This is a genomic window from Lederbergia sp. B243.17, assembly GCF_057657925.1.
Window position 1 is genome coordinate 1 of record NZ_JBWBKF010000014.1, and the last position, 57456, is coordinate 57456.

Here is a 57456-nt window from a genome sequence, read left to right on the forward strand (position 1 = left end):
GATTAACCATTATATGGTCTATTATAATAATTATCGTTATCAGTGGAATTTAAAAAAGATGACCCCTATTCAATATAGGAATCATCTTCAAACTGCTTAATCTCTTTTTTTATTGTGTCCTTGACATAGGTACCACTTTAGACAGTCTGCTTTTCCGATTCTCTTTTTTTATCTTTTCGACCAATCCGCACCCTCATCCATATGAACAAAAGGAATGTCGGTTGCAATGTCACCCTTGATCTGCAAGTCAGGCACATCTTGTCCGTCCAGCCAATCACGGAAATTGAATTCGACTGGTTCTCTATTTCCGCCGATTGCCATCCACGCCTTCAATTCACGCGGAAAATAGGCGGACGTATGAATGGTCCCTGCCCAGCTTCCGTATAAATCGGAGAATAGCCCTTTATCCGTATCGTTCAGGAGACGAAATGCTTGGCGGGCCTCCGTTATGCTGTCCTGCCGATCGCGCAGGATTTCGAGGCGGCGTTCTGAATCAACGATATGATGTCGGTTTTCGTCCTTCATTTTTTCAAAATGATTCGTGCAGGCGCGGTCTTGCCGGACGTGTACGCCTCTCGGAGTTGTCTCCACAACATATGTCTCCCCATGGGGATCGAGCACAATATAGCTGAAGGAATGACGGTGGGGGATGGTTCGGAGCATCTCGACCGCTTCCTTGGCAGTTGCGCATGCTTCAAGGATGAGCCTGCCGATCATGCAGCAAATGAAACCGTCCCCGGGTCTTTTCCGGTTCATGAAGTTATAGCCCATCACGAGCCCTTTTTCATTCATGCCATCCATTCTTCCGGTCACTCGCTGGCTTGGCCCGATGGATGCATATCCGCCATCGTCCGGCTTGTAGAAGACATACCGGCCTTCATAGGTTTTTGGGTGATAATCATAATTGCGGATGAGATAGTTATCGCCTGTCAAAATCGAACATCCGCATACAACACCATCCAGCCTATAGCCGCCAAATTCTGCGAGCACCTTTTCCAACGGCCATCCGAGCGCTTCTTGCAAGCCGAGCAACTCATCCCAGATGGCAGGGGCAAAGGGGGCGAGCGCATTTTTTACTTCCTCAGCTTTAACATGGAAGCGCGGCTTTCTCACCTTCCATTGCTGCTCACGATTTTTGATTATAACCGAATCTTTCAGCTTTTCGCCTTGCCAAAAGCCGAAATCGTAATGAGAGCCCCTGAATTGGAGGATGTCACTATGCACGGTTCTCATGTTGGATCGTCCTTTCGGTGCAAAAATTTCTGGATTTCTTTTCAAGTCTATCATAAATATAAAGGAAAACGAGCGGCTGACAAAATTCGTCAGGCGCTCGTTTGAATACTATTTGTAATGCGGACAATCTCAGTCAGAATTGCTGCGCCAGCAGGGAGCGCACTTTTGTCGAATGTCATTTTAGGATGATGCAGCCCCGGTGACAGGTTGCAGCCAAGACCGACCATCGCTGCCTTCAATTCGGGCTTTTTTACCGTATAGTAATGGAAATCATCCCCGCCGGGTGTCTCGAGGGCCGGGGCTGTCTTTTCCGGACCGAGAACGTGCTCAATGGCAAGTCGGGAGATGGCTTCCGCCTCGGGATGGACAGAGGCGGCAACAATACCGTAATCAGCCGTAATAATGATCTCGGATTGAAATAGTTGTTCAGTCGCTTCAAGCGTTTCGTGAACTTTATCCCTGAGCAGCACCATATGTTCATTCGTCTGGGAACGCAGGTCAAATGCAAGCGTTGCCTGTCCAGGGATGATATTGATATTTTTCCCGCCGGCAAGGAATTTCGTCACCTTGACCGAGTGGGGGATAGACGGATCAAGGTGGATCGTATTGATGGCGGTAACGATATGAGTGCCGATATTGATCGCATTATTCGTCAAATGAGGACGGCCCCCGTGTGCATCATCGCCCTTGATTTCGCATTGGATTGATGCTGTTGCACCGTGGATGATGGCAGGCGCAGCCAGTCCGCCCGTAAGCTCATCACCAGGACGGAGGTGGATTCCGAATAAATAGTCAATCCCGTCAAGTGCCCCAAGCTCCGTCATCTTCAGAGCACCGGCCCCTACTTCTTCGGCAGGCTGAAAAATGAACCGGACGGACAGCTCCATTTTTTTGTCTGCTAAATCCATCAGCGTCCACAGAACGCCCAGCACCATTGCCATATGGGCATCGTGGCCGCAAGAATGGTTGGCCTGCATCGTTCCCCCGACATTCTGCCAAAGTGCGTCCATATCGGCACGAAGGGCAACTCTAGGCTTTTCCGGACCCCAGTCGGCAATTACGCCTGTACAATCGGTAAAAGTGTGTACACGGCAGCCAGCCTCTTCCAGGAGCCGGGCGATATACCTGGTCGTGTCCCACTCTTCCCAGCTGATCTCCGGATGGGCGTGAAGGTATTCGTATGTTTTTATGATCTTCTCGCTTATACTGTCATGTTGCACAGTCGATAACTTCCTCTCTTTGTTTCAACGTTCCTATTCTATCCTATTCAAAATCGGGAATGGCAGTATAGGTCTTCTTCCCGGAAAGATGGGTCAATCTTTGCATGAAAACGGACAGATTCAACGAGAATCTGTCCGGAATGCAATCGGTTCAAATGAGAAGGTGGAAGAGAGTGCTGTCTTTATTCACTTCCGTATAGCTAAACCCTTTTTTGTTCATCCGTTCGATAAGGCCGTGGTAGTCGTCTTTGTTTTTCAGCTCGATGCCGACGAGTCCCGGGCCGCTTTCCTTGTTGTTTTTCTTCGTATATTCGAACGTTGTGATATCATCATCCGGTCCAAGCACACCGTCGAGAAATTCTCTAAGCGCCCCTGCACGCTGAGGGAAATTGACAATAAAATAATAAAGCAGCCCTTCATGGATCAAAGCCTTTTCTTTTATTTCCTGCATCCGCCCGATATCATTGTTGCCGCCCGAGATGACACAGACAACGGCTTTTCCTTTGATCTCGTCCTTATACTCGTCAAGTGCCGCAACCGGCAAGGCTCCTGCGGGCTCGGCGATGATCGCGTGCTGGTTGTACATTTCCAGGATAGTTGAGCATACTTTTCCTTCAGGCACAAGGACGATGTCATCCAAGTATTTCCGGCAGAGCTCAAAAGTATGCTGCCCGACACATTTGACAGCCGCCCCATCAACAAATTTGTCGATTTCATCAAGAGGCGTGACGGCTTGATTTTGGAGGGAAGCTTTCATGCTGCCCGCCCCTGACGGCTCAACGCCGATCATCTTCGTAAGCGGGGATACGTTTTTAATATAGGCACTAAGCCCTGACATCAGACCTCCGCCGCCGATGCTGCCAAAAACAAAGTCAATCGGCTCTTGAATGTCATTCATGATTTCAACTGCAACGGTCCCTTGTCCAGCTATAATATCCTGGTCGTCGAACGGGTGGATAAAAATCCGCTTTTCCCGTTCAGAATAGGCAAGTGCGCTCGCTGACGTGTCATCGAATGTATCGCCGGTCAGGACAATCTCCACATAATCCCGGCCGAACATCCGCACTTGGTCAATCTTCTGCTTTGGAGTCGTTTGCGGCATGAAGATCTTGCCGTCGATCCCCATATGCGCGCATGCAAAAGCAACGCCTTGCGCATGGTTTCCGGCACTCGCACAGACAACACCGTATTCCCGTGCTTCCGATTCAATCGTCTTCATCTTGTAAAAGGCTCCGCGCAGCTTGAACGAGCGTACATGCTGCAGGTCCTCTCTTTTTACGTAAATATGGCATCCGTATTTCTCGGAAAGTCGTTCGTTTTTCTGCAGCGGTGTATGAGCCACTACATCTTTCAGTCGCTGGTAAGCGATCAGAATGTCCTCAACATGTACGGTTTTCGGTTTTACTTTCGTCTGGCTCATAATTTTTCACTTCCTCAGAACATAATAAATATTTACACATTATAACATGGATTATATGCTTTGAACACCGAAATATTCAAAATATTTTGTGAAAGCGTTCTCATTTGCAACAAAGGTTTGACTGGACAGGAAGCGGGGAAAATAAAACTATCGCGAAGATGAAAGGGGTTGTGCTGATGGATCGGAATAAAATGCCGCATGAAACATTCACCGACAAGAACAACGGCCTGAAAGCCGCCCAGCAAGTGCATTACAGCCGCGATTTCAAAAAAGCGGACCGAGCTTCAATGAAAACCAAATAGTTGCTGTCGCATCAGCCAATGGCCAAAAAGGGCTGTCCCGTTTTTCTTTCCGACTTGGGGACAGCCCTTTTTACTATGAATGGATCACTTGAAAAAGTGTCCGATGGCTTTCGGTATCGCTAACATCAATTCTCCGACTGTAAAAGTGTCTTCAAGCTTATCAAACATATCTCTCTTCTGCTTGTTTGGCGTTGAAGGCCTCGCAGCCTCTCCTTGGATCGGTTCCAATCCATCGTGGAAACGAATGCGAAGCGAATTAGCCTTTGTCCAATCCGCTTGGTCCATCACTTGAAAGTGGATATGGGCTTCGGAAGAGTTTCCCGAATTTCCGCAAAGTCCGAGTATTTGTCCTGCCTCGACGCGTTCTCCTTCTTTTACTTTAAATGAGTTTTTCTTCATGTGTGCAATCATACTGAATTCTTTATTTGCATGAGCAAGAATACAGTAGTTTCCTGCAGGCTGTGCTTCCTTCATTTCCCCGGGGATGTTATCCTCGATGCCGTCTACTAGTTGTATTACGATTCCATCAGCTGGAGCGGCGATCGGAGAATCGTAGGCAAAGTAGCTTTCATTTTTCAGTGCTATATCCTTATATGTACAGTTGTTGTTTTGTTTGACTAAGTCATATGCATATCGTTGCTGTTCATAAGGATAATGATAATTTACAAATTCATTATTCCCTCCCCAAAACACGTACCATTCATCTTGAATAGGGAAGCTGTATGTATTTTTTGTCCATTGCTTGTTGCTTTTTGGATAGGTAACATATGGTTTTAAATATAGTCCTTGTATCGTATTTTCTGAATCAAAAGCGACTTGAATTGCCTTCGTCTCTTCCTGATCTAGCCAGATGTATTGGTATAAGCCGAGGAATGTATTTTCGGAGATGCATGTATACTTGGTTACCCCTTGATTGAAGGAAAGTCCTAGCTCGGTAAATTGCTCATAGGTGACGATTTCTTGAAAAGCATCACTCGTTGAGGCATATATTGTTTTAAAATCTTGTTTAAGAAACTGTTCACCAAAGTTTTCTTTCAGCGAAAGACTCATCATATGCTCCCCTTTCTTTCTCACCTTTACGTTCCGCATGCAGAAAAAGTTTCATAGCCGAAGGAAGCAGTAATTTGAAAAATGCCGAAAAGACCCTGAGCATCCGTATGCCCAGGGTCAACCTGTTTGTGTATATTAAGCAGCTTGTCTTTTTTCTTTGCGCAAAATGAACAAATAGATGGTGCAGGATACGAAGACGGATACAGCAGCAACTTTGTAAATCATGCTGTAGTCGAAAAGGAAGGCGATTTGCCCAAATACCATCGCTCCGATCCCGACTCCAAGATCGAAGAAGGAGAAGAAGGTGGCATTCGCCATTCCGCGCCGGTTCGGCTGGACATCTTTCACCGACCATGCCTGCAATGCGGGCTGGACGGAACCGAAACCGAAGCCGTATAAAATGGCGGCAATATACATAACCGTGCTGCTCGGCAGCCAGGAAAGCAGAATCATCGATGTGATGATCAGCAATGTGCCTGGAAGGAAGATCGCTTTATGTCCTTTTCGGTCATAAAGTTTGCCGGCAAATGTACGTGAGAGCAATAGCGCGGCCGCGTACAGAAGAAAATACCACTCAATGCCCTCCACGCCTTTTTGTGCGGAATAAACCGGCAAGAAGGAAGCGATCCCTCCAAATGTTACCGTAATAAAAAACAATAGAATGGATGGCGGCAGTGCATTTTTTTCATACAAGTCCAGTTTTTTCAGTGGCACACTGACAGGCTCCACTTTTTTATAGCGGATCCTTGATGAAAGGAGCAGCGCCATCAAGCCAAGCACTGCACTGAATAGGAACAGATAATGGAATGAGAGTTTTCCGGCAAGTGCAAGCCCGAGTGTCGGCCCAAAGGCTAATGCCAAGTTTCCGGACAGCCCGTAATAGCCCATTCCTTCGCCCCGCCTGTTGGCCGGAATCAAATCAGTCGCAATCGTGCCGGATGCTGTTGTGGAAAAGCCCCAGCCAAGCCCCTGAATGATCCTCATGAGAAATAGGAAAAATAAACTTTTGACAAAGCCGAATGAACCAACGGAAAAAACGAAGATGCCAAGCCCTGTCAAATAAACAAAGCGCCTGCCTTTTGTTTCAAGCGCATGGCCGGCATACGGCCTGAGCAGCAGGGCAGAGAAAGTAAAAATCCCAACAACGACTCCGATCAGCTGATCATTCCCGCCAAGCTCTTTGACAAATAGAGGAATGGTCGGCAACGTCATCTGAAAGCCGAGAAAAACAAAAAAATTGGACATGACGATTAAAATAAAGTCTCGTGTCCAAATTCGATCCTGGCTCTCCAGTTTTTGTGGAGAGTCCTTTGCGAGTGTTTTACCCATAAAATCCCTCCAACTATTTCGATATCCTTTTATTTAGGTACACTAAACATAACACCTATTTTACATGAATGGAGGACGAATTTCTAATGGTAAGGATTGGCGGGGAAGGAAACGGCGGCATAGAAAAACCCCCGGCAGCGGTGAATCCGCATTCCGGGGGTCGGCAATCTCACTCGTTGATCAGAGCGATGATTCCTTCTTCATCATCCAGTTTCAGTTCAATGCCTGCATAAGGATCTCTGCCTAAAAACTCATCGAGCCACATTCTAAGCGCTTCGTAAATATTGCCGGCAATCAGCACTTGCTGCCGGCCGTCCACATAGGACTCCGCCGAGAAGCCGTAATCGTCATCAAACATCAGCTCAATTTCGACCTCTTCCGGCTTGACCTGTTTCTTGCGGGCCGTATAAACGCAAAGCGCATTGATAATGTCCTGTTCAGGAATAATCAGCTTCTCCATGGGTTCGAATCTTCCTTCTTACGTTGTTTCGTAAAGAATGTGAAAATCCTGCGGATGACCGCAATCAGAACGATGATCGCTGCTACGTTGATCATCAGGCCAAGAATCGATCCGAGCATGCCCATATTGCCGAATAATCCGCCGAACAGCATGCCGGCAAGTCCGCCGATCATCAGTCCGCGCATGAAGCCGCCAGATGTAAAGCCCTTTTGTTTCGTGTTGGCTGTCGTTCTATTCTGGTTAATATTATTTTGCTTTTGCTGTTGTTTCTGCTGGAACTGGGATGGCTGGTTCCGGTTCGTATTGTTCATATTAAAGCTTCGTTTTCCCGACTTGTATCCTCTCGCTTCGACCTTTGTGCCGTGGTCGTTGAAAACGAAATTACCGACAGGGGATAGCAGGAGCATAGCTGTAATGACGGCTGAGACTATTTTCTTCATGTATCTTCCTCCGATGTTGGTGAATGTATTCCTTCGATTATAGCATAGCCGAAGTACACTTATCTTTACGGTTCAGTGAACAAAAAAGATTCATTTTTTTGGGGAATATGTTGTATTTTTTTCGGCTGTGCGGTTTGTTGCCTGGAGAGGGGGAGGGAGATTCGGAATGAAGGTTTGTTTTTAATCCAGGGAAGTAGGGCTAAGCTTTTTCTAGTAAGCTTATGTTTCATTGAGACGTGAAGGAGCGGCTGCTAGGAATGTACCGGTGTCAAAGCGCCCGATAGGCACGTGAAGGAACCGCCTGCGCGAATGTTCCGGTGTCAAAGCCCTCGGTAGACACTTGAAGAAACCGCCTGCGCGAAACTTCCGTTGTCAAAGCCCTCGATAGGCACGTGAAAAAACCACTGCATAAATTTTTCCGTTGTCAAAGCCTCCAATAGACACGTAAAGAAACCGCCGTCCGAGATCTCCCGGCATCAACCCCAACCAATGAAACAGAAAAGAGGCAGGGGCCGGTTTCCCGGCTGCCTCTGCCTCCCGATTGCGACTTGGAATCAAGGGATCATATTTCCGGCTGCTTTGTACAGGTCGTACCATTCTTTGCGTGTCAGCTCGATGTCGGCACCGGCGCAGGCGTCTTTCAGGCGCTGGGCGTTCGTCGTGCCGAGGACGACTTGGATGTTGGCCGGGTGCCGGAGAATCCAAGCTGCCGCGATGGCCGTGTTCGTTACACCGTATTTTTCAGCGATGTTGTCGACGGCCGCGTTCAGTTCTGGGAAACGCTCCAAGTTGCCGAGGAACGGCCCCTCGAAGAAACCAGCTTGGTACGGGGACCATGCCTGAATGGTCACATCATGCAGGCGGCAGTATTCAAGCACGCTTGCATCGCGGTTGACAGACTGGTCGGCGTTCATGTTAAAAGCGATTCCCGAATCAAGAATCGGTGTATGGGCGAGACTGAACTGGAGCTGGTTGATGATCAGCGGCTGGGAAAGGCTCTTCTGCAGCAACTCCATCTGGCCGGGATTGAAATTCGAGACGCCGAAGTGGCGGACTTTTCCGGAGCTCTCAAGCTGATCAAAAGCCTCTGCCACTTCATCCGGCTCCATCAGCGGATCTGGGCGGTGGAGAAGAAGGATGTCCAGGTAATCCGTCCGGAGACGCTGCAAAATGCCGTCCACGGCACGGAGAATGTAGTCTTTTGAAAAGTCATATAGGCCGTCTTTCGTGTTGATGCCGCATTTGCTCTGTATAATCATTTCCTCGCGAAGTGCTGGATTCATCCCGATCGCTTCAGCAAAAAGCTCTTCAGAACGTCCTCCACCGTAGATGTCGGCATGGTCGAAGAAATGGATGCCTTCCTGCATTGCTGTCCGGATCAGTTTCTCTATTTCAGGAAGCTGCAGTTCCGGCAGGCGCATGCAGCCCATGATGATTTTTGGCACAATCAATTCTGTCTGTTTCAACGGAATAAGATTCATATAGTCAACCCTTTCAACTTTGATTAGCACCATCATACCCCAGAAAGCGGATTTTGAGATAATAAAAGGCACCCTCTACGAAAAGAGGGTGCCGCAACATCATGCTTGGTTTCTCCGGGCAAAGTCGACAAAGCGGAATTTGTCGGGCCTGTGCCTTGATTCTGTATATTGGAAGAGGCTTGCATCTTCCAGGTAGACAAGGCTTTTAATGACAACGACATTATGAAATCCATCTAGGTCGAGCAGCTCCCGGTCCTCATCTGTCGGTTCCTCGACGATGATTTCCTTTTTGGCAAAGCTGATGACGAGTCCCAAATCTTTTTCCAAATATTCATAGATCGAGTCGGCGCAGATGTCCTCGGTCAGTTTGGGCACATACTTCTTCAAGATGAAGTCTTTGTCGAGGATGACGGACTCGCCGCCGATTTTCCTCGTTCGCACTACTTTCCAGACGGAGTCCTTGCTCGTTGCCGGGAGCAGCTGCCTGAGGGCAGAGTCGGCCTTGATCAGTGAAAGTTCCTCGACAGACGTTTTCGGGGGCTTGTCCATCTTTTTGGCCAGTTCCTTAAAGGAAATCAGCCCCGAGACAGGAAAGTCGAACTTGGATAAATCGATCACAAGGGATCCCTTGCCGCGGATTTTTTGGATATAGCCGTTTTGCGAGAGCATGTTCAGCGCTTTGCGGATCGTCTCGCGTGATGTTTCGAACCGTTCCGCCAGTTCGTGCTCGGACGGAAGGAGGGTCTTCGGTTTCATTGTGCCATTCTTAATCTCTTCCGCGAGCGTTTGATAAATTAATACATACTTATTCGTCATTCCGTACAGCTCCGTTTATTTCGTTATCCCGTCTTGCTTGCACAAATGATAGACGACCGATTCATATGGACGCAGCCGGAGTTCCTTATTGAGCTTGGCTGAATCCGGGTAATTGGACAGGAGGATGCGGCTCTCGTACCCTTCAAACTGAGGGAGGGAGACGGTTTTTTCTCTGCCATAAAACTGGTTAACGACGAGCAGCTTCTCGTTCTTCCATGTGCGTACATAGACGAAAACATCTTTATCCTTTTCGAGCAGGAGCTCATAGTCGCCGTGAACAATGATGTCGTGCTCTTTGCGGAGGCGGATCAGCTTCTGGTAATGGGCAAAGATGGAGTTCTCTCGCCGCATCGCCTTCTCTGCATTGATTTTATCGTAATTGGCGGCTGTGCCGATCCATGGCGTCCCTGTTGTAAAGCCGGCATGGTCACTCGCATTCCATTGAACGGGAGTCCGTGAATTGTCTCTTGATTTCTGCTGGAGGATCGCGATGATTTCCTCTTCAGCATACCCTTTTTGCTTGAAGTTGTGAAACATATTCAATGATTCGACGTCGCGGAATTGATCGATCGAGCCGAAGCCGGGGTTCGTCATCCCGAATTCCTCACCCTGGTACACATAAGGAGTGCCCTGCATCAGATGGATAACAGTTGCCAGCATTTTCGCCGATTCTTCCAAGTAGACGGTGTCATCGCCGAAGCGGGAGACGGCCCGCGGCTGATCGTGGTTGTTCCAGAAAAGGGCGTTCCAGCCGCCGCCACGGTTCATTTCCGTTTGCCAGTCTGACAGGATCCTTTTCAGGCTGATAAAATCAAAGGCTGCTTTCGTCCATTTCTTTCCGTTCGGGTAATCAACCTTTAGATGGTGAAAGCTGAACACCATATCAAGTTCTTCCCGTTCAGGATTCGTGTAAAGAATGCAATTCTCAATGGAAGTAGAGGACATCTCGCCGACGGTCATGATCGGATAGCGGGAGAAGACCTGCTCATTCATTTCATGCAGATATTCATGGATCCGCGGTCCATCCGTGTAAAACTTTCGGCCATCACTCTCATCTTCCGGGAATTGCCTGTTTTTTGAAATCAGATTGATGACATCCAGGCGGAACCCATCCACCCCTTTTTGCAGCCAAAAATCCATCATTTCATAGAGTGCCTTGCGGACTGCGGGATTTTCCCAATTCAAATCTGCCTGGGTGACATCGAAAAGATGCAAATAGTACTGGCCGGTCGCTTCGTCGTATTCCCAGGCGGATCCGCCGAATTTTGATTGCCAGTTGGTCGGCGGACCGCCATTCTTGCCATCCTGCCAAATATAAAAATCGCGGTATGGATTATCTTTTGAGGAGCGTGATTGCTTGAACCATTCGTGTTCGGTTGATGTGTGGTTGATGACAATGTCCATGATGATTTTCATATCCCGCTTATGAGCTTCGGCCAGCAGTTCCTCAAAATCTGCCATCGTACCGTACGCCTCATCAATTTGGTAATAATCGCTGATATCATAGCCATTGTCCCGCTGCGGGGACTGATAAATGGGAGTGAGCCAGAGGACGTCGGCCCCGAGTGTTTTCAGATAATCGAGTTTCTCGATGATCCCGCGAATGTCACCGGTTCCGCTTCCGGTCGTGTCATTAAAGCTTTTCGGATAAATTTGATAGACGACTGCATTTTTCCACCATGTTGCTGACAATGAAAGCACCTGCCTAATCTATGATAAGTATTCTTTGTGGAATAGGGGAAGATCCCTTTGTCTGAAATGGTAAAGAGGGAGATGATTCTCTCCCTCTCGCATTTATTATCGTTTGAAAGCGAAATTCTTTATACGTGTTTTTGCAAAAACCATCGTTAGGATGAATGGGATGACAATGGCTACAACCATCGCAACTGTGAACATGAGCATATGCTGCGGCTGGATGGACAAGATACCCGGCAGACCGCCGACACCGATCGAGTTCGCCATGACATCACTGCCGACAGAGATGATGGCTGCGACCATGGAACCGATCATGGCAGCAAGGAACGGGAAGCCGTATTTCAGGTTGATCCCAAACATTGCTGGCTCGGTGACTCCGAGATAGCAGGAAATGGCCGCTGGAATTGATACTTGCTTTTCTTCTTCGTCTTTGCGGTTGATATAGATCATCGCCAAAACGGCAGATCCCTGTGCAATATTTGACAGAGCGATCATCGGCCACAAATTCGTACCGTTGAATACATTCATCAGCTCCAGATCAATCGCATTCGTCATATGATGCAGCCCTGTAATGACGAGCGGGGCATAGGCGAAGCCGAAGATGGCGGCAAACAGCCAGCCGAGTGAAGACGTCAAGCCCGTATAGACGACGCTTGAGATGGCGGACCCGATTTTCCAGCCGATAGGGCCGAGTACGGTATGCGCAATCAAGACAGTCGGAATAAGCGCAAGGAACGGAACGACAATCATTGAAATGGAGTTCGGAATAATTTTGCGCAGTCTCGTCTCAAGGAACGCAAGCAGCAGTCCCGCCAAAATGGCCGGGATGACTTGAGCTTGGTAGCCGATCATTTCAACTTTTGCAAAGCCAAAATCCCATGTAGGAATTTCTTCCGCACCGGCCACGCCATAGGCATTCAGCAGCTGAGGCGAAACGAGCGTGATTCCAAGAACAATTCCGAGTATTGGCGAAGCGCCCATTTTCCTGGCGATCGACCAAGTGATTCCGACAGGCAGGAAGTGGAACACTGCTTCCCCAATCAGCCAGAGGAAGGAGTGGACACCTGCCCAAAATTGGGAAACTTCTACGATTGTTTTCGTTCCGCCGTCAAGCAGCTGAATATCGCCGATGACGTTCCGGAAACCGAGAATCAGACCACCGACAACAAGTGCCGGGATGAGCGGGGTAAAAATATCCGCAAGATGGGAGACCATCCGCTGCAGCCAATTCATGTTTTGCTTAGCGGCGATTTTTGCGTCTTCTTTGGATGTTTCGCCCACTCCCGCTAAAGCAGTGAATTCCTGATAGAAGCTGGCAACTTCATTGCCGATGATCACCTGAAATTGCCCTGCCTGGGTAAAGGTCCCTTTCACGAGTTTGATAGATTCAATCTTTTTAACATCGGCTTTTCCCGGATCGACCAGGACAAACCTCATTCTTGTTGCGCAGTGGGTAACAACGGATATGTTTTCTTTTCCGCCGATGTACTCCAACAGCTGCTGAGCAGGCTCGATATACTTGCCCATCATTTTTCCCCCTTAAGAAAATAGAATGAATTGCCGTGCGCTCCTCTTTGATAGGGAGCATTTAAAAAATAATCTTGTATATACAAGTTTTGATTACGGTTTCATTTTAACTTGTATATACAAGAGTGTCAACTATAATTTTATACCCGGTTTCGGCAAGGATAAGCAGCTATCTGCCTTAGTGGTCAAAAAATCGTTTGCGAAAGGGGATTGGTGCTGGAAAATGCCTTTGGGCAATTTCTTATAGGCACAGGGAAACATGGTTTGCATACTATAGGCGAAAGGAGGTTATCGTGTGGATTACTACAATGACCGGCAAAATCAAGCATTCATACAAAATGTAGCAAAGGCGATCAACGGAGAATATAGCGCCATTCATTGCTATGCAACGATCGCAGCGATGGCTCCGCGTGAAAAGGAACGGAATAGGATTCTTGAAATAAGACAGGATGAGATTCGTCATTATGAGTTGTTTTCCCGTCTCTATACGCAGCTGACGGGACAACAGCCGACTCCTGTCATTACTGAAGCGTGCCCTCGTCATTATGGCCCGGCTTTACGATTCGCCGTGGAAGATGAGCAAAACACAGTGGATTTTTATTTGGAGATGTCAGACCAGGCACCGGACCCGCATACAAAGGAATTATTACGAAGGATTGCACAGGATGAACAGAACCATGCAGTTTGGTTCCTCTACTTCTTGGTTCAGCGCCAACCTACAAACTAGCTGTCTTTGGAGGCCACTGGAAAAGTTTATATTGGAACTGAAAACCGAGAATGGCGCGATTCCTCATTCTCGGTTTTCGCTTTGAACCGCGGAAAGCGTGCCCCCGAACGGAAAACAACCGGAACCGCACACCGGGTTTTTCATACACAGAAGAAGGGCTGTCACAGAAAAGCTCAGTAGTATTCACTGACTTTCTGGACAACCCCCTCTTTTTCTCTAATAGAAAGCATAATCCATGTAAAACTAAGGTTTTTCAATGGAACCTGTCTTTGTGATCGGTACTCTTATCTTTCAATCAGGTCTGAAATCTGCACAACAAATTCATCCTGCGGATTGTTCAGCGGGTAGACCCTTGCCGTTTCGCTGCCCGCATCGACGGCCTGGATGTAGACGGCGTCTCCGTTATAGGTGACGTGGTGCATCTCAGGGGATTCGGAAATTTCCTCCGCCCGCTGTACGCTGATTTTGACACCAGATTTAAGGCCAGGAGGACCGGTCTCAATCAAACCTTGGAAGTCGACGGCCTGTTCATTATCCATATTGTCGAGGGTAAAGACGATCGCCCGCTCTTGTTCTGGCCTAATTTCCTTCAGATAGACCGGGATGCCCCGGTACTCGACATTGATCATTACCGGAGAATTGATGATTTCCTTCGCTCGCTCCATATCCATTTTGAATCGCCTCCTTTTCCCGTCTTATTCTTGCTCGGGGACCGCTGCTTATTCATCGGAAAAGCTGCGTCCTTTTCTTTACATAATGTACCCGTCTGCTTCTTTCCTAATCTTGTAAAAAAACGTTTGAAGGGGGAAAGCGGGGGAAAATGTTACTATCGGTGCAATTGCCGTAAATGCTTTCAGAGAGGAGTAGTGCCGAGTGAAATGTTACAGTGTTGCCCCGGACAAAGACGCTTCACGCTGGATCGTCAAATTGGAAAATGTCGCTCCGGAAGAAACGTATACTTCAAAAGAAGGTGCACTTGAGGCCGCTGAGAGGATGGCAATGGTCAATAAGCCGAGCAAGGTTGAAATACTCGACGAAGACCACCAAGTTGTCGGAGAGATCATTTATTGAGGGAAGGCTGCTTGCTGTTGCAGGCGGCTTTTTTTATTGAACTGAAAATCACTTCCGCATCATGTGATGAGCAGATTAATTTTCTTCTATAAACGATAGGATTCACTTGGATAGTATGATAAATTGAAGCTAAATATAGGCGGAAAAAGACGGCAAGCCGATTTCGCCGAGAGAGTGGAGGATTGTTTTTCTTGGATACAAATGAAATCCTGCAGAGGAATCATGTACGCATCATCGGGGAAGGATCAACACCAATTGTTTTTGCCCATGGATTCGGCTGCGACCAGCAAGTGTGGAACCAAGTAATTCCGGCGTTCGTTGACGATTATCAAATCATTCTTTTCGATTATGTCGGTTCCGGAAAATCGGATAAATCAGCGTATACAAAGGAGCGGTATGGCGATTTTAACGGATATGTGCAGGATGTGCTCGAAATAGTAGACGCGTTCCGCCTGAAAGACATCATTTTCGTCGGGCATTCCGTCAGCAGCATGATCGGTATGCTTGCGTCAATCAAAAGACCGGATCTGTTCAAGAAGCTGTTTATGATCGGCCCATCGCCAAGGTATATCAATGAGCCGGGATACGAAGGCGGTTTTGATAAGGAAGATATCGATGAGCTGCTGTTCTTGATGGAGAAAAATTACAAGGAATGGGCGAAGTATCTGGCACCAGTTGTGATGAAAAATGAGGACAGGCCCCAGCTGGCGGAGGAATTCACCGTGCAGCTCTGCTCCAACGATCCGATTATCGCCAAGCAATTTGCTGAAGTCACCTTTCTTTCCGATGTCCGTAACGAGCTCGAAAACGTGACGGTGCCTACTGTCATTCTTCAACCGAGTGAAGATGCAATTTCCCCGCCAGAAGTGGGCGCATATGTCCATGAACATATTCAAGGCAGCAAGCTTGTTATGATGAAGGCGGCAGGGCATAATCCTCACATGAGCGATCCTGAAGAAACGGTTGTCTGCATCAAGGACAATATATAGGGGAAACAGGAGAAGGAATCATGGATAAGCAATTATACGTAGCTCCGTGCGGCTATTTTGTGATGAACAAGGATGGCTATATTTCCGAGACAAATGCAATGATGCAGAACATGCTGGGAATGGATGAAGAAGAATTGCAGGGGGCCCGCATCCATTCCTTGCTGACCATCTCGTCAAAAATATATCTCCAAACATACTTCACACCGCTGATCGAGACGTACAAGCGGGTGGACGAGATGTATCTTTTCCTGAAAAGCAAGGAAGGACGGCTTGCCGTCCTGATGAATGCAATCGAGCGTGACGGGCGCTATGAATGTGTGATTATGAAAATGCATACGCGGGATGAATATGAGAACGATCTGCTTGCAGCGAAGGAACAGACGGAGAAAATATTAAAAGAGGTAGACGAAGCAAATGCGAAACTGAAAGATGTATTGAAAGAGTACGAGGCGAAGAGGCGGGAAGTGGAAAAGCTCAATGAACAGCTGACCGAGATGGCATCCACGGATCCGCTCACTGAACTTGGAAACCGCCGGTACGTCCGGGAGAAGCTCGCTCTCCTCATACAAGAAGCGAAGGAGGGACTTCCGCTTTCGGTTCTGCTGATTGATATTGATCATTTTAAGCAGGTCAATGATAAGTATGGCCACCCTGCAGGAGACCGGGTGCTGAAACAGCTTGCCGATTTGCTGAAAAAGTACGCAGACGGAAAAGATGTTGCTTCACGGTTGGGCGGGGAGGAATTTATGGTGGCGCTTACAGGACTTTACCCGAAAGACGTTTACTCCAAAGCGGAGAAACTTCGGAACGAGGTTGCTGAAAATCCAGATTTTCATCCGCCGATCACCATCAGTATCGGTGTGACCGCCTTTCGTGCGGGAGATGACATTAAAATCATTTTTTCACGGGCAGACGAAGCCCTTTACCATGCCAAAAAAAACGGCCGCAATCGTGTGTCGGTCCGATAGGGAGTGCCAGGATGTTAAAAGAGAGACTTTACTACATAGATCCGTATAGGCGGGCATTTTCCGCAAAAGTCCTGAAAGAAGCGGAAGATGAGCAAGGCCGTTATGCTGTACTTTCGAATACCGCTTTTTATCCGACAGGCGGAGGACAGCCGCACGATACAGGGGCCTTGAACGGCGTTCGGGTGACTGCAGCTGAATCTGTAGGGAGCGAGGTCCGGCATTATATCGAGGAAACCCTCGGCGGCGCCGATACAGTCGAGGGGATCATTGACTGGGATCGACGCTTTGACCATATGCAGCAGCATCTCGGCCAGCACTTGCTGACGGCCGCCTTCGTTGAGCGTTTCGGCATACAGACGGTCAGCTTCCATCTTGGCAAAGAGGTTTCGACAATCGACCTTGATGCAGATGAGCTTTCCGGGGAAATGCTTGAGGAAGCACAAGGTCTCGCTAATCGGGTCATTTTGGAGGACCGGCCTGTGGAAACCAAATGGGTGACAGAGTCTGAACTAAGCACTTATAGCCTAAGGAAGCCTGTAAGTGCCAAAGAGGAGATCCGGCTCGTCATCGTCCCGGATTTTGACGACAATGGCTGCGGCGGAACACATCCCGCTTCAACAGGAGAGGTGTCGGCAATCAAAATCATCGGGACAGAAAAGCAGAAGAAGAAAGTCAGGGTTCACTTTGTTTGCGGTGGCCGGGTACTCCGGCAGCTTGGCAAGAAAAACGCCATTCTGTCAGAGATGACCAAAATGTTGAGTGCGCCAGAGGAAGAGATCCCGCAGGCGGCCGCAAAGCTGCTGGAAGCGAACCGGCTGCTTGAGAAAAGAACCGAGGAGCTTGAAGAAGCATTGATCAGCTATGAGGCGAAGGAATTGGCAGCCGGCGCAGAGGCCGGTGTTGCTAGCGGCCATTATCGCTTAAGAAGCATCCAAAGCCTGCAGAAGCTGGCCAAAATGGCAGCGGCAGAGGACGGTAAGCTGACCGTACTTCTCGCTGTTGAAAATGAGGACAAACTGCAATTTGTCGCTGCAGCCGGAGAGGCGGCCCCGTTCAATTTGAAGAACATGTCGGCAGGCATCCTATCCCTGATCAACGGAAAAGGCGGCGGGAGCAAGACGTTCGTCCAGGGCGGCGGAGAGAAGACGATGTCCGCATCTGAGCTGCTCGGCAAGATGCAAGAGTCTTTGCGTGCGGACAGCTAAACTATCCGTTTCAAAATGAAAAGCGGCTGCGGCAGACGGACTTTTTCCGTTTTGCCGCGACCGCTTTATTGATTCTTCTTCCGCTTTTTATTATGCTGCTTCTGCATTTCTGTCAGCGGTTCTTGGGAGGATGCTTCTATCCTCGCACCGAAGTTTGGCCCCTTGTCAGGTTGCAGTCCTGAAATATCACTTTCTGTCCTTTTGCTGTTTGCCACGTTCTTCACCTCCGCAACTTAGTTTGCCCCAAGAAAATGTTGAATATATATTTGATCAGAGAGAAAGGAAGATCAAGATGAAAAAGAAAAAGCCGACAGCCTTATCAATTGCCGGATCTGCAGCGAGAGGGGGAGCTGGCATCCAGGCAGATCTGAAAACGTTTCAGGAGCTTGGCGTTTTTGGAATGAGTGCCATTACGGCAATTGTCGCCACCCATCCCCGTCTCGATCAAGGGATTTTCCCTCAGCCGCTTGAGGCGATTGAAGCGCAAGTTCATACAGCGCTCGGGGATATCGGGGCCGATGCGGTTAAGACCGGAATGCTTTTTACGAGTGAGGTTATTGAAAACACGGCTGGATGGCTAAAGCAAGCGGGTGCCCGTAATCTTGTCGTAGACCCGGTCATGGTTGGAAAAATGGGATCTGCTCTTTTAAAAGATGAAGCAATTGAAGCAATGAAGGTGAAACTGATTCCGCGTGCGCTGATCATTACGCCGAATATGCCGGAAGCGGCGATGTTGCTCGGATCGGGCCCCCTCAGTTCGATTGAGGATTTGAAAGAGGCTGCCGCGAAGCTTTACGAACTGGGGCCAAAATATGTATTGGTGAAAGGCGGCCGGCTTGAAGGACCCGCCACAGACGTCCTCTTCGACGGAAGCAGCTTCACGATCCTCGAAGCTCCCTGGATTGAAACGATTCATACGAACGGTGCCGGTTGTACATACTCCGCTGCCATTACCGCCGAGTTGGCAAAAGGAGAATCCGTCCCCGCTGCGGTTGAAAAGGCAAAGTGTTTCATTACAGCGGCTATCCGGCATTCCTTCAACTTTAAGCGGGGAGTGGGACCGACGGATCACTCCGCCTACAGAATTTATGGCGAGAACGAGGTGGCCATATCGTCGCATAAGCTCGAGTCTTGATCGGATTCCTCTTCCCGCAAACAAATTGCCTTGAAGCACATAGGATAGGAATAGGCGGGAGGTGAAAGGCAGGATGGTATTATTCATGAACGAAGGGGACCATCCCGATATTTTCAAAAACGAGGGAAGAATTGAGGTTGATAATCAGGAAAAAGTGGAAGTCGACTATTTTTCCGAGCTGCTGGAGGCACAAAATCGATCCAATGAGGAGCTGCATGCATCCTTCGAAGAGCTGAAAAGGCTGATGGGGAGGATGGAGCGTTCTCAAGTAAAGGAAGCCGGATCCCTCCAAAAACAGCTTATCCAGCTTCAAAAAGGCCAAGAAAAAATAGAAGCCATCGAGGCGGACATGATCAGCAGGTTGAAAAGCCTCGAAACTGATGAAAAGGAAATCCATGACAAAATGCATGCCCATGCCGCAGCCAGTCTGCGTGCAGATAAAGAAATTATCGGCAAGCTAAAGCGCTTCGAAAAACTGTATTCCCAGTTTGCCGGCCAAGAACAGGAAATCAGAAAAGCACAGGAAGCGGCAGAGGAAAAACTGGCACTGATCGAAGCGGCAGGCAAGGAGGCTCTCACAGAAATCAGGAGAGTCGGAGAAAGTCAGGAAGAACTATCGGGGAAATTTGAAATAGGGGAAAAAGAGCGAGAAAGTATTGCTGGCCGGCTCGAGAAGCAAGAGGCGCTGACAGAGAAAGTCCTTCGCCAGCTCCAGCATCTCCGTTCTATTATTTTCGAGCGGAGCAGCGATCTGGCGGAAAAAATCGAGAACGGTGCGGCGCTGACTGCGTCCTCCGTGCAGCGCCTCTTTTCCTTGAACCAGCAGCAGCTGCTCCTTACCCGGCCTCCGGATGAGGGAGCGAAGGAGCGTGCGGAAAATTCTGCTCATGATTGATAGAATGGAATAAACTTGGTCTGGCCCGATGCGGGGCAGGCTTTTTTTCATAATAGGAGTGGTTAGAAATAGTAAGAAGTGAGATTTATGAAATGATAGGCTAGGGGGCCTTATCACCCGGACATTCACAAAGCTGGCGCCATACTTGATGAATTCGCTATACTTGGTCATACCTGCGACTTTTCTGTCGGCAATCCTCAGGACTCTGAATGGTGACATTCTATCAAAAATGGAGATTCGCAGGGTCTGTCAAAGGATTAAAAATGGAGGGGAGAAAAGCATGAAACTGAAATTTGGTATTTTAGGAGCGGCAAATATCGCAAAAAAGGCGATCATTCCTGCGATTTTGCGTTCGGAAAATGTGGAAGTTGCCGCGATTGCAAGCGGAAGTGGGAAAGGCGAGGAATTTGCCAAGGAGTTTAACATTCCAAAGGTCTATTCCTCTTATGAGGAACTTTTGGCTGATCCGGACATTGATGCAGTCTATATTCCGCTGCCTAACCATCTTCATAAGGAATGGGTCATCCGCTCGGCGGAGGCGAAAAAACATGTTCTATGCGAAAAGCCGGCGGCCCTTACATCCGGAGATGCAGAGGAAATGGCTGCAGCATGCGAAGAGCATGGGGTGAAATTCATGGAGGCGTTCATGTACCAGTTCCATCCCCAGCATGCGAGAGTAAAAGAAATCATCAAGAGCGGAGAGATCGGCGACGTCCGGCTGATCCGGTCCTCATTCTCGTTTTATCTGGAGCCGGAGGCTGATAATATTCGCCTCAAACGTGAGGCAGGGGGCGGGGCTCTCTATGACGTCGGCTGCTACTGTGTCCACGCCAGCCGCATGATCATGGGCGAAGAGCCGGCGAGCGTCCAGGCGGCCGCCTATTTCCATCCGGAGCTCGGGGTCGACCTGAACACTGCCGGCATCCTTGAATTCAGCGGCGGGAAGCTCGCTTCATTCGATTGCAGCTTTGAGCGTTCGTCTGAGGATACATATGAAGTGCTCGGCACAAGGGGGACGATTTCAGTGCCATTCGCATTCCGGCCCGACAAGGAGGAAGACGGCGGTCTTGTCATTGTCAGGACAGACGGGAATGAAAGAAAGGAAACAATTCCCGGTGATCAGTACAGACTTCAGATTGAACACTTCGCAGACAGCATTCTGAGCAATGGACCGCTATCCTATGATGGACGCGAAACCGTTAAAAACATGAAAGTGATCGAAGCGCTGTATGACACAATGAAATAAGATCTAAAAAAGGCTGCAACAGAAACCCGCTTCTCTAAGGGGATTCTGCTGCAGCCTCTATTTATTGCATTAGCTTACTGTAAGTGGGGAGCAAAAGCGAGTAAACGTCCGATTTGTTCCACCAATAATGAATGGGGGATGAAGGAGCCCCCGCTCATTGAAGTTTCGCCTTATTGATAGCCGATTAATACGGCTACAATGACAAATATACTGGAGATAGCTACGAGCCATAGCATGAATTTGAAGATGAATTTTGCCCAGACGCCCCAATCGAGACGGGCTGCTCCAAGTGTTCCCATCAGCGCAGCCGATGTAGGCACAATGATATTCGTCAAACCGTCGCCAAGCTGGAAGGCGAGTACAGCTACCTGGCGGGTAACGCCCGCAATATCGGCGAGCGGTGCCATAAGCGGCATCGTCAATGCAGCCTGTGCAGAACCGGAAACAACGAAGAAGTTGAAGACGGACTGGAACAGGTACATGAACCAGGCGGACAATACGGTTGGAAAATCGCCGATAAACTGGCCGGCTCCATACAGCGCCGTATTAAGCACAGAAGGCTCGGACGCACTGTCTCCGCCAAGAATGAGGACGATCCCTTTCGCCATTCCAACAATCAGTGCTGCCGGAAGCAGGTCTTTCGCGCCCTCGGTGAAGCTGTTCGCCAAGTCATTCGCACGCATGCCATTCAACTTGAAAATGATGCCAATCAGGCCGGCAACAAGCCCCATTGTGAAGAACTGTGTGGCAATCTCAGGAATATAGTAGCCTTTTTCTGTAACGCCCCAAATAACCCAAACGATACCGGCAAGCAATGTCAAAAGGACAAGAGCGTGTCCTGTACCGAATTTCACATTCAATTCTTTATTTGCAGATTGCTTGCGGAAATAACCATCCGTCTTGTATGAAAGCGAGCTTTGCGGATCTTTCTTGATCTTATTTGCATAACGCCAAGTATAAAAAATACCAAATCCGGTAAACACGATCCACATGATGATCCGGTAGCCGGAACCCGACATGACCGGAATATCGGATACGCCCTGTGCGATCGATACGCTGAATGGATTCATCCAGGAAGAGGCAAAGCCGATCTGTGTTGCGACATATGTAATCATGACAGCTGTAAGCGCATCGTAGCCGATCGTGACCATCATTGGAGCAAGAATCATGGCAAATGCGATCGCCTCTTCACCCATCCCAAATACAGCGCCGCCTAGCGAGAAAAGCGTGAACAGGATCGGGATGATCAGCACTTCCCGCCCTTTCGTTTTCTGAATGACGGTCATGATCCCTTCTTCAATCGCCTGTGTCCTCATCACGATGCCGAACGCACCGCCGATAACGAGAATAAAAGCGACCACTCCGACAGCGGATCCCCACTTGTCGCCTGAGGTCAATCCTTCGAACACATAGTTGAGAAAGCCAGTTTCCCCTCCTGATTTAAAGAGGGCAGCCCCTTCGCGGACAAGATTTCCATCGTCATCCTTTAAAAAATGAAAGCTCTCCGGGATGAGGACAGTCCTCGTCGCTTCCTCCCCTTTGACGGTATACGTCACGTCTTTCGTCTCAAACTGTCCGACCGGCACGAGGTAGGTCAATAGGCCGGCAAACAGCACAACAAAAAAGACGATTAAAAATGTATGGGGCATTTCCCATGTTCTATTTTTCTTGTCCATATCGAATCTCCTTATCTACTGTCAATCCGCTCCTTGCGGATAAAAGAATGATGTACAACATTTTGACCGGTCTAATACACGAATCATGAATAAATATGTACTTGGACATTATAACACGCTATGTCTTGACGTCAAAAGTGGAAGTTTGATGAATGCTTTATTCATTTTTATTAGTTGTACACTTTATGAAAAGGAACGGTTCATCCACCCCCATGCTAATTAGCCGGCAAGCAAATCGATACAATTGACGCCCTATCATACTTCCCGTTCCTTTTTGTTATGAAACACGAAGAGGGGCAGAAAGATAAATGATTTGTACCTATAGGTTTAGGAGATATCCAGCGCATGATCCACCCTCAGCATTGAAGCTGTGGATTGGCTGCACAAGAAGGACCGCTTGAAATCCTGGCAAATGGATAGAGACAAAGGGAGAACATTTCAAGACAGAAAAAAGCAGGAGAAGAAAAACGAGACGTTTTCTTCTCCTGCTTTTTTAAGAGCTTATTTGACGCCTTTCATAAAGCGCTGAATCATCGGGGAGATGAGGAACAGGATAACGGAAAGAACGATGGCCGCTCCTCCAATGACACCAAAGTAAATCATCTCAGTTTCAGGCTTGTAAAAGTTGACAATCTGGGCGTTCATCGCCTGTGCCGCAGCATTGGACAGGAACCAGAGGCTCATTGTCTGTGCCGAGAAGGCAGCAGGCGCAAGCTTCGTCGTTGCCGATAGTCCGACAGGGGACAGGCAAAGTTCTCCGATTACGACAATAAAGTAGCTGAGCACGAGCCAGAGCGGATTCACGAGTGAATTCTCTCCGCCGAAGTAGGCTGGCAGCAGGATCACAAGGAAAGACAGGCCTGCGAACAAAAGCCCAAGCGAGAATTTCCGGGGAACCGATGGCTGGCGGTCACCAAGCTTGACCCATAGACCCGCAAACACGGGAGCAAAAATAATGATGAAAAGCGGGTTCAGCGATTGGAACCATGCGGGCGAAATGTCAAATCCTGCAATGTGAAGCTGTGTCCGTTTATCCGCATAATTGGCCAGGATGGTCGATCCTTGTTCCTGGATGGACCAGAACATAACAGCAGCAAGGAAAAGCGGAATGTATGCCAAGATTCTTGAGCGCTCGACATCTGTTGTCTTCGGGCTTCTATACATGACGATAAAGTAGATGGTCGGAATGAGGAAGCCGAGAATACCAATTAATTTAATGAACGATTTGAATGTCAGCATGCCAGTTGGAATACCGACACCGACTAAAATGGCGATGACAACGAGACCGACTGCAGCCATGCCATACACTTTTTTCTTTTCAGATGGCTGAAGCGGGTTGCCAGGAGCTGTACCGGCAAGTCCAAGGTTTTTCTTCTTTGTCATCAAGAAGATGACGAGTCCGAAGAACATACCAATAGCGGCAATCCCAAAGCCGAGGTGGAAGCTCTTTTTCATCACTTCTCCGACAATCAGCGGGGAAATGAAGCCGCCCAGGTTGATTGCCATGTAGAAAATACTGAATCCGGCGTCGCGACGCTGGTCTTCCTCACTGTACATATCACCGACGATGGTCGATACGTTCGGTTTCAGCAAACCTGTCCCCAAAACGATCAGAACCATGGAAGTGAAGAACAGTGCCAAGTTTCCTGGAATGGCAAGGGCGATATGACCGAGCATGATCAAAACCCCGCCGTAGAAGACCGCTTTCGATGTACCGAAGATCCGGTCCGCAAGCCATCCGCCGATGATCCCCGACATGTATACGAGAGATCCGTAAATGGACATAATGGCAAGGGCGATATTCTGGTCGAGTCCAAGACCGCCTTTTGAGACTTCATAGTACATATAGAATACGAGGATGGCTCTCATTCCATAGTAGGAGAACCGCTCCCAGAATTCTGTGAAAAATAAAGTGAAAAGCCCTTTCGGATGTCCGAAGAATCCGGTCTGCGGCACACTTTCAACAATTTTCTGTTTGCTGATATTTGACATTATCCTGTCCTCCTTAAATATGTTAATATAATACTTCTTTCTCATCTTGACTGTCAAAATCTTTTTGTTTCCATAACTGACAGTTGATTGTTAGAGCCCTTTGTTTTCTCACTATAATAATTTTCTAACAATTAATCGAGAAAGTTAAGTTATTATGGAAAACTCGACTTCTAACTTTACCCTATTTTCCCCATGGTGTAAATGGAAAGATGTAAAGAAATTCGTCCTGCTGCTTTATTGAGAGTTCTGGTATAATCACGATGAATCCAGGACAGGGGGACAGGGAGATGCGGACTGAGAAAGAAAAGATGCTGGCGGGGGAGATGTATGACCCGGCAGATCCTGTACTTGCCGAAGACCGTCAGGAGGCGAGACGGAAGGTAAGGCTTTACAATGAAACACCTGAGACAGAGAGCGAGAAACGAAAGAGGATTCTCAAGGATTTGCTCGGATCGACAGGAGAAAATGTTTTTATGGAGCCGAGCATCCGTTTTGACTATGGCTATAATTTGCATGTAGGGGAAAACTTCTTTGCCAATTTTGACTGTGTCTTTCTCGATGTGTGTGAAATCAGAATCGGTGATAATTGTATGCTTGCACCGGGTGTCCACATTTATACGGCGACACATCCGCTTGATCCGAACGAACGGAATTCAGGGAAAGAGTATGCGAAACCAGTCAAGATCGGCCATAATGTCTGGATCGGCGGCAGAGCTGTCATCAATCCGGGCGTGACGATCGGTGATAATGCCGTCATCGCCTCAGGCGCAGTAGTAACAAAAGATGTGCCGAACAACGCGGTAGTCGGCGGAAACCCGGCACGCGTACTCAAGATGATCGAAGCATAAAGTTATAAAAAAAGCAGGCGTTATTGTAGTGCACCCCAAGTGCACCACACATGCCTGCTTTTTTTGCTGCCAGCGGTTAGATCCCCATGGCAGCAAATGCTTCTTCATACAGCCGCTTCGTTTCGGCAAAACGGGCATCGATCGTCGGGGTGCCGATCACAACTGATATGAGACGAGTATCGTCCCTTTTTACCGTGCCGGTAAAACAGTAGCCGGCCTCATCGGTGAAACCGGTCTTCAGCCCGTCGACGCCATCAAAGCCGGTCGTTGTTTCTTCGCCGCCAGGCAGCATCCGGTTCGTGTTCCCGTACGTATCCTCAGCGAAAGTGAGCACGGTCTGTTCAGTGATGTCGAGAATTTCCGGATGATATTCGAGCAGATGCTGCGAGAGCAAGGCAAGTTCTTTTGCCGTCATCATATTCGTTTCGTTTTTTCCGCCCGTTGAAAAATAGTCGCCCAAATCTTCGTTATTCAAGCCGGAGCTGTTGACAAAGGAGGCATGTGTGAAGCCGAGTTCTTTCGCCTTGTTGTTCATCAGCACAACAAAGTCCTTTTCGCTGCCCGCCACCGTTTCAGAGAGGGCTATGGCCGCGTCATTGGCGGAATGGATGGCCATTGCATCAAAAAGTTCCTTTACGGTATAGTCCTTTCCCGGTTCAAGCCGGACTGCTGCGAGTCCTGGAGCAGCGGAAATCGCCAGTGCATAATCGCTTGGCAGAACCCGGTCCGACCATCCAATTTCCCCTTGCTCAATCGCATCAAGGACAAGCAGTTCCGTCATGATTTTTGACATGCTGGCAATCGGAAGCGGCAGGTCAATCTCTTCTCCGTATAAAATACGTCCCGTATCCGCATCAAGCAGAACGGCTGATTTTGCATTGAGATGCAAATCCGTCAGCTCGATCTTTTTTGGAGCTTCTTTTAGCAGGCTGGCCGACTGCTTCAGCGGGAATGGAACCGGCTTGGCCACAGATGCCTCACTCTCATGCCCGAGGCCGAAATAAAGGCCCGCGAGGATAGCGAGGAGGATGCCTGAGGCCGCCCAAATTCTACGCAATTTCATGTATGTATTCTCCTTGCCATGCAGTTATTCATCCCCAGTATACCAAAACAGGCATTGGCCCGGCATGGAAAAACCTGTCTCAGGAACAGAGACAGGTTCTCTTAGCGGATGGAGCGGATCTCGCCGAATGGGAAGATGACGAATTTGCTCTTTCCGATGATCTGCTCTTTTTGAATGAAGCCGAGTGCATTGCGGCTGTCCTTGCTGCGGTAGCGATTGTCGCCCATGACAAAGTATTCCTCATCCGGAACCTCAATCGGGCCAAAATCCTCGGTCAGTTTCATTCCGCGCTTCGCTGCCTGCTTCCGGTTTTCTTCCAAATAAGGCTCACTTACTTTTTCGCCGTTCAACAAGAGCACGTCATCCCGCATTTCAATGATATCCCCCGGTACAGCAATCACCCTTTTCACATAATGTGTTTTTTCTTCAGGAGCAGAAATAATCACAATATCTCCTCTGTCCGCTTCCCCGATCCAGGACACAGTCTTGCTCATAATGACCCTCTCCCGGTCATGGAGTGTCGGTTCCATGGATGCCCCGTCGACAAGCACAGGTGAAAACAAAAAGGTGCGCACGACCACGACGAGAATGATGGCAACAGCGAAGGATTTAATCCAGCCGATTGCTTCTTCTTTCATTAATATAAACTCCTCTCTTGCATACTGAATAACTCTATCATCGCATATCTTCATCGGGTTGTGGCAATGTTTTTTGAAAAACTTTCTCCTTTTTGACATCTGCATCAGAACCTTTGATAATGAAGGAAAGTAAGCGTTTTGCAGATCGAATTGAAAAGGAGTGACCCGCGTGAGAATGGTTGATATTTTAGCGAAAAAAAGAGATGGGCTTCCACTGGAAAAAGAGGAGATCCGTTTCGTCATTGAAGGGTATACGGATGGTTCCATTCCGGATTATCAGATGGCGGCTTTCCTGATGGCGGTCTATTTCCGGGGAATGAGCCCGGAAGAAACAGCGGAACTGACGATGGCAATGGTTGAATCGGGAGACCAAATCGACCTTTCTGCCATCGGGGGAATCAAGGTCGACAAGCACTCGACTGGCGGGGTCGGCGATACGACAACACTAATTCTGGCGCCGATGGTGGCAGCCCTCGGAATTCCGGTTGCGAAAATGTCAGGCAGAGGGCTCGGCCATACTGGAGGAACGCTTGACAAGCTTGAGGCTGTCCCGGGTTTTCATGTGGAAATCTCTGATCAGCAATTCATTGATCTTGTGAACCAAAACAAAGTGGCAGTTGTCGGCCAGACAGGAAACCTGACACCGGCCGATAAAAAGATATATGGACTTCGCGATGTCACAGCAACAGTCAATTCCATTCCGTTGATCGCAAGCTCGATCATGAGTAAGAAAATCGCTGCGGGAGCAGATGCGATTGTCCTTGACGTGAAAGTCGGCTCCGGGGCCTTTATGAAAAATATGGATGACGCCAAGGCGCTCGCTGCGGCAATGGTTGAAATCGGCAGCCGTGTCGGCCGGCAGACGATGGCCGTCATTTCCGACATGAGCCAGCCTCTCGGATATGCGGTCGGAAATGCGCTCGAGGTGAAAGAAGCGGCGGAGACGTTAAAAGGTGAAGGGCCGGCCGATCTCCAGGAACTCTGCCTTGTACTTGGAAGCAAAATGGCTGTACTTGCCGGAAAGGCAGCGTCTGAGGAGGAAGCGCGGAGTATGCTGGAAAACGTGATCAAAAATGGAGAAGCATTCGAGAAGTTCAAGCTATTCCTCTCCTCACAGGGCGGGGACAGCTCCGTCATTGACGACTTGTCGAAATTGCCGCAGGCATCTTATAAGATAGACGTTGAAGCGCCGGTCGACGGCTATGTGAGCGGAATACTGGCTGACGAAATTGGAATTGCCGCCATGATCCTTGGGGCAGGACGGGCAACGAAGGAATCGGTTATCGATCTGGCGGTTGGCGTTGTTCTTCACAAGAAAATCGGCGATCCGGTTAAAAAGGGAGAAGCGATCGCTACCATCCACAGCAACGGGGAATCGGCAGAAGAAGCGAAGGGTAAAATATTGCATGCGTACAGCTTTTCAGAGGAGCGGCCGGCACCGGTAAAACTGATCCATTCTTGAGGTTGTCCATCTCATTGCTTTCCTTTCGGATCATTGATATGATAAATGAAAATGGTTCTCAGTTAATGAGCAGGAGGAAGAATAATTGATGATGACAACAAGTTCTGTTGCAGATGTGATCCGTGAACGGACATCGGTCAAAAATGGCTATCTCGACAAGGAAGTGAGCCGCGAACTCGTCCTCTCCCTTTTGGAAGACGCGGTTTGGGCCCCGACGCATAAAGTCCGGGAGCCATGGCGTTTTATTTTCATCTCAGGCGACCGGAAAGAAGCATTTATTGATACGGTGCTGCAATGCCATGAAAAGAGCAAACACGAGGCAATGCGCAATAAATTCATCAATGTGCCGGCTTTCCTTGTAGTCGTCATGGATGAGGATCCGCGCCAGAAAGTGTGGGAAGAGGACTTTGCCGCCACAAGCTGCATGCTTCAGAATCTGCAGCTGCTTGCATGGGAAAAGGACCTCGGCATGGTTTGGAAAACTCCCGGGCATATTTATGACCCGAAATTCCGGGAAGCAATCGGTGTTGCCCCGGGTGAAAAAATTGCCGGCGTGATACACATCGGATATTTTGACAAAAATATTGTGGCGAAAAAGGAACGAAAACGGATAAACCCGTCTCAAAAGATGACAGATTTCTGACCATCATGCACAATAAGGATGACCCTGCCGGATTGTTCCCGAATTGCGGATGCAAAAGCAGCCCATACTATCCGGGAACATGCCGTCAAATCTGGCAGACGGCCACACACTTATGTTAAAGGAGAATGGCTATGAACCGTTTACAAGACAAAATCGTTATCATCACAGGTGGAGCATCCGGAATGGGAGCTTCCATGGCCAAATTGTTCGCCGGTGAAGGAGCGACTGTCATTGCAGCCGATATCAACGAGGAAAACTTGGCGAAAATCGCTGAACTCGACAATGTTGAAGGAATGAAACTTGATGTGACTTCAGACGAGAATTGGGCTGAGGTGACAAAAGCAATCAAAGATAAATACGGCCGTATCGATATTTTAATCAACAATGCCGGAATCTCTTCCGAAAAAACACCTGATCAAATTACTGATGCGGATTGGGCTCTAATGCACAAAATCAATTCTTTCGGTCCGTTCCTCGGCATCAAACATGCATCGAAATATATGAAGGAAGCCGGCAAAGGATCAATCGTCAACACATGCTCTTACACAGCAATCATCGGCTCCGGCTTTAACCATTACTCCGCATCTAAAGGATCCCTGCGTGCTATCGCGCGTGCAGCCGCAGCTGAGCTGGGCCAATACAACATCCGCGTCAACACGGTATTCCCGGGTGTCATCGAAACACCGATGACGGCAAACCTGACCGAATACAAAGACGCAATGGACATGCTGGTTCGTGCCACTCCAATGGGGCGGCTCGGGCAGCCTGAAGAAGTCGCAAACGCAATTCTGTTCCTCGCTTCTGATGAAGCTTCTTACATCACTGGCGGCGAACTCGTCATTGATGGCGGATACTCCGCACGATAAATGAAAAAATGGGAGTTGTCTGGAAGGTCGGCTTAGCCTGACTTCTGGGACAACTCCCTTTTTTTGTGGGAGCCGCTGTTACAATATTCCCTTTAGAATCCACGCCTTGTTAATCACTTCGCTACCTTATTCGCAAAAAAACTATAAAAATATTTTCACAACTCTTCCATTGACGGTCCAAGCCTGGCTATCTTATAGTTAATGAGGTAAATAGTTGACGGGGTGAACTAATTTGGAAAAGGATCAGATCCAGGTCATTTTTGACCGGTATATGAGCGTGTTTTTGCATGGGTCGAAAAGCATTTCCTCACAGATGTCGAACCAGCTTATGGAAGAGTTGTCACTTGAGCAGTTTTTGCTTGTGCGGATGCTGTACCAGCAGGGGGGAGTCCGGGCATCTGAGCTTGCGGAGCAGCTTTTCGTACATAAGAGTGCCATCACTGTCAAGGTGGATAAGTTGGTTAAGAAAGGCTTGATCGAGAAGAAGCGTGATGAAGGGGACAGGAGAAATGTCCACCTGCACCTGTCAGAGGAAGGCCGGGATCTATACGAAGCAATAGAAGAGAAAATTAACCATTTTGTCGAGTCGATTGTCCGGGCGATACCTGAGGAAGAGATGGAGATTTTTTCGAATGTATATAAAAAAATTGCAGACTATCTCGAAAAGTACGAGGAGGAACGGGAATGAAATCTGTTTTGAAATTCAGATGGGCGATTTTGGCGGTGTGGATCATAGCAGCCATCGCGCTGTTTTTCACAGCACCCGATATGTCAAAGCTTATCAGGGAAAAAGGGGAGCTTACGATTGCGGAGGGCTACCCGTCCAAAGTCGCTTCCGAAATTACGGCTAAGTATTCAACGAAGGCCAAGGGGACGGACGCGTTCATCGTCGTGTTCCATGGAGACAAAAAATTAACGGATGAACAGCTGGGCAATGCGGAGAAAACAATCGACAGACTGGAGAAAAGTAAGGATAAGCTCGGCATCGCCGATATTACTGCCCCTTTTAATGATGAAAATCTGAAGGATCAGCTTATCTCCAAAGACGGAAAAACAGTCATCGCCATGCTCGACGTCAAAACAGAAGGAAAAGAGATTAGCGAAATTCGGGAAAGCCTTGACAGAGAGATAAAAACACAAGGCGTGGAGACGTACATGACGGGCAACTCCCTCATAAATGAAGACGTGATTGTCAGCTCGGAAAAAGGACTGAAAAAGACGGAAGTGATCACGGTCATTTTTATCATGGTTGTTCTCGTCCTCGTGTTCCGATCGGCAGTTGCGCCATTTGTGCCGCTCCTCACAGTTGGGATGACATACGTTGTCAGCCAGTCGATCGTTTCTTTCCTCGTTGATAAATTGAACTTCCCGATTTCCAACTTCACCGCGACCTTCCTCGTCGCCGTCTTGTTTGGGATTGGTACGGACTATTGTATTTTGCTTCTAAGCCGCTATAAGGAGGAACTGTCAACGGGACAGGATATTCCGTCTGCTATCGTAACGACGTACAAAACGGCAGGCAAAACAGTCATTTACAGTGCAGTCGCTGTTATGATTGGGTTTGCATCGATCGGTTTTGCTTCCTTTAAACTTTATCAATCGGCTGTCGGGGTCGCCGTCGGGGTTTTTGTGCTGATTATTGCTCTATTTACCATTGTGCCATTTTTCATGTATACACTGAAAAAGGCTTTGTTCTGGCCGGTGAAGAAAGATATATCCCACTCGGAGAGCAAGCTCTGGGAGAAGATGGGCAATCTCGCCATCGTCCGCCCGTTGGCTGCGCTCGGGATTGTCGCCATCATTACGGTTCCGCTCCTTATCAGTTATGACGGGGAACTGTCGTTCAATTCCTTAGATGAAATTGGCGATAATTATGAATCAGTCAAAGGATTCAACCTTGTCGCTGACAGCTTTGGACCGGGAGAAATGATGCCGATTCAAATCGTTCTGGAAAACGACGATTCGATGAAAACAAAAGAATATTTGACGCTTCTTGAGGCGATTGACAACAAGCTTGAGAAACTCGATGACGTCGATAAAATCCGCGGCGTCACTCGTCCGACAGGAGAGAAACTGGAAGAAATCTATGTGAAGAAACAGGCTGGTGAGCTTGGGAAAGGGATTGGCGAAGGGACAGAAGGCATTGCCGCCATCAAGGATGGCTTAAATGAAGCCGCCAAGTCGATCAAAGGCTCCAAGCCGGAGATGGAAAAGGCGACGAGCGGCATCGACGATCTCCATAAAGGTACGAAGCAGCTCCAGTCAGGGGTCGGCCAGTTGCAGACTGCTCTTGGTGCAATTGAAACGGGGATCCGCCAAGGAACAGCAGGGGCTGGTGAATTGAAAAACGGCGCTGCCCAGGCGAGCCAGCAGGCGAAGACATTACAAACTGGAACAGAGAGGCTGCTTGCAGGCTACAAAGATGTGCAGGCGGGACTCTCCGGGCTGATTGCGGAATACGGAAAAGTTCCGGCAAGCCTGCAGGAAGCACAGCAGCAGCTCACGTCAATTGAAGGGCCGCTGAACCGCCTTGTGGCCAATCACCCGGAGATTGCCGAAGATGCGAATTTGGCAGAGATCCAGGGAATTGTCGGCAATGCGACAAAAAATGTTGCTGTTGCGGGAGGAACCATCACTGCCCTGAATGGCGAGCTTGAAAAGGTGCGCAGCGGGCTTGCGCAGGCAAATGAAAATCTCGCCAGCATCAGCGGAGGGCTCGGCCAATTTGCGAAAGGGCTGGAGGACATCCGCAACGGTCTTGCAAGCCTTGAGTCCGGTTTAGGAGAGGCTGCATCCGGACAGCATCAAGTTGTCGGTCAGATTCCGGCGATCGCGACTGGGCTCGGTGAGATTGCAAGCGGCCAAGATCAGTTGAAGAGCGGATTCGGGGATATGGGCAGCCAGCTTGACGAGCTGAGCAATGGCCTGGAACAGAGCAGCGAAGGTCTCGGCCAAATCGAAAGTGGATTTGGTGAAGCGGAAGGCTATTTGGATGATCTTGCGAAAGGGACGAATCTGCAGGAATCCGGCATCAACATACCGGAAGAATTGCTTTCAAGTGATGAGTTCCAGCAAGTGTTCGACCTTTATATGTCGCCGGATGGAAAAATGACGACGATTGATGTTGTTTTGGAGTCGAGCCCATACGACCAGAAGTCGATGGCAATGATTGGAGAAATTGAAGACACGGTCAAGGATGCCGTCAAAGGCACGAAATTGGAGCAGGCGAAAGTAGGGATCGGCGGCATCACGTCGATGAACCGCGACCTTGAGTCGATGTCCAATTCTGACTATACGAAGACCGTCACTTACATGATGATCGGGATTGTTCTCGTGCTTATCATCCTGCTACGGTCCCTCGTCATGCCGGTCTATATTATCGGTTCTTTGCTCTTAACCTATTATTCTTCCATTGCGCTGACGGAAGTGATTTTTGTCAACATTCTTGGCTATCCGGGAATCAACTGGGCGACTCCGTTCTTCGGCTTCGTCATCTTGATCGCACTCGGTGTCGATTACTCGATCTTCTTAATGGATCGATTTAGCGAATATAAAGAGCTGGATGTCAAAACCGGAATCATCCTAGCGATGAAAAACATGGGCACGGTCATCATGAGCGCGGCAGTCATCCTCGCAGGCACATTCGCAGCGATGCTGCCATCCGGCGTACTATCGATGCTCCAGATTGCGACTGTCGTTCTCTCGGGGCTCCTGTTCTACGCATTGATCATTCTGCCGCTTTTCGTTCCGGTATTGATCAACCTGCTTGGAAAAGCGAACTGGTGGCCATTCATGCAAGCCAAGAAATAATAGTAAAAAGCGGTCTCACCTGTCTGCAGGGGGGACCGCTTTACTATTGCTGAAAAACTTTCCGATCAAACGCACACCCCAAAACCATCCTGCGGTTCTAAGGCAGACCCGGCAGTTTTTGGCCACTAAGTATTTCAAATAATACCGCTGAGTCGTCCTTGTCTAATTGAACATATTTACTTTCAGCATCTATCACGATTTCCAATTTATCTTGATCAGGGCTTATCCACAATTCGTATATCAAAGCATTCGCCTTGGGCCTTTTAAGTTGAATTTTGTAATCAGCAGGGCGGATCTCTCCACTTTTGCAGATTCCCAATTACCCGCGGTCAAAATTTCTTTGGATTTTTGGACTTGTTCCGGATCGGTAATTTTGTTGATGTCTTCGTATTGATTGTTATGGCCGATTCGCTTTTGAACTTCTATCTGCTGCTTTTCATTCATATGCGAACAGCCCGCAATAAAGATTGCTATGGTGGCGATAAATGCCGATAAAAATCTCAAAGCATTATTTGCCATATCCATGCTCCTTTTGTTTATGAAAAGGGGCCCACCAATTCAAGTCCCCTAATAATTTCATCAGCGACGGAACGAGAAGCATCCGGACAATTGTAGCATCGATGAAGATGGCGAGAGCGACCGTAACTCCCATTTGCTGGACAGGTACGATGCCGGTAAAGGCAAAGGCACCCGTAATGACAATCATAATTGCTGCGGCTGACGTAATGATTTTGCTTGTTGCCGTCAAGCCTTCCAATGTCGCGTGATCGTTGTCACCTATCTGCAAATAAATTTCGTGAATCCGGGAGATGAGGAAGACCTCATAATCCATACTTAGCCCAAATACGATACTGAACGCGAATACGGGGATCATCAGTGCAATGTCTGCGGGGTGGCTGACAAGATGGCCTTCCTGGAAGAGCCAGACGACAATCCCGAATGTGCAGCCGAGTGAGATGACATTCATGATGATTGCCTTCAGCGGAATGAGCACCGACTTAAAGGCGATAAAAAGGACGACGAACGTCGAAAGCAAAATAAACGTTAAGCTATAGCCGATTTTATCGTAAATCTCGTCAAAAATTTCCTGTTGGAACTTTGCTTCACCGCCCGTGCGTAAAATGAAATTGTCCCCTTTGTCATTTTGGCTGCGCACCCAATCTTTAGCCTCTTCTGAGGAGCGGTCTGCATCGAGTTCGATTTGGAGCAGCGCTAGTTTGCCGTTCGTCAATCCTTCAATGGCGGGAGCAAGCCGTTCTTTCATTTCAGGCTGCTGAAATGCGCTGTCAAGCTCGGCTGCGTTCATGCCTGTTGCTGAAAACACAGAGCCGACCTTCCCGACGAGCGGATCCTTCTCTAGCTTTTCCACTGTTTTCTCCAGCTCAGAAAGCGAATCGAGGATTTCCTCTTTGCCTGAAGCAATAATCGGTACTTCCGTGCGGTCCTTCTGCCGGAATGTATCCTCAAACTTTTCAAAAGCATTTCTTGTTTCATAGGATTTTGGAAGAGCGTCCGCTGCTGGAATCACCAGCTTCATATGAAATACAGGCAATGCCCCGATGATCAGGATACCGGTCGCTGCGACAGCCATCATGACGGGCCTTCTCATGACAAACGCCGCAAACTTGTGCCAGCTGCTTGTCGCCTTCTCTTTCCTTTTCAAAATTCGCCACTTGTCGATGCGCGGTCCGATGACAGCAAGCAGTGCAGGAAGGAACGTGTTCGCTGCGATTACAGTGGTGAGGACAACGGCAATCCCGCCGATGGCAACAGACTGGAAGACGCCGACTTGGATGAACAGCATGCCGATCATTCCCAGCAGTACACAGAATCCTGAAAAAACGATCGCCCTGCCAGAAGTCATAACGGTTTTGACAGCGGCCTCTTTCCATTGTTTTTCTGTCAGCTCTTCGCGGAAGCGATTTACGAACAGGAGGGCGAAGTCGATGCCGAGGGCAAGTCCGATCATCGGGCCGGTATTCAAGACAAAAATCGATAAGTCCACATACTTGCCGGTGAAATAAAGCAGACCCATGGCCACGACAACAGAGACGAATCCGGTAATAAGCGGAACCAATGCCGCAACCACGCCGCCAAAGGCGAGAAGCAGGACAAACAGTGCAATCGGGATGCCAATCAACTCAGCCCGGATCAGGTCTTCCTGTGCTGCCAGGCTCATATCTTCCTCGATCACTTCCTTGCCTGTCAGAGCTGCATTGAAGCCTTGTTCCTTTGGCAGGGTTTCTCTGATCGCTGCAATCTTGTCCGGCATGTCTTCATCTTCTGCACCTTCAAAGTGAATCAAGGCAAAGGCCCGGTTCTCCTTCACCATGTCCGGATTGTCTAAAGGAGACTGATAAATCGACGCACCGGCTTCTTCAGCGCGAGAAAGCGTCTTTTCAATAAAAGATTTGAAATCCCCGTCAGTGGCACTCTTTTTGTTTTCAAATAGTACAATAAGCGAGCCAGGTATACCGAAATCTTCTTCAAGAATGTCCTGCACATCTTGATAGGTTCCGGCATACTCAAACCCGCTGCCACCGAGAACAGCAGGCAGCTTCAGCGCAAAAAAACCGAAAAAGAGGACAAGAACCGTCCAGGCAGTCAAAACGGATTTACGATAACGATAGATGAGCAGTGCCAGCTTCTCCATTATGCCTCCTCATATTCCACTTGTTTTCCCCTAGCATAAAACATATCGGAAAGCGATGCCAATAAAGCCAGTCAGTAGCTGAAAAAAGGAAGGATGCATAAATGCTGGAAGGGGGGTGAAAATACGTTAAAACACGTACTTGGAGGTTTATCTATTGGCGAATCAACCTAAAATGAGCTCCGTTGAACTCGGGGCACTATGGATGACATATCATAAAAAAACAATGATTTTGAGAATCCTGGAATACATCATCGAAAAAGCCGATGAGGACGAAGCCAAGAGTCTCATGACAGGATTATGGAATGAACTTCATCCGATGGTTATTGAAATCCAAAATTTGCTTGGAAAAGAAGGGGCAGCCCAGCCAGAAGGTTTCACGAAAGAAGACGTAAATCTGGATGCCCCAAAGTTATGGGAAAACGGGTTTGATATTATGCTTTGCCGATTTCTGAAGGAAGTGAGTACCGGGATGTACGCTCTACACTTAACCATTTCATATCGAGAAGATATTGTGAAGTTTTATAAAAAACTTACGAAAATAACAGAGTATTACTATAACGCGTTTACACAATACCTTCTTGAAAAGGCGATTATTCCACGCCCCACTTTAGTGAATATGCCAAAATCAATTGATTTTATCACCGACAAAAAATACTTTAAAGGCACAAACCTTGCAGGGCAAAAACGGCAAATGAATACTGTGGAATATGGCGTCCTCTACCGGGCGATTGAGTCTAATGTGACAGGGATGCAGTTATTAAAGGGGTTTATCCAATGTACCGATGACAAGGAAGTCCAGAAGTATTTTTCAAAAGGGCTGGAGCTTGCAAAAAACACGATGAAAACAGTAGGGGATATGATGCTCGAGGATGACATCCCGCCTCTTGCTACACAGGGAGGAACCGTTACTAGCTCAACGATCGCCCCATTTTCAAACAGATTGATGTTGTTTTGCAATTATCTTTTTGGCAGCTTTGCTCTTGGAGGCCAAGGCTTTAGCGCTACATTATTGTGGCGCAACGATTTAGTCCTCCATACAGCGACAGAAGCAAAGGGAATATTTGATTACAATCGGGAAGGACTCGAGCTTATGATGAAGATGGGGTGGATTGAGGAGCCGCCAGTAATGGATCTTTAACTCTTTCTGTTTTCTTTGAGAATGAAGTTGAAGAAGGGGAGGTTAACTCGCTTGCAACAGGAGGAAAGGCAGTTTCCTCCATCACCTGTCAAATGTGAAACTTGCGGGGCAAGAATAAGGAAAAAACGAACGATGCTCTCTTCTCTTGAAGGATTTTAGGCAGAAGTGCCGAAAAGGGATAAGGGGGAGAGTGAATCGCATGGTACCAAAAGAAATCAGCAGCTTCTATAATGGCGAGGGACAGCTTAAAGCCTGGCCGGCTAAGCGAAGCCGGAAGAAAATGGCTGTTGAGTGGCTTGCCGACTTTTTTGAGGATGGACGGGAGTACAGCGAAAAAGAAGTAAACGAGTTGCTTGACCGGCATCATACATTCGGCGATGCCGCGCTTCTCCGCCGTGAATTGTTCGAAAACAAGTTTTTGGACCGAACGGCAGACGGATCCCGCTATTGGAAAACTGCAAGTAAATAAGAAGGAGAGAGGGCTGTCTCGAAAGTCGGTGAAAACTGATTTTCTATGACGGCCCTTTCATCTTGTGTGAAGGTGAAGATGGAGTTTTTTTTCGTTGTCTATCTTACTCTTTGACACCTGAAGAATTCGGAAAATCAATTCCTCAGGTGTCAATCCTGTCTTTTGATACCTGAAGAAAACAAAACTCCCTATCTTCCGGTGTAAATCCCGCCCTTTGATACCAGAAGAAAACGAAAATCATTCATTGGCAATGGAAACGAGCGCAGGTTCCTTTTCGTTTCCAGCGGCTGCCCGAATGGCACTTTCTTCGTCGGGGTGGAAGGCGTCCGCCCCCATGCTTTCGAAAAGGCCGCTTTTTTTGAACAGCTCCAATCCCCATCGCGGCAGCCCGGCAATCAGTACGGTTTTGCCCGATTTCTTCATACTGCTGATGAAGGAGGCAAGCTTTTCCTCAGCGGTGGCATCAATAAAGGTCACTTCGCTCATATTGAGGATGATGACGTTCGGCGCGCTCTCAAGCGTGGCTGAGAGGGAATGCTCAAATGCCTGGGCGGTTCCGAAGAAAAGCGGCCCTTTTACCGTAAAAGTCTTATAGCGGAAATGGGCAGTCAGATCGAGGGCTTCCTGCTGCGATCGCTCAAAGCCAAGCGATTCGCTTTTCTTTTTGATAAAGGAGAGAAAGGCGAGCAGCAGTCCGGCCTGGACAGCGACAGTCAGATTAACGAAAACAGTCAGCAGGAAGGTGGCCAGGAGCACAATCGAATCGCTTGTGCGAAGCATTACAATCTGCCTGAAGGCTTTTCTCTCACTCATATTCCAAGCGACAAGCATCAGAATCGGTGCCATCGCGGCAAGTGGAATAAAAGAGGCGTAAGGGGCAAGCAGGAGCAGCGTAATGAGCACAAACAGGCTGTGAAAGATGCCGGAGAGCGGGCTGAACGCACCGGACTTGATATTGGTCGCCGTCCGCGCAATCGCATCTGTAGCCGGGATTCCGCCGAAAAGCGGGGCAGCGACATTGGCCAGTCCCTGTCCGAACAGCTCGCGGTTGGAACGGTGCCGGTCTCCCGTCATGCCGTCAGCAACAACGGCTGAAAGCAATGATTCGATCGCCCCGAGGGCAGCGATGATCAAAGCAGGCTGCCAAAGAAGCCCGACCTTTTCGAGTGTAATTTCCGGAAAAGCAAACTTCGGCAGCGACTGTGGTATCCCACCGAACACTGTACCGATCGTTGCAACCTTTGACGGGAAAAATATAGCGGCGGCTATCGTCGGGATGATCAGCCCGGCGAGTAATACCGGCACTTTTGGCATAATCTTCGGCAGGAAGAAAATGACGAGCAGTCCGATGGCGGCAGTGAGAATGCTGTAGCCGCTCGCACCGCCAATATGACCGAAGAAGACGGCCATATTCTGATGAAAGTACTCTTTTTTCTCCAAATCCGCCAGCCCGAAAAAGTTGCCAAGCTGCCCGGTGAAAATGATGACTGCAATGCCGGCGGTAAAGCCGATGGTTACAGAGCGGGGAATATAGTGAATCAGATTCCCTAATTTGAAAAGACTCATCGCCATTAGCAAAATGCCTGCCATAAAGCCGGCGATGAGCAGATTCTCGTAGCCGTACTGAAGCACAACGGCAAGCAAAATCGGAATAAACGCCCCGGTGGGTCCCGCAATCTGAAATCTTGATCCTCCAAATAAAGCAACAATCAATCCGGCAATGACGGTCGTATAGATGCCATATTCAGGCTTGACTCCTGACGCCATGGCAAAAGCCATCCCCAAAGGAATGGCCACAATTCCGACAGTAATTCCGGATATGAAGTCTTTACGGAGGTTTGCGGGCTGGTATCCTTGAAACCGATCATCAGCAAACAAACGCTTCATCTCCTGTTGAATGAAAGTGATTTCACTAATTATATAGTATTCAAAAAATACTGACTTGTCAAGAACTCCGACGGACTGGCCAGTCTGTTAAAAGAGACTGTAGCCAGGTAGCCGGTAAAAATTGGGCGGTGCGTCCCGCCGGCGCAAAGGTTTAAAACCAGATGAAAAAGGTAAATAGATATACAAACAATGGAGTAGGGGGAAGCGAAGATGAGCAGTGTGTTTAAGGAAATAAATAGTAACGGTACAGAGACAGCAGGATCCAAACTGCAAATCAAGGCTTTTGAAAAAGGCGATCCATCGCCGTTCAAGGATATCAATTACAATGAAATGAGTGTTTATGAACTGACTGACTATACATTGCGGACACCGATGGAAAAAATGGACGTGTTCAGCGAGATGCTTGAGCTGCCGCTTGATTGCGAACTGTGGATCTTGCCATTCACAGAGGAAACATCACAGCTTTTGAAGGAACTGCCGAGAGACGAAACATACGAAAAGACCGCATCCCTATTTAAAATGCTTTCAACCGTAAAGGACACTGTGGAGACGGACCGCTCTTTTATCGTCGCCAACTGCGGGGTATGCGAAGAGCTGATTGGAAAGCTGGAAGAGCTCGGCTATACGTTGAAGCCGATGAATCAAGAAGAACTGCAATCTATTTCCTTATAAGCGAAGGCCGGATCCGATAAGCTTGGATCCGGCCGTTTTTATTTTCTCCTATCTGTAAACATTGCGGTCCTCCCGCACGACGTTATAATGAAGAAAAAGGCAGGGATAGGAAATGCGGATTGCGATTGCAGGCGGAAGCGGTTTTGTCGGGGCGGAGTTGAAGCGGCAGCTGAACGAAAACGGCCATCAAGTGGTAATTCTGACCCGGAGCCGAGAGCGGGCGAAGGAACCGGGTTATGTCCAGTGGCTTGAGGAAGGCTGCATTCCGGAGAAACATCTCGGCGAAGTGGATGCATTCGTCAACCTTGCCGGAGATTCGATCAATGGCTTGAGATGGACGAAGGCGAAGAAGAAGCGGATTCTCCAGAGCAGGATGGACGCGACTCGCGAGGTGATTCGTATTTTTGCAGCATTGGAAAGAAAGCCGGAGGTGCTCATCAACGCTTCGGCGGTCGGGTATTACGGAATGTCGGAAACAGCAAGGTTCACGGAACAGGACAGGCCGGCTGCGGATGATTTCTTGGCAAACGTCGTCCGTGAATGGGAAGAGGAAGCGGCGAAAGCGGAACCTCTTGGTATCCGGACCGTGTTTGCCAGGCTCGGAATCGTGCTCGGTGATGGCGGCGCTTTGCCGCTGATGGCTCTTCCGTATAAACTCGGCGCAGGCGGGACAATCGGTTCCGGCCGGCAGTGGATCTCCTGGATTCAGGTGGCAGATGCCGCAGGGCTGATCCGTTTCGCTATTGAAAACTCCCGCATAACTGGCCCTCTCAATTTGACTGCCCCGCAGCCTGTCCGGATGCAGGAGTTTGGAAAAATGCTTGGAAACGTCCTGCACCGCCCCCACTGGCTGCCTGTACCTGCCCCTGTATTAAAGCTTCTGCTCGGGGAAATGAACGTCATGCTTACGGCCGGACAATGCGCGATCCCGAAAAAGGCGGCGGAACATGGTTATTCCTATCAATATCCTGTTCTCGGGCAGGCTTTGGAGAAAAGCCTGCAGTAGGGTTCCGTTTCTGGCAATTTGGCGAAACTTTGTTATAATAGGATTGTCAAACAAATATATAGGAATGTGGGGGAACCGGTGATGCCGGTTGAGAGAGTGTCCGATAGACATTGACCCTTTGAACCTGCTCTGGCTCATACCAGCGAAGGGAACATACGACTCGATTATGAATGAGTGTTCTTTTTGATGCCCAGGTTACTCACCTGGGCATCTTTTCGTTTGCGGTTCAAACTCCCCTTCACGCTAAGGAGGAAAAAGATGAAGAAATGGCTACTTTTCACTGCTGCCCTGCTCTTATTAGTGGCCGGCTGCGGGAAAAAAGAACAGGAGGAGTCGTCGTCCGGAAAGTCTGACGAGAGGAAGGTTTCTGTCGTACTTGATTGGACTCCGAATACGAATCACACTGGGCTCTACGTCGCGAGAGAAAAAGGCTTTTTCAAGAAGCATGGGATTGATGCCGACATCATCCTGCCGGGAGAGGCCGGCGTTGATCAGCTTGTCGCATCCGGCAAGGCCGATTTCGGGATTACGACACAGGAATCTGTGACAGAAGCGCGGACCCAGGATGTGCCGATCGTCTCGATTGGCGCGATAATTCAGCACAACACGTCGGGCTTCGCTGCACCTGTTGATAAAAACATTACCCGTCCGAAGGATTTTGAAGGGAAGACGTATGGAGGTTGGGGAGCCCCGGTTGAGCAGGCAATGCTCAAGACGATCATGGAGCAGGACGGCGGCGATCCGGGCAAGCTTGAGATGATCAACATGGGGGATACCGACTTTTTTACGGCTGTTAAAAGAGATATCGACTTTGCCTGGATATACTATGCTTGGACGGGAGTTGAAGCGGAACGGCGCAATGAAGATATCAATATGCTTTATCTGATCGACTACGCTGAAGAGCTGGATTATTATACTCCGGTGATCGGGACAAATGAAAAATTGATCGAGAAAGATCCTGAACTGGTCAAGGCATTTATGGCGGCTGTTGCAGAAGGCTACGAGTTTGCGATTGAAAACCCGGATGAAGCAGCGGAAATCCTGATTGATGCAGAGCCGGATCTTGATCCTGAACTTGTGAAAAGCAGCCAAAAGTGGCTTGCTGATAAATACAAAGACGATGCCCCGAGATGGGGAGAGCAGAAAAAGGAAGTCTGGCAGAAATATACCGATTGGATGATGAAAAACGATTTGCTTGATCGGGAACTTGATGTCGACAGCGCCTTTACGAATGAATTTTTACCCGAATAAGGAGGAAGAAATAATGGCTAATTCACTAGTAAGCATACAAATTATACCGAAAACGAAAAACGGGGAAGACTCGATTCCTTTTGTGGATGAAGCAATCAAGATCATTCAGGAGTCCGGGGTGAAATATGCAGTCAATCCGCTGGAGACAACGATGGAAGGGGAGCTGTCCGAACTGCTCGGTATCATCGAGAAGATGCATGCGCGCATGGAAGAACTCGGCATTGATACAGTGCTCAGCCAAGTGAAAATTGCCTCTAGCCGAGAAGGATTCACCATGGAGGGGCTGACGGTGAAATACCGCTGATGGCCGGGTTTTGGAAGAGAGCAGGCAAGCCGGCAGCCGTTGTTGCCGCGGTTCTTCTTCTATGGGAATTGCTTGTCAGGCAGTTTGATGTACCAAGTTGGCTTTTACCCGCACCAAGCGGAATCTGGCAGGAAGGGGTCAAGGGCTTCGGTGGTTTCCTGCCTCATATGGGCTCGACCATTTGGCTTGCTGTAGCCGGATTTGTGATCGGCTGCTCGATCGGCATTGCAGCCGCCGTCCTGCTTCACCTTTTGCCTGGCGTGCGGGAAGCTGTTTATCCGCTGCTGATCCTGACCCAGAATGTGCCGATCATTGTGCTTGCGCCGCTGCTCGTCATCTGGTTCGGCTTCGGCATGCTGCCAAAACTGATCGTCATCACGCTCGTCTGCTTTTTCCCGGTGACGATTGCCGCCCTCAGCGGCCTGAACAACCCGCCGCCTGAAATGAAGCATTATATGATGATGGCTGGAGCTTCAAAACAGCAGGTTTTCTCGAAGCTCGAATGGCCGAACGCAATGCCGTCATTGTTTTCCGGTCTGCGAATTTCCGCCACCTACAGTGTGATGGGAGCGGTCATTTCCGAATGGCTCGGAGCGAAAAAGGGGATCGGCGTATACATGACACTCGCCTCATCTTCGTTCCGGACCGAACGGGTATTTGTCGCCATTATCGCGATCATGATCCTCAGCCTGCTTTTTTTCGGGGTAATTGTCCTCGCGGAGCGCTATTTTGCCGGCTGGCGGAAAAAAGGGGATGAATAGATGGGAACATTGTCAATCCGGCAGCTTTCCAAAAGTTTTCAAAACCGGGAAGTGCTAAAGGACGTAAACATGGATGTGAAGGAAGGCGAGTTCGTCTCTATTCTCGGACCTTCCGGCAGCGGGAAAAGCACGCTCTTCCATCTGATCGGCGGATTGCTTGAGCCTGACAGCGGAGAGATTCTTCTCGACGGAAAAAACATTACCGGCCAGCGGGGGCTGATCAGCTATATGCCGCAGCAGCCGGCACTTTTTCCGTGGCGGACAGTGCTGGAGAATGTTTTGCTCGGCCAGGAAATCGCAGGGAAGCCAGATAAACAGGAAGCGATGAGGATGATCAATCGGGCAGGTTTGTCCGGATACGAGAATGCGCGTCCTGATGCATTGTCCGGCGGGATGAAACAGCGGGCTGCCTTTATCCGGGCACTGCTCAGCCCTCAGCCGCTCATTTTGCTTGATGAACCATTCTCCGCATTGGACGACTTCACTCGCCAGGAGATGCATGAGTGGCTGCTTGATATTTGGGCGGAGCATAGGAAGACGGTTCTGTTCGTGACCCATAATATTGATGAAGCGCTTTTTCTTTCGGATCGGATCCTTGTCCTGTCAACAAGCCCGGCCAGAATCCAGTCTGAATGGAAAATCCCTTTCCCTAGGCCGAGGGACGAAGCACTCCTTTTGTCGGACGAATTTTTGAACTGGAAAAGAAAAGTGCGGGGAGATGAACAGTATGCATCCCATTATTGATGCTCATATCCATCTTGACCATTATAAAGAGAGGGAGATCGAGAAGATTCTCGCTGGCCTGCCAAAAGCCGGATGTGACGCACTCATCTCGGTTTCCTATGATCTCGAATCTTGCAAAAAAAACCTTGCCCTCAGCCAATGGCATAAAGAGGTAAAGCCTGCATTTGGCTTTCATCCAGAACAGCTGCTACCTTCAGATGAGGAACTGGAAGGGCTGCAGGCTTTTATCGATGAAAATAAGGACAGCATGATCGCAGTCGGTGAAGTTGGCCTGCCCTATTACCTGCGCCAGGAAATGAATCATGACATCCAAATGGATCGGTATACAGAGATGCTGTCCTTTTGGATCGGGCTGGCGAAGAAGCTGGACAAACCAATTGTCCTCCATGCCGTCTATGACGACGCGGACATCGCTTGCGATTTGCTTGAGAAACACTCCTTTTCAAAGGCACATTTTCACTGGTTCAAGGGTGCAAAGCCGACAGTAGAGCGGATGATGAAGAATGGTTATTTCGTCTCGGTGACTCCGGATGTATGCTATGAGCCGGAAATTCAGGAGCTGGTCAAAGCTGTCCCGCTTGAGCGGCTGATGGTGGAGACTGATGGGCCTTGGCCATTTGAAGGTCCTTTTGCCAGCCGCCTTACCCAACCGGCGATGATCCAACAATCAATCGCAACCATTGCCCTTCTGAAAAGGGAAGAGGAGGAGGCAATCAGTCGGAGCCTCTATAAAAATACAAAGCGATTCTATCAGCTGCATGAATAAGAAGAGCGCCGCGATTTTTTTCGCGGCGCTCTGCGTGTATTATTCTACAAACTTTACATTTTTCAGCTGGTAGATACCTGACGTATCAATAGAATAGCCATCGATTTTGTTGCTGATACCATTGAGATACTCCTGGTGATGGATATAGACCATCGGAGCATCAGTGACAAGGTGTTCCATAACTTGTTTATAAAGGTCCTGTCTTTTGCCAGGGTCCGTTTCACGGCGTCCATCATCGAGAAGTTTGTCAACTTCTGCATTCTCGTAGAAGGAGCGGTTGCCCGGATCTCCTTTTTGTGAAGAGTGGAACAGGGCATACAAGCCATAGTCGGCATCGCCTGTCGGATTCGACCAGCCGAGAATGAACATATCATGTTCGCCTGCTGCCGTTTTTTCCAAGTAGGCGCCGAATTCCATTATTTCGATTTCCACTTCAATATTCACTGCTTTCAATGCTTCTTGCAGCATAACAGCAGTGTCGACACGCTGCGGATTGTCGTTCGTCCAAATAGTTGATTTAAACCCGCCTTCCAGACCGGCTTCTTTCAAAAGTTCCTTCGCTTTTTCCACATTGTAATCAAGCGGCTTTACTTCGTCCGTGTAGCCGAAAATACCAGGTGCAAGCGGTCCTACGGCCGGGATGCCGTACCCATCGTAAATACCACTGATGATCTCATCCTTGTTGACGAGCATTGAGATTGCCTGGCGCACTTTTACATCGTTGAATGGTTCTTTTTCTGTATTAAAGCCGATGTACGATAAGCTTGAAGAGGCTTTCTGGTTAACAGAACCGTAATCTGAATCGTTAATGCGCTTCACTTCATTTGGCTGAACAGGATCGATGATATGAGCATATCCGCTTTCCAGATCAGCAATCCGAGTTGCGCTTTCCGGAACGACTTTAAACGTGACTGAGTCGACGAGCGGCGGAGTATCCCAGTATGCATCGTTTTTGACAAGCTTGATTTCAGAGCCCGGATTCCAGCTTTCAAATTTGAAATAGCCGGTTCCGACAGGGTTTTCACTGATAATGGCGCCAGGGTCTTTTCCTCCTTCCATCGCCGCATAATCCTCTTTAATGGATTTCGGGCTGATCATGCCGCCTCCGTTATGGGAAAGGTGGGCCAGGAGTGGAGCGAATGGGTATTCTGTTTTGATTCGTACCGTATAATCATCCACGACCTCTATATCAGAAACCATTTCATATAGGAAGTAGCGGGGAGAGGCGACTTTTTCATCTCGTACTCTATCCAAGTTCGCCTTTACAGCTTCTGCGGTGAACTTTTCACCGTCATGGAAGCTTACATCGTCACGAAGCTTGAATTCCCAAGTGAGGTCGTCAACCGCCTCCCATTCTGTCGCAAGTCCGGGCTCGATTTCATTTGCTTCATTGCGGGTGACCAATGTTTCATAAATGTTTGCCTGGATATTGGATGATGGGACATCGTTCGAACCATGGGGATCAAGGGATGAAGCATCCGACTGCACATCGAGGATGAGGTCCCCGCCCGCCACTTCTTCTTCTTCTTTCTTGCCGCCGGCATTTTCGCCGCCCGTATTTTCATTTCCTTTCGGCTCTTCCTTGCTGCCGGTAGATTTGCCGCTTCCGCCTGCGCAAGCAGCCAGTCCCAGTGACAGGACAAGTGTGAGCAGGAGAACCCACAATTTTTTGTGTTGTTTGATCACAGATTTTTTCCCCCTCTGAAATTGTATTTATATCTAAAGCATATTTCGGAAATGGCAGAACATACATTATTTTAATGAAAGATTTGAAAGGATATTTAGTAGAAAAGTAGAAAGAGGGGTGATTTCATTGTCTCAGCCAGCCATCAAAGTAGTCTCGAAACAACTGCAGCAGAAAAATCCGCGCATCGGGAGATACAAAACATTTTGGGGGAAACTGAGGAAAAACAAAGCCGCTGTAGCCGGAGGCGCCTTGATCGTACTTTTTCTCGTGATCGCCATTTTTGGACCAGCTATGGTGAAGATGGATCCGTATAAGGTGATGGTGATGAACAAGCTGCAGCCTCCCTCGGGAGAGCACTGGTTCGGTACCGATAATTTTGGCCGTGATATCTTTACAAGGATTATCTTCGGGATGAGGATTACGCTGTCTGTCGGCTTTTTCTCCGTAGCGATCGGAGGACTCGCCGGCATTCTTCTCGGCGTCTTCGCCGGTTATTACGGTGGGGTGGCAGATACGATAATCATGAGAGTCATGGATGTCTTGCTCGCCTTTCCGGGTATTCTGCTTGCACTTGCCATTGTAAGTGTCCTTGGCGGGAGTGTTGTAAACGTTATTATTGCGGTCGGAATTTTTTCAATCCCGGCTTTTGCGAGAATCGTCCGCGGGTCGACGTTGGCGATCAGAAAATTGGAGTACATTGATGCGGTCAAGGCACTCGGCGCTTCTGATGTGAGAATCATTTTCAAGCATATTTTGCCGAATGTCATGTCTCCGATCATCGTCCAGGCGACGCTCCGGATTGCGACTGCCATTTTGACCGCAAGCGGGCTTGCCTTCCTCGGTCTCGGTGCAAAACCCCCGAAACCGGAATGGGGGGCGATGCTGAGTGATGGAAGGGCGTTCATGATTGATTCTCCGCATGTTGTCTTGTTTCCCGGGCTGATGATCGTGCTAGTTGTTCTCGCTTTTAATCTGTTCGGGGATGGGTTGAGGGATGCGCTCGATCCGAAAACGAAATAAGGGGATGCATGCTAATGACTAAATACATCATCCGGCGTTTGCTGCAAACGATTCCTGTGCTGATCGGCGTGTCGATTCTCGTATTCTCGCTCATGCATCTTATTCCGGGCGACCCTGCGCAGATGATTGCAGGAGAAGGCGCTTCACCAAAAACAGTCGAACAGATCAGGGAAAAGCTCGGGCTTAATGAACCGGTAACGACCCAGTACTTCTCCTATGTGAAAAATGTCCTTCAGGGCGACCTCGGCAACTCGATCCGAAGCGGCCGGGCAGTCGGAGATGAGATTAAGGCGCGTTTTTGGGTGACGGTCGAGCTCGCTTTCTATGCAACAATACTTGCGGTGTTCATCGGCTTGATTGCAGGCATTATATCAGCGGTCCGGCGCTATACTTTCCTCGATGTGGCAATCATGATTATTGCGCTTTTTGGCCTGTCGATGCCGAATTTCTGGATGGGCCTTCTATTAATCCAATACTTCACAGGGGGAGCTGACTGGCTTCCGGAAATTCTCCGCATGCGCCCATCGGGCTGGGGCGATGACTGGCGGCAAGTCCTCCTGCCAGTCGTGACGCTCGGTACGGGGGGGGCGGCGATTATCGCCAGAATGACGAGGTCATCAATGCTTGAGGTGATTGACCAGGACTATATCCGCACGGCTCGGGCGAAAGGAGTAGGCGAACGGTCGGTCATTTACCGCCATGCTTTGAAAAATGCACTCATTCCGGTCATCACGGTTGTCGGTCTTGAGTTCGGTGCATTTCTCGGCGGCGCTGTGCTGACCGAAACCATCTTTGCCATTAACGGAATGGGAAGGCTGACGATCGATGCGATCAGACAGCGGGATTTCCCGATCGTTCAGGGAACCGTTCTTGTTATCTCGGTCCTATTTGTCCTTGTTAATCTGCTGGTTGACATTTCGTACAAGCTGCTAAATAAACGGATTGACTTGAAGTGATAAAAAGTATAGAGAGTGGTGAACACAAAATGAAACGAACCGAGAAGCCGGTTTTGGAAGTGCAGGATCTGCAAACGTCTTTTTATACGGACAGCGGAGAAGTGAGAGCAGTAGCTGGCGTTTCCTTTGCCGTACCGAAGGGGCAGACTCTCGGCATCGTCGGGGAATCGGGTTCCGGAAAGAGCATCACCTCCCTATCGATTCTGCGCCTTTTATCAAGTAATGGAAAGATCAAGGGCGGGAAAGTACTGCTGAACGGGGAAAACCTTTTGGACCTATCCGAGAAAAAAATGCGTGAAATCCGCGGCAATGTCATCTCGATGATTTTTCAGGAGCCAATGACATCCTTGAACCCAGTGTTCACCGTCGGCCGGCAGATTAGTGAATCGCTCGTGATCCATGAGGGACTGCCGAAAAAAGAAGCGCTGCGAAGGGCGGTCGATCTGCTCCGTCTCGTCGGCATCCCATCTCCCGAACAGCGCGTAAAGCAGTATCCGTTCGAACTTTCGGGCGGGATGAGGCAGCGGGTGATGATCGCCATGGCGCTTGCCTGCAATCCGGAAATCCTGATTGCCGATGAGCCGACAACTGCCCTCGATGTGACCATCCAGGCGCAGATTCTCGGCCTGATCAAAGAGCTGCAGCAGCGCCTTGGCATGTCGGTTATTTTCATCACACATGATTTAGGTGTTGTGGCGGAGACGTGCAATTATGTCGCCGTCATGTATGCCGGGCAAATTGTGGAATACGGGGATGTGATTTCGTTATTCAAAAAGCCGAAACACCCCTATACTGTCGGCCTGCTAAACTCCTTGCCGCGTCACGACATTGAGCAGGAGGAATTAATCCCGATTAAGGGGAATGTCCCCAGTAGCCTTGAAATTCCAGGGGGATGCCGCTTCTCGCCGCGCTGTCCGGCAGCGACCGATTTATGCAGAAACGTTATGCCTGATCTGATGACAGATAAAAACGGCAACCAAGTCCGTTGCTGGATCTATTCCGACGAATGGGACGGAGACCCGGAGGTGAACATGTATGGCGAAAAACGAATTGCTAAAGGTTGAGGGACTGAAGCAGTACTTCCCGATTAAAGGAGGATTTCTCGGAAGGACGGTCAACCACGTGAAGGCGGTTGATGGGGTTTCCTTTACCGTTCACGAAGGGGAAACAGTGAGCATCGTCGGCGAGTCAGGTTGTGGAAAATCGACGACAGGCCGGGCGATCCTGCGCCTTGAAGAACCAACGGAAGGAAAGGTGAGCTTTGCAGATGTCGACCTCGCCTCCCTATCCAGGCGGGAAATGCGCAAGTACCGGAAAGACCTGCAAATCATTTTCCAGGACCCTTACGCATCGATCAACCCGCGGCAGACAGTGGCGGAAATACTGTCAGAAGGTATGGTTATCCAAAATGTCGGGACAAAACAAGAACGGCGTAAACGGGTGCTTGAACTTCTGGAAACCGTTGGGCTGAATGAATACCATGCAGACCGCTATCCCCATGAATTTTCCGGAGGACAGCGGCAGCGGATCGGGATTGCCAGAGCGTTGTCGGTGAACCCGAAGCTGATCATCTGTGATGAGGCGGTATCGGCTCTGGATGTGTCGATCCAAGCTCAGGTGCTGAACCTTCTGGAGAAGCTGCAGAAAGAATACAAGCTGACCTATCTGTTCATTTCCCATGATCTCGGAGTCGTCCGCCATATTTCCGATAGGGTCATCGTCATGTACCTTGGGAAAATTGTCGAAATTGCCGACAAAGGCTCGCTCTTCAGCACGCCGAAGCATCCTTACACAAAAGCGCTCCTGTCGGCAATCCCTGTCCCGGATCCGGAACGGGTGAAGACAAGTATGGTCTTGCGCGGAGATGTGCCGTCCCCGATGGATCCGCCGAGCGGCTGCCGCTTCCATACTCGCTGCCCGTTTGCACAGGAGCGCTGCAAAACGGAAGTGCCGGAGCTGAAGGCGCACAAAGGAATGGCGGCTGGGCATGAAGCGGCATGCTATTTTGTCAATGAAATCGAAAGCGGCAAAATTACGGCCAATTACGATACGACGGTGCCGGTTTAAGCGAAAAATGTTTCAATCCCCATACCGGTGGAAAATAGATTAGTAAACCGATGTGAAGGGGATGACCATTTTGAGCCATGAACCGACGCAAAATAAAATTGACCGCAGGAAGGTCCTTGAAGAGCGCAATGATCATGATGAGGCCTTCATGAAAGATCAGCAAAGGCAGGCGCAGCGGGACCAGCTCGTCATGCCTGTCGATGATATCTCCAATGATTTGCTGGAGAAGGAGCAGGAGTTTGAAAAGGACAAGCGGGCAAGCTACGGTCCGGAGAAGCCGGACTGAGAATACGCAAACTTATGTTGGATGAAGGCTGCCGGGTATACCCGGCAGTTTTTTTTGTGGCTGAAGTCCGAATAATGTAATTTTGGCTGTTTGCCAATGGACAGCCAAGTTTTTTGGTAAAATAACTGAGGACAGTTTTTATACTATTTTTTTGAAGAAAAGAGGGTGTCCTTAGTGAAGAAAAGATCGTCTCAATCGACAGCTTTTGAATATATTCAGGTTTTTGCTGGGGCGGCACTCGTCGGTCTCGCTTATAATATTTTCTTGCTTCCGGCAAAGTTGGCAGCGGGGGGCATGTCAGGTGTCAGTACGCTGCTTTATGAACTTTATCACTGGAATCCGGCCCTCGTTCAGTTCAGCATCAATATTCCGCTGTTCATCGTCGGTTATCTGATTCTTGGCAAGGATTTCAGCGCGAAGACATTGATTGGCACAGTGGCGGTTCCGCTTGTCATCTGGCTCTCGCAGGACATGGGCGTCCATCTGAAAGATCCGATGCTTGCAGCCATCTATGGGGGAATTGTGCTTGGGGTCGGGCTGGGTATCGTATACCGCGGCGGCGGCTCGACGGGCGGAACGGCGATGATTTCGCAGATTCTGAAACAGTACACAGGCTTATCAAGCGGCTTCTCACAATTGCTCGTTGACGGCTTTGTCGTCATTGCTTCCGCGCTTGTTTTCAATCTTGAGCTGGCATTGTTCGCCATGATCTCCATTTATGTGACGAGCAAGGTCATCGATTTCGTCCAGCTGCAGACATCTCCGACAAAATTGGTTATGATCATTACGGAACAAGAAGAGACGGTCCAGGCGATCATCCGCGATGAGATTGATCGGGGGTTGACGAAGGTCAAGTCGCTTGGCGGCTATTCGAATAAAGAAAGAACGATGATTCTTTGTGTTGTCGAACAGTCTGAGGCAATCTACTTGAAAAAGATCCTTCAAGAAAAAGAGCCATCGTCTTTTGTCATCTTCCTGAACGCCTCCGAGATTTTGGGCAGGGGTTTCTCATTGGAGAGAATATATGGGGACCACAACTGAAAAAAAGGGTTGACAACCGGCCGTGAAGTGAATAAGATGATATATAATTTAAACAACTCACAAATTTTCGGCAATGATGAAGAGTAGTAACGATAGTAATCGCACTTGTAGAGAGCCGGTGGCTGGTGTGAACCGGTGTGCGCCCTTCGTGAATGGACTTCTGAGCCTCCAAACCGAACCTTGCTTGCAGGAAGTAGGCTTTGGCGCATTCGTCTCGGCGTTACAGGAGACAGGCGGTCCTATTTGGGGCTGCCGGCAGAGCGGACTGTTTTTTTCAGTCAACGAAGGTGGTACCACGGGTTCCTCGTCCTTTAGGATGAGGGCCCTTTTTGCATTTTTACAGAAGAATACTCATAAACTCGATGATTGAGAAAAGTATGTTTGGTGCGTGCCAAAGAGAGCCGGTGATGGTGGGAATCCGGTGCAGACGGCCAAATAGAATGGGCTCAGGAGAGGGTGTCTGAACAAAAGTAGGAATATTCGGTTTTCCGCCGTTATCGGGAGCGGCATCAGTTATTAATGACTGTTGCCGGTTGAGATGGAGACTGTTTTCTTCAACAGAGGTGGCACCGCGGTTATCGCCCTCTGCAAGCATAGTTAGTTGTGTTTGCAGAGGGCTTTTTATTTTTTGGATGGGAGGGATTTGCTTTGAAGGAGCACTTGCAGAAGCTGATGAATGGTGAGGATTTGAGCAGAGAAGAGATGAGGGACGCAGGCAGAAAATTGATGGGTGGCTTGGCGTCAGAGACAGAAGCTGGAGCACTTTTAGGCCTGTTGGCGCTGAAAGGGGAAACGGCGGAGGAAATTGCAGGTCTCGTTCAGGCAATTAGGGAACAGTCCCCGGCATTGCTGTCCTTGCGCACAAGCGTGATGGACAATTGCGGCACGGGCGGTGATGGCTCCCACAGTTTCAACATATCAACGACATCTGCATTTGTCATCGCAGGGGCCGGAATAAAAATTGCTAAGCACGGAAACAGAAGCGTGTCGAGCAAGACAGGGAGCGCCGACGTACTGGAGCGTCTAGGCGTCTCCCTCCAAACGGGCTATGAGGAGACGGAAGAGCTGCTGGAGGAGAATGGAATTGCCTTTTTATTCGCCCCTCATGTACATCCGGGGATGAAGAAAGTGATGAAGGTGAGAAGGGATTTGCGCGTGCCGACGATCTTCAATCTGATCGGCCCGCTGACGAATCCGGTTCAGCTTGACAGCCAGCTGCTCGGCATCTACCGGCGAGACCGGCTTGAGTTGACGGCGGAAGTTCTCCGGGAGCTCGGCAGAAAAAGGGCAGTCGTCATGAATGGCGCAGGCCATATGGATGAGGCCTCGCTTGCGGGTACGAATCATTTGGTCATGCTGGAGGACGGAAAAATCCGCTCCTTCACGCTTCATCCAGAGGAGGTCGGCTTGCCGGTGTATAGCAATGAGGAAATTGCCGGTGGCGATGCTGAACGGAATGCACTGATCATGCAAAGCGTGCTTGACGGCGATATGGGGCCTTTCCGCGATACCGTGCTGCTGAATGCCGGGCTGGGAATTTTTGCGGCTGGAAAGGCGGAAACGATTGATGAAGGAATTAAGAAAGCGGCCGAAAGCATTGACAGCGGAGCAGCGCTTGGCAAGCTGCATTATTTGATTGAAAGAAGCCAAAGGGCAATCGTTTAAGGAGGGGCAGGACATATGAGCATTCTTGATAAAATCATCGAACAGAAGCGTTTGGAAGTGACGGAATTATATTCGATCTATTCAGCAAGGGCACTGAAGCCGGGCAAGAGTCGGCCGTCCCTTTTTGAGGGGTTGAAGAAGGCGGAAGAAATGGCGGTCATTGCGGAAGTGAAGCGGGCTTCCCCTTCAGAAGGAATGATCAATGAAGAAGTCGATCCTGTGGAACAGGCGGGAATTTATCAAAAAGCAGGAGCGTCGGCCATTTCGGTTTTGACGGACAGGGAGTTTTTCAAAGGCTCATTGGCGGATCTTGCCTCGGTATCCGATGCGGTGGCCGTTCCGCTCCTCTGCAAAGACTTTATGATCGATGAAGTCCAAATCGATGCAGCGGCTGAACATGGGGCAAGCGTCATTCTCCTGATTGCCGCGGCGCTTGAGGATCAAAAGCTGCGGAGCCTCCATCAATATGCAGCTGAACACGGGCTTGATGTCCTGCTGGAAGTTCATGACGAGAAGGAAGCAGAGCGGGCGCTGAATGCCGGTGCGAAGTTGATTGGCATCAACAATCGGAACTTAAAGACGTTCGACGTCGACCTGGCTGTGACCGAGCGGGTGGCCGGGGTGTTAAAAGGCGAGGATATTGTCATCATCAGTGAAAGCGGCATTAAGACACAGGAAGATGTCGTGAGGGTGAGGGACGCCGGGGCAAAAGGAGTTCTCGTCGGCGAAACATTAATGCGGGCGGCTGATGTGCCGGCAACATTGGAATCCTTCCGCATTCCGCTTGGCGAGTCGATTCGTCTATGAAAGTGAAAATTTGCGGCATTACGACAGAAGCGGCAGCAAAAACGGCGGCTGAAGCAGGAGCTGACATGATCGGGTTTGTTTTTGCTAAAAGCAGGCGACAAATCTCGCCGGAGCAGGCGGCGGTCATCTCAAAAACATTGCCGCCAGGTGTAAAAAAGGTCGGGGTGTTCGTCAATGAAACGGCGGAACGGGTGATGGAAATCGCGATGGCGGCAGGCCTGGATTATGTGCAGCTCCACGGGGAGGAGAGCCCGGAATTTTGCCGCCGGCTGCCATTCCCGGTGATAAAGGCGGTATCAATCCGGACAAGGAGAGATGTTGAATCAGCCGCAGCGTATACATGTGAATTTCTTCTTGTCGACAGCCCGGGGGGCGGAACGGGCATCCCGTTTGATTGGAGACTCCTTGATGAGCTCGGGGTGCCGAAGACTCGCCTTTTGCTTGCGGGCGGACTTTCGGCGGATAACGTACGCGAAGCGATCAGGATTGTGGATCCGGCAGGTGTCGACGTATCAAGCGGTGTCGAGACGTCTGGAAAGAAGGACGAAGAAAAGATCAGACGGTTTATCAATCTAGCGAAAAGCGGAGGAGTGTGCAAAGGATGACAGCATATACATTACCAGATCAAAAAGGGCGCTATGGCCAATTTGGCGGAAAGTTTGTACCCGAAACATTGATGGCGGCCGTAACCCAGCTTGAACAAGAATACAAAAAAGCGAAGGCAGACCCAGAATTTGCCCGCCAGATGGAATACTATCTGACCCAGTATATTGGTAGGCAAACCCCGCTCTATTACGCAGAAAATCTGACGGCACATGTCGGCGGTGCGAAAATTTACTTGAAGCGTGAGGATTTGAACCATACAGGAGCACATAAAATCAACAATACGATCGGCCAAGCGCTGCTGACAATGCGGATGGGGAAGAAAAAGGTCGTCGCAGAAACGGGAGCAGGGCAGCACGGAGTGGCGACCGCGACTGTCTGTGCATTGTTCGGACTCGACTGTATCGTTTTTATGGGCGAGGAGGACATCAAACGGCAGCAGCTGAACGTATTTCGGATGGAGCTGCTCGGTGCGGAAGTGAGAAGTGTAAGTCAGGGAAGCGGCACGCTCAAGGATGCCGTGAATGAAGCGCTCCGGTACTGGGTCTCCAATGTTGAAGACACGCACTATATACTTGGATCTGTCGTTGGCCCGCATCCTTTTCCTCAGATCGTCCGTGATTTCCAGAGCGTCATTGGCCTTGAAACGAAGGAACAGATGCTGGAACAGGAAGGGAGGCTTCCGGATGCGGTTGTCGCCTGCATCGGCGGCGGCAGCAATGCGATGGGCATGTTCCATCCATTTGCGGAAGATACGGAAGTAAAAATGTATGGCGTAGAGGCGGCAGGCTCCGGAATAGAGACCGGAAAACATGCAGCAGTCCTTACTGCCGGCAAAGCGGGAGTGCTCCACGGGACCCTCACCTATTTGCTGCAGGACGATAATGGACAGATTGAAAGTGCCCACTCGATATCAGCTGGTCTTGATTATCCGGGGGTCGGGCCCGAGCATGCCTATTTCAAAGACAGCGGAAGAGTCGAATATACATCCGCGACAGATGAAGAGGCACTCGAAGCCTTTAAGCTGTTAGCGCGAACAGAAGGAATCATCCCGGCACTCGAAAGCTCTCATGCGATCGCTTATGTATTGAAGCTGGCAAAAGAAATGGGCAAAGATGAAACGATCGCCGTCTGCCTTTCCGGACGCGGCGACAAAGATGTAGAAACAGTAAAAGCTGCGATAGGAGGAAAGGCGAATGGGTAAGGAACGGATCGATCATGCAATGCAGACGGTGTTGGAACGCGGGGATAAGATCTTCGTCCCTTATATTATGGCAGGGGACGGCGGATTGACTGCCTTGCCGGAGCAAATTGACTTTCTTGAAAAAAGCGGCTCGACGGTGATTGAATTGGGGATTCCTTTTTCAGATCCGGTCGCGGACGGACCGACCATCCAGGCGGCAGGCATCCGGGCGCTAGATGCAGGGACGACGCTGCGCGGGGTCTTGGAAAAGCTGGAGGAGGGA

The 57456-nt window shown here is 49.2% G+C and carries 57 protein-coding genes, 1 pseudogene, 1 riboswitch and 2 other annotated features (1 of these 61 only partly in view); of the genes and pseudogenes, 36 read left to right on the forward strand and 22 right to left on the reverse strand.

Going from position 1 to position 57456, the window contains the following annotated elements:
• On the forward strand, nucleotides 1-100 hold a 100-nt coding region (locus AC0TWI_RS00695; protein ID WP_488124311.1), incomplete at its 5' end, for an IS3 family transposase.
• A gap of 68 nt (nucleotides 101-168) precedes the next feature.
• Here the strand turns inward: AC0TWI_RS00695 and AC0TWI_RS00700 are convergent.
• The 3 genes from AC0TWI_RS00700 to ilvA all read right to left on the reverse strand — a co-directional run bounded on the left by AC0TWI_RS00700 (nucleotide 169) and on the right by ilvA (nucleotide 3873).
• Nucleotides 169-1233, reverse strand: coding sequence for a C45 family autoproteolytic acyltransferase/hydrolase (locus AC0TWI_RS00700; RefSeq protein ID WP_488124417.1), 1065 nt, complete (start codon nucleotides 1231-1233; stop codon nucleotides 169-171).
• An 89-nt stretch (nucleotides 1234-1322) separates the two neighbouring features.
• A complete protein-coding gene (locus AC0TWI_RS00705; protein ID WP_488124418.1) occupies nucleotides 1323-2453 on the reverse strand; it encodes an amidohydrolase in 1131 nt (376 codons plus the stop codon).
• Nucleotides 2454-2604: 151 nt separating this feature from the next.
• Nucleotides 2605-3873, reverse strand: a complete 1269-nt coding sequence (gene ilvA, locus AC0TWI_RS00710; protein WP_488124419.1) for a threonine ammonia-lyase IlvA — start codon at nucleotides 3871-3873, stop codon at nucleotides 2605-2607.
• Nucleotides 3874-4049: 176 nt separating this feature from the next.
• On the opposite strand from ilvA, the gene AC0TWI_RS00715 reads away from it, so the two are divergent.
• Entirely contained in the window at nucleotides 4050-4175 is a 126-nt protein-coding gene (locus AC0TWI_RS00715; RefSeq protein ID WP_488124420.1) for a YfhE family protein, read from the forward strand.
• Nucleotides 4176-4259: 84 nt separating this feature from the next.
• On the opposite strand, the gene AC0TWI_RS00720 is transcribed toward AC0TWI_RS00715, so the two are convergent.
• From AC0TWI_RS00720 to treP, 8 genes are all read right to left on the reverse strand, one after another.
• Nucleotides 4260-5225 (reverse strand): M23 family metallopeptidase, encoded by a 966-nt coding sequence (locus AC0TWI_RS00720; RefSeq protein ID WP_488124421.1) that lies wholly within the window; start codon nucleotides 5223-5225, stop codon nucleotides 4260-4262.
• A 135-nt stretch (nucleotides 5226-5360) separates the two neighbouring features.
• Nucleotides 5361-6554 (reverse strand): MFS transporter, encoded by a 1194-nt coding sequence (locus AC0TWI_RS00725; protein WP_488124422.1) that lies wholly within the window; start codon nucleotides 6552-6554, stop codon nucleotides 5361-5363.
• A gap of 169 nt (nucleotides 6555-6723) precedes the next feature.
• Complete coding sequence (locus AC0TWI_RS00730; RefSeq protein WP_488124423.1) at nucleotides 6724-7014, reverse strand: YxcD family protein; 291 nt, start codon at nucleotides 7012-7014, stop codon at nucleotides 6724-6726.
• Nucleotides 7002-7454 (reverse strand): hypothetical protein, encoded by a 453-nt coding sequence (locus AC0TWI_RS00735; protein WP_488124424.1) that lies wholly within the window; start codon nucleotides 7452-7454, stop codon nucleotides 7002-7004. Before AC0TWI_RS00735 ends, AC0TWI_RS00730 begins: the two co-directional genes overlap by 13 nt.
• A gap of 554 nt (nucleotides 7455-8008) precedes the next feature.
• A complete protein-coding gene (locus AC0TWI_RS00740) occupies nucleotides 8009-8935 on the reverse strand; it encodes an aldo/keto reductase (protein ID WP_488124498.1) in 927 nt (308 codons plus the stop codon).
• Between the two features lie 99 nt (nucleotides 8936-9034).
• The gene (gene treR, locus AC0TWI_RS00745; RefSeq protein ID WP_488124425.1) at nucleotides 9035-9751 is read right to left on the reverse strand and encodes a trehalose operon repressor; all 717 of its coding nucleotides are present in this window, start codon (nucleotides 9749-9751) and stop codon (nucleotides 9035-9037) included.
• Nucleotides 9752-9766: 15 nt separating this feature from the next.
• Complete coding sequence (treC, locus tag AC0TWI_RS00750) at nucleotides 9767-11443, reverse strand: alpha,alpha-phosphotrehalase (protein WP_488124426.1); 1677 nt, start codon at nucleotides 11441-11443, stop codon at nucleotides 9767-9769.
• Between the two features lie 105 nt (nucleotides 11444-11548).
• On the reverse strand, nucleotides 11549-12973 hold the full coding sequence (treP, locus tag AC0TWI_RS00755) for a PTS system trehalose-specific EIIBC component (protein ID WP_488124427.1): 1425 nt from the start codon (nucleotides 12971-12973) through the stop codon (nucleotides 11549-11551).
• A gap of 295 nt (nucleotides 12974-13268) precedes the next feature.
• Between treP and AC0TWI_RS00760 the strand changes: the two genes are divergently transcribed.
• The gene (locus tag AC0TWI_RS00760; protein WP_488124428.1) at nucleotides 13269-13700 is read left to right on the forward strand and encodes a ferritin-like domain-containing protein; all 432 of its coding nucleotides are present in this window, start codon (nucleotides 13269-13271) and stop codon (nucleotides 13698-13700) included.
• Nucleotides 13701-13984: 284 nt separating this feature from the next.
• On the opposite strand, the gene AC0TWI_RS00765 is transcribed toward AC0TWI_RS00760, so the two are convergent.
• A complete protein-coding gene (locus AC0TWI_RS00765) occupies nucleotides 13985-14164 on the reverse strand; it encodes an H-type small acid-soluble spore protein (protein ID WP_488124499.1) in 180 nt (59 codons plus the stop codon).
• 45 nt (nucleotides 14165-14209) lie between these two features.
• Nucleotides 14210-14371 (reverse strand): annotated as a pseudogene (locus tag AC0TWI_RS00770) (H-type small acid-soluble spore protein); the annotation flags it as partial.
• A gap of 202 nt (nucleotides 14372-14573) precedes the next feature.
• Between AC0TWI_RS00770 and AC0TWI_RS00775 the strand changes: the two are divergent.
• From AC0TWI_RS00775 to AC0TWI_RS00790, 4 genes are all read left to right on the forward strand, one after another.
• Nucleotides 14574-14771 (forward strand): DUF2188 domain-containing protein, encoded by a 198-nt coding sequence (locus AC0TWI_RS00775; protein WP_488124429.1) that lies wholly within the window; start codon nucleotides 14574-14576, stop codon nucleotides 14769-14771.
• A 191-nt stretch (nucleotides 14772-14962) separates the two neighbouring features.
• Nucleotides 14963-15760, forward strand: a complete 798-nt coding sequence (locus AC0TWI_RS00780) for an alpha/beta fold hydrolase (protein ID WP_488124430.1) — start codon at nucleotides 14963-14965, stop codon at nucleotides 15758-15760.
• Nucleotides 15761-15780: 20 nt separating this feature from the next.
• Entirely contained in the window at nucleotides 15781-16728 is a 948-nt protein-coding gene (locus tag AC0TWI_RS00785; RefSeq protein ID WP_488124431.1) for a sensor domain-containing diguanylate cyclase, read from the forward strand.
• Nucleotides 16729-16739: 11 nt separating this feature from the next.
• Entirely contained in the window at nucleotides 16740-17933 is a 1194-nt protein-coding gene (locus AC0TWI_RS00790) for an alanyl-tRNA editing protein (protein WP_488124432.1), read from the forward strand.
• Between the two features lie 65 nt (nucleotides 17934-17998).
• Here AC0TWI_RS00790 and sspO read toward each other — a convergent pair whose 3' ends face one another.
• A complete protein-coding gene (sspO, locus tag AC0TWI_RS00795) occupies nucleotides 17999-18148 on the reverse strand; it encodes a small acid-soluble spore protein O (protein ID WP_488124433.1) in 150 nt (49 codons plus the stop codon).
• A gap of 77 nt (nucleotides 18149-18225) precedes the next feature.
• On the opposite strand from sspO, the gene thiD reads away from it, so the two are divergent.
• The 3 genes from thiD to AC0TWI_RS00810 all read left to right on the forward strand — a co-directional run bounded on the left by thiD (nucleotide 18226) and on the right by AC0TWI_RS00810 (nucleotide 21209).
• Entirely contained in the window at nucleotides 18226-19068 is an 843-nt protein-coding gene (gene thiD / locus AC0TWI_RS00800; RefSeq protein ID WP_488124434.1) for a bifunctional hydroxymethylpyrimidine kinase/phosphomethylpyrimidine kinase, read from the forward strand.
• A 73-nt stretch (nucleotides 19069-19141) separates the two neighbouring features.
• Entirely contained in the window at nucleotides 19142-19963 is an 822-nt protein-coding gene (locus AC0TWI_RS00805; RefSeq protein WP_488124435.1) for a hypothetical protein, read from the forward strand.
• A gap of 280 nt (nucleotides 19964-20243) precedes the next feature.
• Entirely contained in the window at nucleotides 20244-21209 is a 966-nt protein-coding gene (locus tag AC0TWI_RS00810) for a Gfo/Idh/MocA family protein (protein WP_488124436.1), read from the forward strand.
• A gap of 170 nt (nucleotides 21210-21379) precedes the next feature.
• Here the strand turns inward: AC0TWI_RS00810 and yfcC are convergent, their stop codons facing one another.
• Together yfcC and AC0TWI_RS00820 are read right to left on the reverse strand one after the other, a co-directional pair.
• Nucleotides 21380-22885 carry a putative basic amino acid antiporter YfcC gene (gene yfcC, locus AC0TWI_RS00815; RefSeq protein WP_488124437.1) on the reverse strand — a complete coding sequence of 502 codons (1506 nt, stop codon included), beginning with the start codon at nucleotides 22883-22885 and terminating at the stop codon, nucleotides 21380-21382.
• Between the two features lie 501 nt (nucleotides 22886-23386).
• Nucleotides 23387-24877 carry a peptide MFS transporter gene (locus AC0TWI_RS00820; RefSeq protein WP_488124438.1) on the reverse strand — a complete coding sequence of 497 codons (1491 nt, stop codon included), beginning with the start codon at nucleotides 24875-24877 and terminating at the stop codon, nucleotides 23387-23389.
• A 287-nt stretch (nucleotides 24878-25164) separates the two neighbouring features.
• Here AC0TWI_RS00820 and AC0TWI_RS00825 point away from each other — a divergent pair, with 287 nt between their 5' ends.
• Nucleotides 25165-25725 (forward strand): maltose acetyltransferase domain-containing protein, encoded by a 561-nt coding sequence (locus tag AC0TWI_RS00825; RefSeq protein WP_488124439.1) that lies wholly within the window; start codon nucleotides 25165-25167, stop codon nucleotides 25723-25725.
• A 76-nt stretch (nucleotides 25726-25801) separates the two neighbouring features.
• On the opposite strand, the gene AC0TWI_RS00830 is transcribed toward AC0TWI_RS00825, so the two are convergent.
• Nucleotides 25802-26788 carry a D-alanyl-D-alanine carboxypeptidase family protein gene (locus AC0TWI_RS00830; protein ID WP_488124440.1) on the reverse strand — a complete coding sequence of 329 codons (987 nt, stop codon included), beginning with the start codon at nucleotides 26786-26788 and terminating at the stop codon, nucleotides 25802-25804.
• A 101-nt stretch (nucleotides 26789-26889) separates the two neighbouring features.
• Nucleotides 26890-27426 (reverse strand): signal peptidase I, encoded by a 537-nt coding sequence (gene lepB, locus AC0TWI_RS00835; RefSeq protein WP_488124441.1) that lies wholly within the window; start codon nucleotides 27424-27426, stop codon nucleotides 26890-26892.
• 169 nt (nucleotides 27427-27595) lie between these two features.
• On the opposite strand from lepB, the gene AC0TWI_RS00840 reads away from it, so the two are divergent.
• From AC0TWI_RS00840 to AC0TWI_RS00860, 5 genes are all read left to right on the forward strand, one after another.
• Complete coding sequence (locus AC0TWI_RS00840; RefSeq protein ID WP_488124442.1) at nucleotides 27596-28888, forward strand: pyrimidine-nucleoside phosphorylase; 1293 nt, start codon at nucleotides 27596-27598, stop codon at nucleotides 28886-28888.
• Between the two features lie 88 nt (nucleotides 28889-28976).
• Entirely contained in the window at nucleotides 28977-29531 is a 555-nt protein-coding gene (locus tag AC0TWI_RS00845; RefSeq protein ID WP_488124500.1) for a nitroreductase family protein, read from the forward strand.
• Between the two features lie 131 nt (nucleotides 29532-29662).
• Nucleotides 29663-30397 carry an SDR family NAD(P)-dependent oxidoreductase gene (locus AC0TWI_RS00850; RefSeq protein WP_488124443.1) on the forward strand — a complete coding sequence of 245 codons (735 nt, stop codon included), beginning with the start codon at nucleotides 29663-29665 and terminating at the stop codon, nucleotides 30395-30397.
• A 232-nt stretch (nucleotides 30398-30629) separates the two neighbouring features.
• Nucleotides 30630-31085, forward strand: coding sequence for a MarR family winged helix-turn-helix transcriptional regulator (locus AC0TWI_RS00855; protein WP_488124444.1), 456 nt, complete (start codon nucleotides 30630-30632; stop codon nucleotides 31083-31085).
• Nucleotides 31082-34207: an MMPL family transporter gene (locus AC0TWI_RS00860; RefSeq protein ID WP_488124445.1), complete on the forward strand. Its 3126-nt coding sequence runs from the start codon at nucleotides 31082-31084 to the stop codon at nucleotides 34205-34207. The genes AC0TWI_RS00855 and AC0TWI_RS00860 overlap by 4 nt, the downstream gene beginning before the upstream one ends.
• Nucleotides 34208-34447: 240 nt before the next feature.
• On the opposite strand, the gene AC0TWI_RS00865 is transcribed toward AC0TWI_RS00860, so the two are convergent.
• Entirely contained in the window at nucleotides 34448-34726 is a 279-nt protein-coding gene (locus AC0TWI_RS00865) for a hypothetical protein (protein WP_488124446.1), read from the reverse strand.
• Nucleotides 34716-36860, reverse strand: coding sequence for an MMPL family transporter (locus tag AC0TWI_RS00870; RefSeq protein WP_488124447.1), 2145 nt, complete (start codon nucleotides 36858-36860; stop codon nucleotides 34716-34718). Before AC0TWI_RS00870 ends, AC0TWI_RS00865 begins: the two co-directional genes overlap by 11 nt.
• 154 nt (nucleotides 36861-37014) lie before the next feature.
• On the opposite strand from AC0TWI_RS00870, the gene AC0TWI_RS00875 reads away from it, so the two are divergent.
• Both AC0TWI_RS00875 and AC0TWI_RS00880 read left to right on the forward strand, forming a co-directional pair.
• Nucleotides 37015-37998, forward strand: a complete 984-nt coding sequence (locus AC0TWI_RS00875) for a DUF3231 family protein (RefSeq protein WP_488124448.1) — start codon at nucleotides 37015-37017, stop codon at nucleotides 37996-37998.
• 199 nt (nucleotides 37999-38197) lie between these two features.
• The gene (locus AC0TWI_RS00880; protein ID WP_488124449.1) at nucleotides 38198-38467 is read left to right on the forward strand and encodes a DUF2087 domain-containing protein; all 270 of its coding nucleotides are present in this window, start codon (nucleotides 38198-38200) and stop codon (nucleotides 38465-38467) included.
• A 237-nt stretch (nucleotides 38468-38704) separates the two neighbouring features.
• Here AC0TWI_RS00880 and AC0TWI_RS00885 read toward each other — a convergent pair whose 3' ends face one another.
• On the reverse strand, nucleotides 38705-40345 hold the full coding sequence (locus AC0TWI_RS00885; protein ID WP_488124450.1) for a SulP family inorganic anion transporter: 1641 nt from the start codon (nucleotides 40343-40345) through the stop codon (nucleotides 38705-38707).
• 219 nt (nucleotides 40346-40564) lie between these two features.
• Between AC0TWI_RS00885 and AC0TWI_RS00890 the strand changes: the two genes are divergently transcribed.
• The 7 genes from AC0TWI_RS00890 (at nucleotide 40565) to AC0TWI_RS00920 (ending at nucleotide 45858) form a co-directional block, all read left to right on the forward strand.
• On the forward strand, nucleotides 40565-41026 hold the full coding sequence (locus AC0TWI_RS00890; RefSeq protein WP_488124451.1) for a hypothetical protein: 462 nt from the start codon (nucleotides 40565-40567) through the stop codon (nucleotides 41024-41026).
• A gap of 112 nt (nucleotides 41027-41138) precedes the next feature.
• A complete protein-coding gene (locus AC0TWI_RS00895; RefSeq protein WP_488124452.1) occupies nucleotides 41139-42032 on the forward strand; it encodes a TIGR01777 family oxidoreductase in 894 nt (297 codons plus the stop codon).
• A 58-nt stretch (nucleotides 42033-42090) separates the two neighbouring features.
• Nucleotides 42091-42200: riboswitch (TPP riboswitch) on the forward strand.
• Nucleotides 42201-42290: 90 nt separating this feature from the next.
• A complete protein-coding gene (locus AC0TWI_RS00900; protein WP_488124453.1) occupies nucleotides 42291-43283 on the forward strand; it encodes an ABC transporter substrate-binding protein in 993 nt (330 codons plus the stop codon).
• 13 nt (nucleotides 43284-43296) lie between these two features.
• Nucleotides 43297-43587, forward strand: coding sequence for a thiamine-binding protein (locus AC0TWI_RS00905; RefSeq protein WP_488124454.1), 291 nt, complete (start codon nucleotides 43297-43299; stop codon nucleotides 43585-43587).
• The gene (locus AC0TWI_RS00910; protein ID WP_488124455.1) at nucleotides 43587-44348 is read left to right on the forward strand and encodes an ABC transporter permease; all 762 of its coding nucleotides are present in this window, start codon (nucleotides 43587-43589) and stop codon (nucleotides 44346-44348) included. Before AC0TWI_RS00905 ends, AC0TWI_RS00910 begins: the two co-directional genes overlap by 1 nt.
• A complete protein-coding gene (locus tag AC0TWI_RS00915; protein ID WP_488124456.1) occupies nucleotides 44349-45092 on the forward strand; it encodes an ABC transporter ATP-binding protein in 744 nt (247 codons plus the stop codon).
• Nucleotides 45076-45858, forward strand: a complete 783-nt coding sequence (locus AC0TWI_RS00920) for a TatD family hydrolase (protein ID WP_488124457.1) — start codon at nucleotides 45076-45078, stop codon at nucleotides 45856-45858. The genes AC0TWI_RS00915 and AC0TWI_RS00920 overlap by 17 nt, the downstream gene beginning before the upstream one ends.
• Before the next feature lie 39 nt (nucleotides 45859-45897).
• Here the strand turns inward: AC0TWI_RS00920 and AC0TWI_RS00925 are convergent, their stop codons facing one another.
• Nucleotides 45898-47541: a glutathione ABC transporter substrate-binding protein gene (locus tag AC0TWI_RS00925; RefSeq protein WP_488124501.1), complete on the reverse strand. Its 1644-nt coding sequence runs from the start codon at nucleotides 47539-47541 to the stop codon at nucleotides 45898-45900.
• 130 nt (nucleotides 47542-47671) lie between these two features.
• Here AC0TWI_RS00925 and AC0TWI_RS00930 point away from each other — a divergent pair, with 130 nt between their 5' ends.
• The 11 genes from AC0TWI_RS00930 to trpA all read left to right on the forward strand — a co-directional run.
• The gene (locus tag AC0TWI_RS00930; RefSeq protein ID WP_488124458.1) at nucleotides 47672-48565 is read left to right on the forward strand and encodes an ABC transporter permease; all 894 of its coding nucleotides are present in this window, start codon (nucleotides 47672-47674) and stop codon (nucleotides 48563-48565) included.
• A gap of 14 nt (nucleotides 48566-48579) precedes the next feature.
• Nucleotides 48580-49521 carry an ABC transporter permease gene (locus AC0TWI_RS00935; protein ID WP_488124459.1) on the forward strand — a complete coding sequence of 314 codons (942 nt, stop codon included), beginning with the start codon at nucleotides 48580-48582 and terminating at the stop codon, nucleotides 49519-49521.
• Between the two features lie 29 nt (nucleotides 49522-49550).
• Nucleotides 49551-50585 (forward strand): ABC transporter ATP-binding protein, encoded by a 1035-nt coding sequence (locus tag AC0TWI_RS00940; RefSeq protein WP_488124460.1) that lies wholly within the window; start codon nucleotides 49551-49553, stop codon nucleotides 50583-50585.
• Nucleotides 50557-51588, forward strand: coding sequence for an ABC transporter ATP-binding protein (locus tag AC0TWI_RS00945; protein ID WP_488124461.1), 1032 nt, complete (start codon nucleotides 50557-50559; stop codon nucleotides 51586-51588). The genes AC0TWI_RS00940 and AC0TWI_RS00945 overlap by 29 nt, the downstream gene beginning before the upstream one ends.
• A 70-nt stretch (nucleotides 51589-51658) precedes the next feature.
• A complete protein-coding gene (locus tag AC0TWI_RS00950; protein WP_488124462.1) occupies nucleotides 51659-51874 on the forward strand; it encodes a hypothetical protein in 216 nt (71 codons plus the stop codon).
• Nucleotides 51875-52048: 174 nt separating this feature from the next.
• The gene (locus AC0TWI_RS00955; protein ID WP_488124463.1) at nucleotides 52049-52915 is read left to right on the forward strand and encodes a YitT family protein; all 867 of its coding nucleotides are present in this window, start codon (nucleotides 52049-52051) and stop codon (nucleotides 52913-52915) included.
• A gap of 64 nt (nucleotides 52916-52979) precedes the next feature.
• Nucleotides 52980-53230: a binding site (T-box leader), on the forward strand.
• Nucleotides 53231-53268: 38 nt separating this feature from the next.
• Nucleotides 53269-53504, forward strand: a binding site (T-box leader).
• 59 nt (nucleotides 53505-53563) lie between these two features.
• A complete protein-coding gene (trpD, locus tag AC0TWI_RS00960) occupies nucleotides 53564-54580 on the forward strand; it encodes an anthranilate phosphoribosyltransferase (RefSeq protein ID WP_488124464.1) in 1017 nt (338 codons plus the stop codon).
• A 15-nt stretch (nucleotides 54581-54595) separates the two neighbouring features.
• Nucleotides 54596-55387, forward strand: coding sequence for an indole-3-glycerol phosphate synthase TrpC (gene trpC / locus AC0TWI_RS00965; RefSeq protein ID WP_488124465.1), 792 nt, complete (start codon nucleotides 54596-54598; stop codon nucleotides 55385-55387).
• Nucleotides 55384-55992 (forward strand): phosphoribosylanthranilate isomerase, encoded by a 609-nt coding sequence (locus AC0TWI_RS00970; protein ID WP_488124466.1) that lies wholly within the window; start codon nucleotides 55384-55386, stop codon nucleotides 55990-55992. Before trpC ends, AC0TWI_RS00970 begins: the two co-directional genes overlap by 4 nt.
• Nucleotides 55989-57194, forward strand: a complete 1206-nt coding sequence (gene trpB / locus AC0TWI_RS00975) for a tryptophan synthase subunit beta (protein ID WP_488124467.1) — start codon at nucleotides 55989-55991, stop codon at nucleotides 57192-57194. Before AC0TWI_RS00970 ends, trpB begins: the two co-directional genes overlap by 4 nt.
• Nucleotides 57187-57456, forward strand: the 5' portion of a protein-coding gene (gene trpA, locus AC0TWI_RS00980) for a tryptophan synthase subunit alpha (RefSeq protein ID WP_488124468.1). Its footprint extends 519 nt past the window's final position; 270 of the gene's 789 nt are visible here — the first part of the coding sequence; the start codon lies at nucleotides 57187-57189; its stop codon lies off the right edge, out of view. The genes trpB and trpA overlap by 8 nt, the downstream gene beginning before the upstream one ends.

Excerpts from the sequence above, each read along its gene's own strand:
- AC0TWI_RS00830 (WP_488124440.1), bottom strand. The coding sequence starts at position 26,788 with ATGAAATTGCGTAGAATTTGGGCGGCCTCAGGCATCCTCCTCGCTATC.
- AC0TWI_RS00920 (WP_488124457.1), top strand. The coding sequence starts at position 45,076 with ATGCATCCCATTATTGATGCTCATATCCATCTTGACCATTATAAAGAG.
- treR (WP_488124425.1), bottom strand. The coding sequence starts at position 9,751 with ATGACGAATAAGTATGTATTAATTTATCAAACGCTCGCGGAAGAGATT.
- AC0TWI_RS00940 (WP_488124460.1), top strand. The coding sequence starts at position 49,551 with ATGAAACGAACCGAGAAGCCGGTTTTGGAAGTGCAGGATCTGCAAACG.
- trpC (WP_488124465.1), top strand. The coding sequence starts at position 54,596 with ATGAGCATTCTTGATAAAATCATCGAACAGAAGCGTTTGGAAGTGACG.
- AC0TWI_RS00880 (WP_488124449.1), top strand. The coding sequence starts at position 38,198 with ATGGTACCAAAAGAAATCAGCAGCTTCTATAATGGCGAGGGACAGCTT.
- AC0TWI_RS00820 (WP_488124438.1), bottom strand. The coding sequence starts at position 24,877 with ATGTCAAATATCAGCAAACAGAAAATTGTTGAAAGTGTGCCGCAGACC.
- yfcC (WP_488124437.1), bottom strand. The coding sequence starts at position 22,885 with ATGGACAAGAAAAATAGAACATGGGAAATGCCCCATACATTTTTAATC.
- thiD (WP_488124434.1), top strand. The coding sequence starts at position 18,226 with ATGAAAAAGAAAAAGCCGACAGCCTTATCAATTGCCGGATCTGCAGCG.
- AC0TWI_RS00935 (WP_488124459.1), top strand. The coding sequence starts at position 48,580 with ATGACTAAATACATCATCCGGCGTTTGCTGCAAACGATTCCTGTGCTG.
- AC0TWI_RS00825 (WP_488124439.1), top strand. The coding sequence starts at position 25,165 with ATGCGGACTGAGAAAGAAAAGATGCTGGCGGGGGAGATGTATGACCCG.
- lepB (WP_488124441.1), bottom strand. The coding sequence starts at position 27,426 with ATGAAAGAAGAAGCAATCGGCTGGATTAAATCCTTCGCTGTTGCCATC.
- AC0TWI_RS00890 (WP_488124451.1), top strand. The coding sequence starts at position 40,565 with ATGAGCAGTGTGTTTAAGGAAATAAATAGTAACGGTACAGAGACAGCA.
- AC0TWI_RS00910 (WP_488124455.1), top strand. The coding sequence starts at position 43,587 with ATGGCCGGGTTTTGGAAGAGAGCAGGCAAGCCGGCAGCCGTTGTTGCC.
- AC0TWI_RS00900 (WP_488124453.1), top strand. The coding sequence starts at position 42,291 with ATGAAGAAATGGCTACTTTTCACTGCTGCCCTGCTCTTATTAGTGGCC.
- AC0TWI_RS00970 (WP_488124466.1), top strand. The coding sequence starts at position 55,384 with ATGAAAGTGAAAATTTGCGGCATTACGACAGAAGCGGCAGCAAAAACG.
- AC0TWI_RS00720 (WP_488124421.1), bottom strand. The coding sequence starts at position 5,225 with ATGAGTCTTTCGCTGAAAGAAAACTTTGGTGAACAGTTTCTTAAACAA.
- AC0TWI_RS00845 (WP_488124500.1), top strand. The coding sequence starts at position 28,977 with ATGATGACAACAAGTTCTGTTGCAGATGTGATCCGTGAACGGACATCG.
- AC0TWI_RS00725 (WP_488124422.1), bottom strand. The coding sequence starts at position 6,554 with ATGGGTAAAACACTCGCAAAGGACTCTCCACAAAAACTGGAGAGCCAG.
- AC0TWI_RS00790 (WP_488124432.1), top strand. The coding sequence starts at position 16,740 with ATGTTAAAAGAGAGACTTTACTACATAGATCCGTATAGGCGGGCATTT.
- AC0TWI_RS00805 (WP_488124435.1), top strand. The coding sequence starts at position 19,142 with ATGGTATTATTCATGAACGAAGGGGACCATCCCGATATTTTCAAAAAC.
- AC0TWI_RS00740 (WP_488124498.1), bottom strand. The coding sequence starts at position 8,935 with ATGAATCTTATTCCGTTGAAACAGACAGAATTGATTGTGCCAAAAATC.
- AC0TWI_RS00700 (WP_488124417.1), bottom strand. The coding sequence starts at position 1,233 with ATGAGAACCGTGCATAGTGACATCCTCCAATTCAGGGGCTCTCATTAC.
- AC0TWI_RS00945 (WP_488124461.1), top strand. The coding sequence starts at position 50,557 with ATGGCGAAAAACGAATTGCTAAAGGTTGAGGGACTGAAGCAGTACTTC.
- AC0TWI_RS00785 (WP_488124431.1), top strand. The coding sequence starts at position 15,781 with ATGGATAAGCAATTATACGTAGCTCCGTGCGGCTATTTTGTGATGAAC.
- ilvA (WP_488124419.1), bottom strand. The coding sequence starts at position 3,873 with ATGAGCCAGACGAAAGTAAAACCGAAAACCGTACATGTTGAGGACATT.
- AC0TWI_RS00870 (WP_488124447.1), bottom strand. The coding sequence starts at position 36,860 with ATGGAGAAGCTGGCACTGCTCATCTATCGTTATCGTAAATCCGTTTTG.
- AC0TWI_RS00850 (WP_488124443.1), top strand. The coding sequence starts at position 29,663 with ATGAACCGTTTACAAGACAAAATCGTTATCATCACAGGTGGAGCATCC.
- AC0TWI_RS00895 (WP_488124452.1), top strand. The coding sequence starts at position 41,139 with ATGCGGATTGCGATTGCAGGCGGAAGCGGTTTTGTCGGGGCGGAGTTG.
- AC0TWI_RS00735 (WP_488124424.1), bottom strand. The coding sequence starts at position 7,454 with ATGAAGAAAATAGTCTCAGCCGTCATTACAGCTATGCTCCTGCTATCC.
- AC0TWI_RS00905 (WP_488124454.1), top strand. The coding sequence starts at position 43,297 with ATGGCTAATTCACTAGTAAGCATACAAATTATACCGAAAACGAAAAAC.
- AC0TWI_RS00915 (WP_488124456.1), top strand. The coding sequence starts at position 44,349 with ATGGGAACATTGTCAATCCGGCAGCTTTCCAAAAGTTTTCAAAACCGG.
- AC0TWI_RS00865 (WP_488124446.1), bottom strand. The coding sequence starts at position 34,726 with ATGGCAAATAATGCTTTGAGATTTTTATCGGCATTTATCGCCACCATA.
- AC0TWI_RS00860 (WP_488124445.1), top strand. The coding sequence starts at position 31,082 with ATGAAATCTGTTTTGAAATTCAGATGGGCGATTTTGGCGGTGTGGATC.
- AC0TWI_RS00730 (WP_488124423.1), bottom strand. The coding sequence starts at position 7,014 with ATGGAGAAGCTGATTATTCCTGAACAGGACATTATCAATGCGCTTTGC.
- treP (WP_488124427.1), bottom strand. The coding sequence starts at position 12,973 with ATGGGCAAGTATATCGAGCCTGCTCAGCAGCTGTTGGAGTACATCGGC.
- AC0TWI_RS00715 (WP_488124420.1), top strand. The coding sequence starts at position 4,050 with ATGGATCGGAATAAAATGCCGCATGAAACATTCACCGACAAGAACAAC.
- trpB (WP_488124467.1), top strand. The coding sequence starts at position 55,989 with ATGACAGCATATACATTACCAGATCAAAAAGGGCGCTATGGCCAATTT.
- AC0TWI_RS00810 (WP_488124436.1), top strand. The coding sequence starts at position 20,244 with ATGAAACTGAAATTTGGTATTTTAGGAGCGGCAAATATCGCAAAAAAG.